The following is a 53,784-nucleotide window of genomic DNA, read 5'->3' as shown; positions in this document are numbered from 1 at the left end:
GAAGGTCGGCGGGCTCTCGATGCACGATCTGGCGCGGCAGGCGGTCGAGATCGCCGAGGCCGGTCTCAAGGCTCGCGCCCGCCCGGGCGCTGGTGGTCTGGTGCCGGACGAGACGCACTTCCTCAACGCGCTGAAGGAAAGCGTGGAGACCGGGCGCACCCCCGCCGACGAGCTTCTGGCGGAGTATCATGGCGAATGGGGCGGCGATCTGAGCCGGATCTACGCGGCGCATTCCTACTGAAACTGGTGGGCCGCGCCCTCGGGGGCGGCCTCAATTAAGAAGCGGAAAGCCGTGGGTGGCGCTGCGCCGGTCGAGGGCGCGGCGCTGCGCGATCGCGTCGTTGTGGCGACGGATCATGGCCGGGAGCCGCGGCAGGTCGATCAGCAGCCAGATCGCGGTGACCGACAGGCCGACGATGGTGACGGCGAGCATCAGCATCATCGCGGCCGAGCCCTTGTGGCCCATGTAGAAGCGATGCGCCCCGAACGGGCCGAGAAACAGCGCCAGCAGCATCGCCGTGGACAGCGCCTTGGTTCCGTCAGAGGTTTCCGCATCCGTTTGCTGGGCGTCGTCCGTCATCTCTTGCTCGATCCGCAGGCATCATTCTTGGGCGACGCCCTCGGCGCGCCGCGGCGACCATCACCGCTCGGTGGGGGAGATGCAATTCCCGCGTGGGAAACAGGCTATTTCGCGCCGATCCGCGGCTCGGTGCCGGCGCGAAGCCGCGCGATGTTGGCGGCGTGGCGGGCATAGAGGATCATCGCCAGAACGAGGCTCAGCAGTACGATCCGCCCTTCGCCCAGAAGCAGCGAGTAGAGCGGCGCGAAGCCCGCCGCGAGCAGCGCCGCGAGCGAGGAGTAGCGAAAGGCGAAGGCCACGAGCAACCAGGTGGCGCAGGCCGCGAGGCCCACCGGCCAGCTCAGGGCGATCAGCAGACCGAGGATCGTCGCCACCCCCTTGCCGCCGCGAAACCGCAGCCAGACGGGGTAGCAATGCCCGGCGAAGGCCGCGGCCCCGGCGATCTGCGCCGCGTCCTCGGCGGCGAAGATCCGCGCGAGGATCACGGCTGCGATCGCCTTGCCTGCGTCGAGCAGCAGCGTCGCGATGGCGGCGGCTTTCGAGCCGGTGCGCAGCACGTTGGTGGCGCCGATATTGCCCGAGCCGATGGCCCGCACGTCGCCCAGGCCCATGGCGCGGGTGATGATGAGACCGAAGGGGATGGAGCCCAAGAGGTAGCCGATCACCGCCCAGAGGATCAGCAGGGCGGTCGTGGTCTCCATAAGCGGCATCAGCGGGTCTCCGTCACGCTCCGACCTGCAACCCAGGTCCCGAGGACCCTGCCCTCGAGCCGGGCGCCATCAAAGGGGGTATTGCGCGATTTCGAGCGGAGTGTGGCCCGATCGAGCACGAAGGGTGCGTCCGGGTCGAACCAGACGAGGTCGGCGGGCGCGCCCTTGGACAGCCGACCTGTCTCCAGCTCCAATCGTTTCGACGGGTTGAGCGACAGCGCGCGGAACAGGCCCGGCAGGTCGATCACGCCATTATGCACCAGCCGCATCGAGGCGGGCAGCAGCGTTTCCAGCCCCACTGCACCCGAGGCCGCTTCCTCGAAGGGCAGGCGCTTGCTTTCCTCGTCCTGCGGCGTGTGCATCGAGCACAATATGTCGATGAGGCCGGAGGACAGCGCCTCGCCCACCGCCATGCGGTCCTCCTCGGCGCGCAGCGGCGGCTTGAGCTTGAAGAAGCTGCGGTAGTCGGCGACGTCGAGCTCGTTCAGCGTCAGGTGATGCACCGAGACGCCCGCCGAAATGTCGAGGCCGTTGTTCTTCGCCCGCTCCAGCGCCGGCAGGGCGCGGGCGGTGGTGATCTGGTCGGCGTGATAGCGCGCCCGCGTCATCTCCAAGAGCGCGATGTCGCGGTCGAGCGCCATGCGCTCCGCCATCGGTGACACACCCGGCAGGCCACGCAGCGAGGCGAACTTGCCGGAGGTCACGACGGCGCCGTTCGACAGGCCCGGCTCCTGCACATGCGCCATCACCAGCGCATCCAGCGAACGCGCATAGGTCAGGGCGCGCGAGAACACCTTGGTGTCGGTGACGACCCGGTCGCAATCGGTGAAGGCCACCGCGCCCGCATCGCGCAGAAAGCCGATCTCGGTCATCTCGCGGCCTTCGCGGCCCTTGGTGAGGGCGGCCATAGGCAGCACCCGCACCGGGCTGTCCTCGCGGGCGCGGCGCACCACGAATTCCAGCGTCTCGGGCGTGTCGATCGCGGGCAGGGTGTCGGGGCGGGTGACGATGGTGGTGACGCCGCCCGCCGCCGCGGCACGCCCGGCCGAGGCGAAGCTTTCCTTGTGGCGCTCGCCGGGCTCCGAGACCTTAACCCCGAGATCGACGATGCCCGGGGCGAGGCAATGGCCGCGGCAGTCGATCACCTCGGCCGCCTCGGGCAGTTCGCCGCCCTCGATCACCGCCTTGATGCGGCCGTCCTCGACCAGCAGCGCACCGCGCGTCTCGCCACGCTCGGGGTCGATCAGCCGGGCATTGGTGAAAAGGATGCTCATGCCATCACTCCGGTCTCTTGCCGCGCCGCGCGCGCGTTGCGCGCCAGAAGATCCATCGCCGCCATGCGCACCGCGACGCCCATCTCGACCTGTTCCTGGATCACGCTGCGATTGATGTCGTCGGCGATGGTGCCGTCGATCTCGACGCCCCGGTTCATCGGTCCGGGATGCATCACGATGGCGTCGGGCTTGGCATGCGCCAGCTTCGCGGCATCGAGCCCGTAGCGGTGGAAATACTCGCGCTCCGACGGGATGAAGCCGCCGTCCATGCGCTCCTTCTGGAGCCTGAGCATCATCACCACGTCGACGTCCCGAAGTCCTTCTTCCATGTCATCGAACACCTCGACGCCGAACTCGGCCACGCCCGAGGGCATCAGGGTGGGGGGCGCGATGAGCCGGATGCGGTTCTCCATCTTGCCCAAGAGCATGATGTTCGAACGCGCGACGCGGCTATGGGCGATGTCGCCGCAGATCGCGATCGACAGGCGGTGCAGCCGTCCCTTGGCGCGGCGGATCGTCAGCGCGTCGAGAAGCGCCTGCGTCGGGTGCTCGTGCCGCCCGTCGCCCGCGTTGAGCACCGAGCAGTTCACCTTCTGCGCCAGCAGGTCGACCGCGCCGGAGTTCGGGTGTCGCACCACCAGAAGGTCGGGGCGCATCGCGTTCAGCGTCAGCGCCGTGTCGATCAGCGTCTCGCCCTTCTTCACCGAGCTGGCCTGCATCGCCATGTTCATCACGTCGGCCCCGAGCCGCTTGCCCGCGATCTCGAAGCTGGCTTGGGTGCGGGTCGAGTTCTCGAAGAACATGTTGATCTGAGTCAGCCCCGCCAGCACGTCGCGCGGGGCCCGGCCCTGCCGGTTCAGCTCGGCATAATGCTGGGCAGTGTCGAGAAGCTCGGTGATCTCGGTGGGGTGCAGGGGCTCGATCCCGAGCAGGTGGCGGGCGCGGAAGGTCATGTCAGGGGCTCCGGATGCTGCGCGCGCCTTATAGGGCCGGGGCGGCCCCGGGGTAAAGCGGCGCGCCCCGTCGCCGGCTATCCCCCGAGGGTCGAGAGCGCGATGCCGCAGGCCGAGCAGACCGCCAGCGTCAGCGGCACGCCCCGGTGCCAGCGCAGCAGGAGCAGCGCCGCCACCAGCACGATCAGGGCGCTGCGCCAATCGAGGCTGGCCCAGTCGGGCAGCGCCAGTTCGACCGCCCCGGCACGCATCGTCCCGATCCTTTCGAACAGGACGTGCAGGCCGAACCAGACCGACAAGTTGGCGATCACCCCGACCACCGCCGCCGTCACCCCCGTCAGCGCCGCGCGCAGCACTGGCCGGGCCGAGATCGCGTCGATCCACGGCGCGCCGGCGAAGATCCACAGGAAACAGGGCGCGAATGTCGCCCAGAGCGTGACCAACGCTCCGCCCAACCCCCAAAGCAGCGCCCCGCCACCCGCGGGCGCGGCCCGGTGCCCGGCGAGAAAGCCCACGAATTCGGTCACGAGGATCAACGGGCCGGGCGTGGTTTCGGCCAGCCCCAGCGCGTCGAGCATCTCGCCGGTGGTAAGCCAGCCCTGCGTGGCGACCGCCTCCTGGGTCATGTAGGCGAGCACCGCATAGGCGCCGCCGAAGGTGACCGTGGCCAGCACCGAGAAGAACCGCGCCATCTCGCCGAAGACCGGCGGGGCGATCGCGGCCACCGCGAGCAATGGCGCGGCCCATAGCGCAAGCCATGTGGCCGCGGTTCGGATCGTGGCGCGGACCGGCCGGGCGGGTCCGCCGCCGGGCGATGCGGTGGCCGGGCGGGCCCGCGTCTCGCCGTCCCGCAGGCGCAGCGCGCCCCAGATTGCCGCTGCGGCGATCACGAGCGGGTAGGGCACCGCGAAGACGAAGAGCGCGACGAAGGCCAGCGCCGCGATGACGAGGGCCTCCGTGCCGATCAGGGCGCGGCGGGCGACGCGCAGCAGCGCCTCGATCACGATCACCAGCACCGCCGCCTTGACGCCCATGAACAGCGCCGCGGTGACGGGCAGCGCGCCGAACCGGACATAGAGCGCCGCGAGGCAGGCGATCACCACCGCGCCGGGCAGCACGAAGAGCCCGCCGGCGATCAGCCCGCCGCGCACCCCGTGCATGCGCCAGCCCGCATAGGTGGCGAGCTGCATCGCCTCGGGGCCGGGCAGCAGCATGCAAAACGACAGCGCGTCGAGATACTGCCTCTCGGTGAGCCAGCGCCGTTCGTCGACGACCATCCGGTGCATCAGCGCGATCTGCGCCGCCGGCCCGCCGAAGGAGAGGATTCCGATACGCCACCAGACGCGCGCCGCCTCGGCGAGGGTCGGGGCCGCGCCTGAGGCCGGGGCCCCGGAAGCGGGCGATAGCCCGCTCGTCATGACGGCCGCACGGCGGCGGCGGGCCAGTCATGACCCTCCTCCGTCGCGTCCCGCGCCCAGCGGTACAGGGCGTCGTAGAGCGTCATCCCGGCCTCGAGTTGCGCCAGGTCATCGCGATACATGCGCGACAGGCCGAGCGATAGCGCCAGCAGACCCGCCGCCTCGGGCGCGAGGTCGTGCCGGTTCGTGTCGGCGCCCCGAACGATGGTCGCGACCCGCTCCAGCGGCGCGCTTTGCAGCCCGAAGGCGTCGAGAACGGCGTCGAAGGAACAGCGCTCGCCCGCATGGGTCAGCCCCGCCCCTTCGATGTCGAATGGGACGGCGCCGAACCTCTCCGCCACCAGCGCCACGTCCTCCGGCGGTACGAACAGGAAGCGGGCGCGCGGATCGACGAAGCGCCGCACCAGCCAAGGGCAGGCGATGCGGTCGATCTTGGGCCGGTGCCGGGTGACCCAGAGGCTGCGCCCCTCGGCGTCGGGGGCGGACAGGGCAGTGGCCGCGACCATCGGGGCACTGGCGTCGCGCCAGGCGATCTGCCCGCCTTCGAGCACTTCGCAGGCCACGCCTTCGATGCGCAGCAGCGCGGCCGCGCCTTGCGAGATCTTGCGGCCCTTCTGGCAATAGACGACGGCGCGGCGCTGGCGCAGCGCCGGTACCAGCGTCGCGACCTCGGCAAAGCGGTGCCGGAACGCGCCCGGGATCAGCCGCGGATCGGCGGCGAAATCCTCATCGGTGCGCAGGTCGATCAGCGTGGGCGCGTCGGGCGTGCCGACGAGCCGCATAAGCTGTGGCACGGTGATTTCGGTGGGTGAGGGCATCTGGCATCCTTTCCCGGCCGGGGGCGGCCGTGCGGCAGGCCGAACCTGCCGGTCCAACGTGACGAGGATGCGAAACGGTGGCCTGAGCCTCACGAGGCGTCCGCGAGCCCCTTGGGCCAGATGATCGCAGAGCCGGCGCGCTGTCGCAAGTGCCGGGCCCCTGCGCGGCGGTCCCGTGGCGCAACCCTCAGCCGGCCTTGGCCGTGAGGCTGCGCGCCAGATCTAGAGCGACCCGCCGGTGCTGCGCCGCCTCGGTCCCCGCGTCGCAGGGCACCACCACGACGCCCTGCGCCAGCGGGCGCAGGGCGTCGATCATCGCCGGGGTCACGAAGAGCGGGTCGCGGCCGAGACGCCCGTGGCCCAACCGCCGCGGCAGCGCCACCAGTGTCACCGGCACCTCGATGCGATCGAACAGGCCGCGCATCCGCATGGTCCAAGCGGCGCGCAGTTCGTCGCGTACCGCGTCGAACCGCCCCGGATCCTTGCGGTGCAGGGTTTCGAGCATGTGGCGCACGAAGCAGAAATCGGTGAAGTCGATCTCCGGATAGAGTGCGCGCAGCTTGGCCGAGGCCCGCAGGAAGCGGTCGTTGCGGCGCGGGTGCACGGTATAGAAGCGATTGCCCAGCCCCTGCGCCCCGGTGAGTTGCAGCACCACCCGATCGGCGCCGTTGCACAGCGCCAGCAGGGCCGCGTCGCCGAACAGCGCCCCGGGCCCGGCGTTCAACGTCCCGAGATTGACGCAAGGAAGGTTCAGCTCCTGCTCCAGCAGGGCCGGAAAGGGCTGCGCCAGATCCGGACCGAAGGTCTCGGTGCTGCCCGCGCAGGCGATATAGGCCCGGTCGAGCCGTCGCAACGGCGCCCTTACCTCAAGCCGCGAATTTCCGTAGCGGCCGCGCATGATCCGCAGGCCGGCCAAGCCGATCGTTTCGTGCCTCATGGTGCACCCCAACCCATTTTCCCGCCGAGGATCAGAGCAGGAAAGGCTTGCCAGACCGCTAAGCGCCCTCCGGCGCTTGTGAGCGGGGCGGCTGCGGACCTATGGTGCGGCCGAATCGGGAGAAGGAACTGGCAGATGGCGATCGAGAAGGTGGGCGTTGTGGGCGCGGGGCAGATGGGCAACGGCATCGCCCATGTCTTTGCGCGGGCGGGCTACGAGGTGGTGCTGACCGACATCAGCGCCGAGGCGCTGCAACAGGCGGTGGCGCTGATCGGGCGCAACCTCGACCGGCAGATTTCCAAGGGGACGCTGAGCGAGGCCGAGAAGTCCGAGGCGCTGGGCCGGATCTCGACCACGCAGACCCTGATCGATCTGGGTCCCTGCGACCTGATCATCGAGGCCGCGACCGAGCGCGAGGTAGTGAAGACCGCGATCTTCGAGGAGCTGGTGCCGCATCTGGCGCCGCACACGATCCTGACCTCGAACACCTCGTCGATCTCGATCACCCGGCTCGCCTCGCGCACCGACCGGCCCGAGAAGTTCATGGGCTTCCACTTCATGAATCCGGTGCCGGTGATGCAGCTGGTCGAGCTGATCCGTGGCATCGCCACCGACGACGAGACGTTCCGCGCCTGCCTCGATGTAGTTGAGCGGCTCGGCAAGACGGCGGCGACCTCCGAGGACTTCCCGGCCTTCATCGTCAACCGCATCCTGATGCCGATGATCAACGAGGCGGTCTACACGCTTTACGAGGGGGTGGGCTCGGTGTCCTCGATCGACACCTCGCTCAAGCTCGGGGCGAATCACCCGATGGGGCCGCTGGAGCTGGCCGATTTCATCGGGCTCGACACCTGCCTCGCGATCATGAACGTGCTGCATGACGGGTTGGCGGACACCAAGTACCGGCCCTGTCCGCTGCTGACGAAATACGTCGAGGCGGGCTGGCTCGGCCGCAAGACCAAGCGCGGCTTCTACGATTATCGCGGCGAAACGCCGGTGCCGACCCGCTGAAGCGGGCAAGGTCTGAGGTCTTCGATGCGGAAGGGGAGGGGGCTTCAGCCCCCTTCGCCGAAGCAGTCCGCGACCAGCGCCTCGATCGCATCGGCGAGACGCTCGGCCTCGGCGCCCGAGGTTTCGACGTCGATCCAGGTGCCGCGCGAGGCGGCGAGCATGAGAAGCCCCATGATGCTGTCACCGGTGGTCGAGAGACCGTCCCGGCTGACCGTCGCCTCGGCGTCGAAGGATTCGACGGTTTCAGCGAGCTTGGCGGAGGCGCGGGCGTGCAAGCCCTTTACGTTGATGATCTGCAGGCGTCTCGAGGTCGTCATGTTCCGGTACGTGTCTCCGTCTGCAGTCCTGCATCGACGATCAGGCTGTCGATGTATTTACGCCCCGCCGTGAGCGCCGCGCGCACCGCCTCGGGGACGGTCTTGCCGCGCGACTTGGCGAGCTTGATGAGCATTGGGAGGTTGGCGCCGTAGAGAATCCGCCGATCCGAGACCGAGCAGGCCCTGAGCGACAGGTTCGAAGGCGAGCCGCCGAACATGTCGGTCACGATCACCACCCCGTCGCCGGTATCGACGCTGTCGGCGGCGACGCAGATCTCCTCCTGCTTGGCGGCGCGGTCGTCGTCGGGCAGGATGGTGATGGCGATGACGCCGGTCTGGTGGCCCACGACGTGTTCCACGGCGGCGAGATATTCGCGTGCGAGCCCACCATGGGCCACGATGACGATTCCGATCACGCGACTTGTCCCCGTACGGTCGTCGGGCTCCCTGTCCCGGCGCGGCGTTCCAGCTCCCTGTGACGTTTAGACACCTGCCATCCCTCCTTCGCAAGGGCCTTGGCCAACCGTTCGGTCACGGCGACCGACCGGTGTTGCCCGCCCGTGCAGCCGAAGCCGATCGACAGATGCGTCTTGCCCTCGGCGTGATAGGCGGGAAGCAACGGTATCAGAAAATCGCACATCGAGGTGAAGAAGTCGTCAAAGCGGGGATCGCCCGCGACATGCGCATCGACGGCGGCGTCGCGTCCGTCCAGCGGCCGCAGTTCCGGCTCCCAATGCGGGTTGCGCAGGAACCGGCAGTCGATCACCAGGTCGAGCCCGCGCGGCAGGCCGCGCTTGTAGGAAAAGCTGTGCAGCGTCACTGCCAGCGTCCGTCCCTCCGGCGGCGCGAACCAGCGCTCGATCTCGGCTCGCAGATCGTGCGGCGACAGGCCGGAGCTGTCGAGCAGCACGTCGGCCCGGGCCCGCACCGGTACCAGCAATTCGCGTTCCCGGGCGATGCCGGCCGCCGGGCTGTCTGCCGGTGCCAGGGGGTGGCGGCGCCGCGTCTCGGAATAGCGCTGTACCAGCACGTCCTCGTCGCAGTCGAGATAGAGCACCTGGAGCGCCAACTCCGGGCGCTGCGCCAGCCGGTCGATCGCGTCGATCAGCGCGTCGGTCGTGAAATCGCGGTTGCGCACGTCGAGACCGAGCGCGAGCGGATGCGACAGCGGCGGCCCCTCGAGCAGCCGGGGCAGCAGCGACAACGGGAGATTGTCGATCACCTCGAAGCCGAGATCCTCGAGCACGTTGATCGCGGTGGTGCGCCCGGCGCCGGACGGGCCGGTGACCAGCACGAGGTTCTGGCGCCCCTCATCGGGCGCGCGGGACCGGGAACCGGCCGGGGCAAGGGCTAGGGCAGGGTCGGGTATCATGGCTCTCTCCGTCCTGCCTTGAGATACTGCAGGATCGCCGGCGCGAAATGGCCTGTCCCAATGTTGTGAAGCAAAGGGAGGGAACAGCCCAGATAGGTGACGCAACGTTTCGGGGGGAGACGTTCGGTCTCGGGGCGGTCGAGCGCCACCGCGAGGCACGGCGCTGCGGGGCCTGTGGGCCGCGCCTCGAGCAGCCCGACGCCGCGCGCCTCGATCAGCCCGGCGATCGCGGCGGGGCAGGTGGCGCGCAGACCGCCATCGGCGCCGACATAGACCAGCGTGCGGTCGTCGGCCACGAGATCGCAGCCATAGGCCATCAATTCAAGGGCAAGCGCGGACTTGCCGCTGCCCGACGGGCCGGTGATCAGCACCCCACGCCCCTGCCATGCGACGCAGCTCGCATGAAGGGAGAGAGGCGCCGTCCCGGTCAGATCGGAAGACCCACGACGAAGCGGGCGCCCAGCGGCTCCGAGGTCGGATCGGCCTCGGTCGGCCGGATGTTTTCGGCCCAGATCACGCCGCCATGCGCCTCGACAATCTGCTTGGAGATGGCGAGGCCGAGGCCGGAATTGTTGCCGAACTGCTGCTCGGGGCGCTCCGAATAGAAGCGCTGGAAGATCTTGGTCAGCGCCTCCTCGGGGATGCCGGGGCCGGTATCCTCGACCACGACGAGCACCCGGTTCTCGCGCTGGCGGGCCCAGATCCGGATTGCGTCGCCATCCTCGCAAAACGAGATGGCGTTGGTGATCAGGTTGACGAAGACCTGCGCCAGACGGCCCTCGAGGCCCTGGATGTGGATCGGTCGCGACGGCAGGTCGGCGATGAAGTCGATGCCCTTCAGTGCGGCTTCGCGGCCGAGGAAATCGTTGAGGTTCGACAGCATCTTCAGCAGGTCGAAGCTCTCCTCTTCCTCCTTCACCAGCTCGGCGTCGAGCCGCGAGGCGTTGGAGATGTCCGAGACCAGCCGGTCGAGCCGGCGCACGTCGTGCTCGATGACGTCGAGAAGCTTTTCACGGTGATCCTCGCGCTTGACCACGCGCAGGCTTCCCACGGCCGAGCGCAGCGAGGCCAGCGGATTCTTGATCTCGTGCGCCACGTCGGCGGCGAACTGCTCGTTGCCCTCGATCCGGTCGTAGAGCGCGGCCACCATGCCCCTGAGCGCCGCCGAGAGGCGGCCGATCTCGTCGGGCCGGGCGGTGAGGTCGGGGATTCGCACCTTGGTGGGGGCGAATTTGCGGGCGTTGCGGTCGCGCCCGGTCTCGGCGGCGGCGGCCAGCTCGGAGAGCGGGTTGGCGATGGTCGAGGCGAGCACGAGGCTGAGCCCGATCGAGACCAGCATGCCGATGACGAACATCTGCAGCACCTGCTCGCGCTCGCGCCGCACCAGCGCGTCGATCTCGCCCGCCGCCGAGGTGACGGCGACCACGCCGACGGCGCGGCGGCCCTGCTCGATCGGCGTCGCCACCGCGAAGATGGTGCGGCCCTGCGCGTCGGTCCGGGTCTGCACCGCGGTGCCGCCAGCCAGCGCCGGCGACACCAGCGCCCGCGCCGCGTCGGCGGTGCCGAAGGCGGGGGGCGGGGCGCTCGCGGGTGACAGCAGCCCGGCCAGCGCCTCCCATCCGGAATTGAGCAGATCTGTCAGCACCGTGCCGCCGGTCCCAAGGTCGAGTCCGCTCACCGCCTCGCGGCCCTGCGCCGCGGTCTCGCCGGCGAGCTGGCCCGAGGCGTCGAAGACCCGCAGCTCGATGCCGTCGCGCAGATCGAGCGCCGCGAGGCTCGCCTCGACGTCGATGCCGTCGCCGGTGATCAGGTTGACCGGCGCGCCGGCCGGCAGCTGCACCTCGAACAGGTCGGCGATCAGCTCGGCTTGGCTCACCAGCGACGAGGCACGCTGGAACGCGAGGTTGTCGCGCGACGGCGCGAGATAGAGCATTCCCGCGACCAGCAGCAGCAGCGCGATCAGGTTGAAGGTGATGATCTTGCGCGCCAGCGGCGAGCGGTTGAGCTGCACCAGCCTGCGGCGGCGGCGCGGCCGCTCGGCCCCGTTTTCGGGCGTGACCCAATCCTCGCCCAGCAGCACCCGCTCGCGCGTTTCGGACCCGCCGCGGGCGGCGCGCCGGACCGAGTTCAGGTCCCGCACGTCGATCTTGGGGGCGGCGGTCATGATGCGCTCATGCTCCGGGACGACCTCTCTTATTCCTCGTTGTAGCGATAGCCGATGCCATAGAGGGTTTCGATAGCCGAGAAGTCGGGATCGGCGTTGCGCATCTTCTTGCGCAGCCGCTTGATGTGGCTGTCGATGGTGCGGTCATCCACATAGACCTGATCGTCATAGGCCACGTCCATCAGCTGGTCGCGGCTCTTGACGAAGCCCGGACGCTGCGCCAGCGCCTGAAGCAGCAGGAACTCAGTCACGGTGAGCGACACGTCCTTGCCCTTCCAGGTCACGGCGTGGCGCAGCGGGTCCATGGTGAGCTGGCCGCGCTCCATCACCTTGTTCTCCTCGGTGACCTCGACGGTCTCGCCCGAGATCGCTTCCTGGCGGCGCAGCAGCGCCCGGATGCGCTCCACCAGCAGGCGCTGGCTGAAGGGTTTCTTGACGTAGTCGTCGGCGCCCATGCGCAGGCCGAGCACCTCGTCGATCTCGTCATCCTTGGAGGTGAGGAAGATCACCGGCATCTGCGTCTTCTGGCGCAGCCGCTGCAGCAGATCCATGCCGTCCATGCGCGGCATCTTGATGTCGAGCACGGCCATGTCGGGCAGCTTCTTGTTGAAGGCGTCGAGCGCCATCTGGCCGTCATTGTAGGTCTCGACCTCGAAGCCCTCGGCTTCGAGCGTCATCGACACCGAAGTCAGGATGTTTCGATCGTCATCCACCAGCGCGATTCTCGACATCGAAATCCCTTTCCTGCTCGGATTCTCTTCTTGGACCTTGCTTTGTCATCCCGGTTTGACCCTCGCAGATCAAGGGCGGACAGCGAATCGTGGCCCTGAAGACGCCTTATTTGTGCCGAAATGGAATAACCAATGGCTAAAATGCCTCACCTTTTCGACCTCTCCAAAGCGCTCCTGCCCTAGCGGCAGGCGCGGCGGTGGGGCGGTTGCGCTAACAGTCCGGCTGGTTGCGCTAACTGGATGGCCGCCTTGGAAATCATCGTGTTAAGCCCTTTGCACCGGGTCGGAAGGCGACCCCGATCAAAGGAGCCGGTCAGATGCAGCATGGACGCGTGAACCCCGAAATGACGCTCGAGGCGCAGGGGGTCTCCGGACTGGGCGAGGTCTATTACAACCTCACCGAGCCGCAGCTGATGCAGGCGGCGATCCGTGCGGGCGAGGGCAAGCTGGGCCAGGGCGGTACGCTGCTGGTGACCACCGGCCAGCACACCGGCCGTAGCCCCAAGGACAAGTTCGTGGTCCGCTCGGCCACCACCGAAGACACGATTTGGTGGGAGAACAACGCCGCGATGGAGCCAGCCGCCTTCGCGACGCTCAAGGCCGACATGCTGGCGCATCTCGCGGGCCGCTCGATGCATGTGCAGGACCTCTATGCCGGGGCCGACCCGGCGCATCGCATCGACGTGCGCATGGTGACCGAGCTGGCCTGGCACGGGCTGTTCATCCGCCACCTGCTGCGCCGCCCCGAGCGCGCCGAGCTGGACGGCTTCGTGCCGGAATACACCGTGATCAACGCGCCGAGCTTCCGCGCCGACCCCGAGCGTCATGGCTGCCGGTCCGGCACCGTGATCGCGATCGATCTCGACCAGAAGATGATCCTGATCGGCGGCACCGAATACGCGGGCGAGAACAAGAAGGCGGTGTTCACGCTGCTGAACTACCTGCTGCCCGAGAAGGGCGTGATGCCGATGCACTGCTCGGCCAACCACGCGCCGGGCAACCCGGTCGACACGGCAGTGTTCTTCGGCCTGTCGGGCACCGGCAAGACCACGCTCTCGGCCGATCCGTCGCGCGTGCTGATCGGCGATGACGAGCATGGCTGGTCGGACCGTGGCGTCTTCAACTTCGAGGGCGGCTGCTACGCCAAGACGATCTCGCTCTCGGCCGAGGCCGAGCCCGAGATCTATGCCACCACCCGCAAGTTCGGCACCGTGATCGAGAACATGGTGCATGACGAGGATACGCTGGAGCTCGATTTCGAGGACAGCTCGCTCACCGCGAACATGCGCTGCGCCTACCCGCTGCACTACATCTCCAACGCCTCGGAGAGCGCGCTGGGCGGGCACCCGAAGAACATCGTGATGCTGACCTGCGACGCCTTCGGCGTGCTGCCGCCGATCGCGCGGCTGACCCCGGCGCAGGCGATGTACCACTTCCTGTCGGGCTTCACCTCGAAGGTGGCCGGCACCGAGCGCGGCGTGACCGAGCCGGAGCCGACCTTCTCGACCTGCTTCGGGGCGCCCTTCATGCCGCGCCGTCCCGAGGAATACGGCAAGCTGCTGCAGCAGAAGATCGGCAATCACGGCGCCACCTGCTGGCTCGTCAACACCGGCTGGACGGGCGGCGCCTACGGCACCGGCCGCCGCATGCCGATCGCCGCGACGCGGGCGCTGCTCGCCGCGGCACTCGACGGCACGCTGGCCGAGGGGGCGTTCCGCAAGGACGTGAATTTCGGCTTCGACGTGCCGGTCTCGGTCGAGGGCGTCGATGACGCGCTGCTCGATCCGCGCGGCACCTGGGCCGACCCTGCGGCCTATGACGCGCAGGCGGCGAAGCTGGCGCAGATGTTCGCGGACAACTTCGCGCAATACGTGCCGCATATCGACGAGGACGTGCGCGCCGCCGCCATCGGCTGAGGCCTGCGCACCCGTTCCGCGGGGGAGGGGAGGCCCCCGCGGAACGCTTGACAGCCGGGCGCCATGGCCGCCCTATCGGGCGGCTGACGCGCCCCCCGGAGACCCGCCATGACCAAGCCGTTTCTCGCCCTCATCGGCGCGGCGCTTCTCGCCGCCCCGCTCATTGCCCAAGAGGCGGAGACGTCCGAGGCCGACACGACCGAATCGCAGCTGTCCGAGCCGCTTGGGAGCGCCGAGCCGGACGCGGACGCCGCGTCCGGGATCGACCTTTCCACGCTGATGATCACCGCGCCTTGGCCGCGCCCGCTGCCGCTTTCGGACGGGCGCGCCGGGCTATCGGACCGGGTCTCCTTCGAGGTCGAGGGCACGCCGGTCTACGGCACGCTGGCGCTGCCCCCCGAGGGCCCCGCGCCCACGGTGCTGCTGCTGCACGGCTTTACCGGCGACCGCAACGAGCTCGACATCGCGGGGGTGGAGGAGGGCGTGTTCCGCCGCACGGCCCGGCTTCTGGCCGAGGCGGGCTATGCCAGCCTGCGCATCGATTTCCGCGGCTCCGGCGAAAGCATGGAGGGCTTCGACTTCGCCGATACCACCTTCGAAAGCCAGATCGCCGACGCACAGGCGGCGCTCGACTGGCTCGAGAGCGAGGACCGCGCCGGTGGCCCGCTCTACCTGATCGGCTGGAGCCAGGGCGGGCTGGTCGCGGCCTCGCTCGCCGGGCGCGGCGCCCCGGTCGAGGCGGTGGCGCTCTGGGCGGCGGTGGCCGATCCGCAGATCACCTTCGCCACGCTGTTCGGCCCCGAGACGCTGGCCGAGGGCGTGCTGTCGGAAGAGCCGACCGAGCTGACCCTGCCCTGGGGCGCGGAGATCACGCTGGGCCAGCCCTTCTTCGAAGGCGTCATCGCCGCCGATCCTGTGGCCGAGATCGCGGGCTATGACGGGCCGCTCTTCGTGGCGCAGGGCACCGAGGACGCGACCGTCGACCCGGCCCAGGCCGAGATGCTGCTCTCCGCGCATGAGGGGCGCGAGGAGCTGTGGCTCAGGGAGATGGACCACGCCTTCGACGCCTTCGAGGGGCCGGAGCGGCTCGACGAGATGGTCGCGGCCACCGTGGCTTTCTTCGACATGCTGGGCGCGCCCTAGCGGATCGGCAGCATCAGCGCATCGGACAGCGCACAATCGCGGATCACGTCGGCGCCGCAATCGCGCGGTTCGAGATCGCGGGACAGGCAGATCCGTACCTCCTGCACCATCCCGTCGCGGCAGGTCACGGTGAGCCCGTCGGCGGTGAGCTCCGGGTTGTCGCGCAGGAACGCCTCCTCGACCAGGCTGGCGGGCAGGGTGATCTCGCGCTCCAGTCGCCGGAACTCCTCGGGGCGCGTCACGCGCTCATAGGCCGCGCGGGCGGTCTCGAAATAGGCGTCCGGCGACAGTCCCGAGCAGGTGCCGTGCTTCTTCCACTGGTGCCATGCCGAGCCGCCGCTGCCCATGATGTCGGCCATCGCGCCGGTACGGGCGCGCGAGGGCGGCGCCTGGGGCGTGGCGCAGTAATCTGGCCAGCCGGTCTCGTATTGCGGCCAGAGGCCATGCAGCACCCAGCCATGGTTACGGCGCGCCTCGCATTGCTCGGAGCCGCGCGCCTCTCCCTCGCGGGCGCACCAGCCGGGCGACCAACTCAGCGCCAGCACGTAGTAGTCGAATTCGCCCGCCGTCTCGGCCCGCAGGGGCGAGGCGAGAAGTGCCAGCGCCGCGAAGGCTCTTGCCGCAAAGGTCATTTATGTCTTTCCTCCAGCCGGTGTGATCCCTATATAGCGCGATGAGTTCCCCGAAAATGGAAACCAAGGATCGCCATGGCGGTCCGCCCCAGGCCGGGGCCGGGGGAAGACGTGTTTTTCGAAAGGGTGTTCACATGGCTGACAAACCGCTCATGGCCAAGGCCACCGCCGTCTGGCTGGTGGACAACACGACGATCAGCTTCAAGCAGATCGGCGATTTCTGCGGGCTGCACGAGCTCGAGGTGCAGGGCATCGCCGACGGCGACGTGGCCGCGGGCGTGAAGGGCTTCGACCCGGTCGCCAACAACCAGCTGACGCAGGATGAGATCGAGAAGGCGGAGAAGAACCCGCTGCACAAGCTGAAGCTCAAGTTCAACGCTTCCGCCGTCGGCGAGGAGAAGCGCCGGGGCCCGCGCTACACGCCGCTGTCCAAGCGTCAGGATCGGCCCGCCTCGATCCTGTGGCTGGTCAAGTTCCACCCCGAGCTGTCGGACGGGCAGATCTCCAAGCTGGTCGGCACCACCAAGCCGACGATCCAGGCGATCCGCGAGCGCACCCACTGGAACATCGGCAACATCGACCCGATCGACCCGGTGGCGCTGGGGCTGTGCCGCCAGTCCGAGCTCGATGCCGCCGTGCAGCAGGCCAATGCCAAGCGTCTGCGCGACGGATCGGCGATGAGCGACGACGAGCGCCGCAAGCTGGTCTCGACCGAGCAGAGCCTCGGCATGTCGCCCGAGACCAAGATGCCCTCCTCGATGACCGGTCTCGAAGGCTTCACCCTCTCCGAGAGCAACGCCTCCGAAGAGGAGGAGGCCGAGGAGCCGCAGGACGAGCGCGACGTCTCGGATGCCGACAGCTTCTTCAACCTGCCCAAGGGCGGCGACGAGGACGAAGACGAGGACAAGTAAGTCCCAAGGCCGCGCCGGGCCCCTTGAGGGCGCCCGGCGCGGGCGGCTCAGGCCGCCACCCGGCCGTCGGGATCGGGAAAGACCCGGTCGTAGCACCAGGTGAAGACGAAGGTGTAGACGAGGTAGAACAGCGCGAAGCTGAGCTGCACCACGAAGGACTCCACGTAGCCCAGCCCCAGCCACCACGAGAAGATCGGCAGCAGGATCAGCAGCAGCCCCAGCTCGAAGGCGGTGGCATGCAGCGCCCGGAGCGTCATCGTCTTGGCGGTGGTGCCACGCCAGTGCTTCAACGCATGGTCGAAGGCGAAATTGAACGCGTAGTTCCAGCAGGTCGCCACCAACGAGGAGATCACGCTGATCGCGCCGATGTCGAACAGCGGAAAACCGTAGAGCCACGACCCGAAGGGCGTGACCAGCGCCAGCCCGAGAAGCTCGAAGCTGACGGCCTGCCGGATGCGGTCGGATTTGGTGCGCATGAGATCTCCGCTCTTGCCGTGTCCGTCGGGTCGTCCCGATCTTTCAGGCCCCGGACGGGGCGGAGGTCGTCCTCGCTCGTTACAGGAAATATGTTGCGGGGCTGTTGCGCCGCAAGGGGGCGCGGTTCGCTTACAGGCTGCGCCGTGCCCTCAATGCCGCGCTGATCGTGCCGTCATCGAGATAATCCAGCTCGCCGCCCACCGGCACGCCCTGCGCCAGCGAGGTCACCGAGACGTCCGGTAGCTGGTCGGCGATGTAATGCGCCGTGGTCTGGCCGTCGATCGTGGCGCCGAGCGCAAGGATCACCTCTGACACCGCCTCGGCGCGCACCCGGTCCATGAGACGCGGAATGCGCAACTCCTCGGGGCCGACGGCGTCGAGCGCCGAGAGCGTGCCACCGAGCACGTGGTAGCGGCCCTTGAACACGCCGGAGCGCTCCATGGCCCAGAGGTCGGCCACGTCCTCGACGACGCAGATCTGCCCCGTCGCCCGGCGTTCGTCAGCGCAGATGCCGCAGATGTCGCCGGTGCCGACATTGCCGCAGTTGAGGCATTCGCGCGCGGTGGCGCCGACCTCGGTCATCGCCTCGGCCAGCGGCGCGAGCAGCGTGCCGCGCTTCTTGACGAGATGCAGCACCGCACGCCGCGCCGAGCGGGGCCCGAGCCCCGGCAGGCGCGACATCAGCTCGATCAGCCGGTCGATGGCCTCGCGATCCTCGCTCATGCCATGGCCCATCGCGGGGCGGCAGGGCGGTGCCGGGTATTTGCAGGGTAGCGGAGCAGGGCGGGCCTCAGAACGGCAGGTTCATGCCCGCGGGCAGGCCGAGCTCTTCCTGGATCTTCTTCATCTCCTGCTGCGCCCGCTCGGTGGCGCGCGACTGCGCGTCCTTGATCGCGGCGAGGATCAGGTCCTCGACCACCTCCTTCTCGGAGGCCACGAAGATCGACGGGTCGATGTCGAGCCCGGTGAGCTCGCCCTTGGCGGTCGCCGTCGCCTTTACCAGCCCCGCGCCGCTTTCGCCGGTCACGGTGATGGTCTCCAGATCCTCCTGGATCTTGGCCATCTTGCCCTGCATCTCCTGCGCGGCCTTCATCATCTTGGACATGTCGCCCAGGCCGCCGAGCCCCTTGAACATCGCTGATCTCCTCGAATGCGTTCGCCCAGAGATACGGTCGAGGCCGCCCCGTCACAAGGGCGGCACCGCGAAAGCCGTCACTCTTCCTCGAACGGGTCCCACTCGTCCTCGACCTCGGCAAGCGCCTCCTCGGCGGCGTGCTGGCTGCGCTCGGCCTCGGTGCGGATCTCGGTGATCCTCGCCTTGGGAAAGGCCGCGAAGACGGCGCGCACCAGCGGGTGCGCCTCGGCCTCCTGTCGGAGCGCCAGCGCTGCCGCGTCACGGGTCTCGGCGATGGTGGGCTGGCCGCCCTCGTTGGCCACGCTGATCGCCCAGCGCGCGCCGGTCCAGGCCTGCAGCTTCTGGCCCAGCCGCTGCGCGAGGTCGGAGCGCGCGTCATCCGTCGGCTCGAACTCGATCCGGCCGGGGCTGTAGCGCACCAGCCGCAGCGTCGTCTCGACCTCGATCAGCATGTGCACGTCCCGATGCGTGCGAATGAGCTCGACCACGTCCTCGAAGCGGGCATAGCGCGCCAGCGCGTTTTCCGTGGCCACCGCCAGCGCGGGCTGCGCCGCGCCGCGCGCCGAGGGTCCCGATGGGCCGGCATGGGTGGGCGCGGGGGTACCGCGCGCCTGGACCTGGCCGCCCGGCGCAGGGCGCGCGCCGCCGCCGCCATTGCCGCCACCGGGGGGCGGCGGCGGGACGGGCGCGTCCTGCAGCTTGCGCACGAGCTCCTCGGGGCTTGGCAGATCGGCCACATGGGTGAGCCGGATCACCGCCATCTCGGCCGCCATCATCGCGTTGGGGGCGTGCGCCACCTCTTCGAGCGCCTTCAGCAGCATCTGCCACAGCCGGGCCAGCACCCGCATCGGCAGCGCCTCGGCCATCTGCGCGCCGCGCGCCCGCTCGTCTGGGCCGACGGTGGGATCGTCGGCGGCCTCGGGCGTGATCTTGATGACCGAGACCCAATGCGCGATCTCCGCCAGATCGCGCAGCACCGCCATCGGGTCGGCGCCCTCGGCGTATTGCGCCGAAAGCTCGGTCAGCGCCGCCGCCGCCTCGCCCTTGAGGATCATGTCGAACAGGTCGAGCACCCGGCCGCGATCGGCGAGGCCTAGCATGGCGCGGATCTGCTCCGCCGTGGTTTCGCCCGCGCCATGGCTGATCGCCTGGTCCAGCAGCGATGTCGCATCGCGCGCCGAGCCTTCGGCGGCGCGGGTGATCAGCGCCAGCGCGTCATCGGCGATCTGCGCGCCCTCGGCATCCGCGATGCGGCGCAGCATCGCGATCATCACCTCGGGCTCGATCCGGCGCAAATCGAAGCGCTGGCAGCGCGACAGCACCGTCACCGGCACCTTGCGGATCTCGGTGGTAGCGAAGATGAACTTCACATGCGCGGGCGGCTCCTCCAGCGTCTTGAGGAGCGCGTTGAACGCCCCCGTCGACAGCATGTGGACCTCGTCGATGATGTAGACCTTGTAGCGCGCCGAGGCCGCCCGGTAGTGCACGCTGTCGATGATCTCGCGGATGTTGGCGACACCCGTGTTCGAGGCCGCGTCCATCTCCATCACGTCGACATGGCGGCCCTCCATGATCGCCACGCAATGCTCGCACTGGCCGCAGGGCTCGGTCGTCGGGCCGCCATTGCCGTCGGGGCCGATGCAGTTCATGCCCTTGGCGATGATCCGCGCGGTGGTGGTTTTCCCGGTGCCGCGAATCCCGGTCATGATGAAGGCCTGCGCGATGCGGTTCGCGGCGAAGGCGTTCTTGAGCGTGCGCACCATCGCGTCCTGCCCCACCAGGTCGGCGAAGGTCTCGGGCCGGTATTTCCGGGCGAGGACCTGATAGGCGGGGGCGTCGGACATGCGTGGGACTCCGGTCGAGGGGACCGGGCCAAACTAGGGCTTGGCGCCGCCGAGGTCCACCTCGCGGGATCTCACAACAGCCACAGGATCGCGCCCGTGGCAATCGCGCCGAGCGACAGCAGCAGTGCGAGGATCAGCATACGCCGCGCGCCCTGCGCCTCGGCGTCGTGACTGGTGATCCGCGACTGGGCCTTGCGCGCCTCATGCGCCGCGGCGGCGAAGATCAGCACGGCGATGACGATGAAGATCGAGGCGACGGCCTTGGCGAGCCATGTGGGATCGAAATCGCCGAACACCGCCTTGAGGCCGATCGCCACGGCCAGCGCGGCCATGCCGGTGCGCATCCACCCCGCGAAGGTCCGCTCGTTGGCCAGAAGCGTCCGGTCCTCGGCCCAGTCGGTGCGGGCCTCGGCCCATTCGGTCTTGCGGTCGACCTCCCGGTCGCCATCGGTCTGGGCCATGGGTCCTCCTGCCGGGCCATCAGGCCCGACAGGAGGCAGGGCGTCAACCGCCCTTGCGGCGGCGCGCCCCGCGCTGGATCGTCTTGATCTTCTTGGTGAAGGACTTGCCCCGCGCGCGGCCCTCAGCGAGGGTTTCGCTGTTGTGCCGGTCCTCGGCCTCCAGCTTGCGCCAGCGCGCAAGGCGGTCGGGGTCGAGATCGCCCGCATCGAGGGCGGCGCGCACCGCGCAGCCCGGCTCGGTCTCATGCGCGCAGTCGCTGAACCGGCACTCGCTCACCAGCGCGGTCACGTCGTCGAACAGCTCTTCGATCCCCTCGGCGGTGTCGGTGAGCTGCAGCTCGCGCATGCCGGGCGTGTCGATCAGCCAGCCGCCGGCGCGGCAGCGCCGGAGCGCCCGGTAGGTGGTGGTGTGACGCCCCTTGGCGTCGTCCTCGCGAATGCCCGCCGTGGCCTCGGCACCCCCGGTGAGCGCGTTCTGCAGCGTCGTCTTGCCGACGCCCGAGGAGCCGACGAGGGCCAGGGTCTGGCCCGGCCCGCACCACGGCTCCAGCCGCGCCGCGTCGTCCAGATCGCGCGCGTTGAGCGCCAGCGCCACGACGAGTGGCGAGATCGCGCGGGCCTGCGCGAGGTAGGGGGCGGGGTCGTTCACCATGTCGGATTTGGTGAGGATCACCAGCGGCAGGCAGTCGCCCGCCATGGCCAGCGCCACGTAGCGCTCGAGCCGCGCCGGGTTGAAGTCGTCGTTGCAGCTGGTGACGATGCCGAGCGTGTCGACATTGGCGGCGACGAGCTGGCGCGAGACGGTATGGCCGGCGGCCTTGCGGGCGATCTGGCTGCGCGGGGCGAGCCGCACCCGCGCCTGCCCGTCGCGCATGCCGACCCAGTCGCCGACGGCGAAGGAGCCGGCACCGGAGGGGGCGCCGATCTTCACCGGGCCGTCCGGGGTGAGCGCCACGAGGATCGTGCGATGGATCTCGGCGATGCGCGCGGGGGCGTCGCCCTCTTCGAGCTGGCGCGCGAAATGGTCCGACCAGCCGAGGTCGGAAAGCGTGAGGTCTGTCAATGGATTGGTCCCGTCACGAAAGAACACGGGCCCGCCGGAGCGGGCAGCTTCGCGTCGGGCGAGGGGCGGCTCAGGCGGCCCCGGCCCGGAGGGCGATCACAATCTCCATGATGTCCTCCGTCATTCGGGTAGGGGATCGAATGGGTGAGAGGCTGGAACACGACCCAAGCGGGGCTCGTTGCGGCTGCTTCCTTCCGGACCTGACCGGGTTGGCGAGGCGCTTGCCCGCGCCAACCTCTCGAGGCCGATATAGGGAAGGGCGGCGCGGGACGCAAGGCCGCCGGGGCGCGTCTCAGGCCGGCAGCGGCAGCAGCCCGGCGGCGCGCGCGCCCTCGATCAGGTCACGGGCGAGATGCGTGGCGTGGCGGCCCTCGCTGGCGTTCAGGTCGGGCACCTGCACCACGGTCATGCCCGCGGCATGGCCGGCCTGCGCGCCGGTCTCGCTGTCTTCGAAGACGAGGCAGCGGGCGGGATCGGCGCCAAGGCGGCGCGCCGCCTCGAGATAGGCGTCGGGCGCGGGCTTGGCGTTCTCGATATCCTCCACCGTCACGATGGTCTCGACATGGGCGTCGAGCCCGGCGGCGCGGATCTTGGCCAGCCCCGGCGCGCGGCGCGACGAGGTGGCGATCGCCATCGGCAGGCCGAGCCGCGCGATCGCCGCGATCAGCGCCTCGGCACCGGTCTTGAGCGACAGCCCCGGCGCGAGGCGCGCCTCGACCCGCGCGTCCCAGTTGGCATAGAAGCGCGCCGCGTCGAGCGGCTTGCCGGTATGTTCGCGGATCAGCTCCACCCGGCGGTCGTCATGCACCCCCGCGAGGCTTTCGAAGAAGCCGGCGCCGATCTCGATGCCCTGCGCGGCCAGCGCGGGCAGCGCCTCGGCGTTGCATAGGGTTTCGGTGTCGACCAGCGTGCCGTCGAGGTCGAAGATCACGGCGTCATAGCTGCGGGGCATCGGGGCATCCTTGTCCTGGCGGGACCGCCATAGCCAAGCGGCGGCGCGGAGTCGATGGGCCCGGCTCGCCGGTTCACGGCGTGGCGGGCGGGCCCGCGAGCGGGGGCCGGGCGGAACGGGGCGCGCGCCATGCCGCGCCATGCAGCCCGGCTCGTCGCGACCGGCGCTCGGCCAGCACGTCGGTCATTTCGCGATGGTTGCATTTCCGGGGCTGGTTCCGCCCTCGCCCGGCTTTACATGGCGGCGACGTCGCGCATCCTGCGCGATGCTGCCGCATCACTTAACGAAGGAGCGCGCCGAATGGGGCATTTGGACAGGATCACCTTCGGCGGTGGCGGGCTCGATCGCGCCGCGGCGCTGCGCATCGATTCGGAAAGGTGCGCCGCGTTGGCGGCACGGCCCGGGGCGCGGGTGCTGCCGCTGTGGCGGGGCCGGGTGCTGCTAGCGGCGGACCGACTGGCGGGGCTGCCTTTCGATCACGAGGCATTGGCAAAAGACGGGGCCGGTGACGGGGCCGACGCGGCGGCGGAAACGGTGCTGCTCGGCCGCGACGCGGCGGGGGAGGGGATCTGGGCGCGACGCCTGCCGGACTGGCCGGGCGCGCCCGAGACGGTGGCCTCGGAGGAGGAGGTCGCGCATCCGGCGATCGAGGGGGCCGTTTTCGCCGAACTGCGCGGTCGCATGGCGACGCTCGACGCGCGCGATGCAGAGCTGGCGGCGATGGGCCGGGCGGTGCTGAACTGGCATGCCTCGCACCGGTTCTGCGCGGCCTGCGGGGCCCGCAGCCAGGTGTCGCAGGCGGGTTGGCGCCGCGACTGCCCCGCTTGCGACACGCCGCATTTCCCGCGCACCGACCCGGTGGTGATCATGCTGGTGACGCATGGCGATGCGGTGCTTCTGGGCCGTGCGCCGGGCTGGCCCGAACGGATGTATTCGGTGCTGGCGGGCTTCGTCGAGCCGGGCGAGACCGCCGAGGCGGCGGTGCGCCGCGAGGTGGCCGAGGAGGTCGGCGTGGCGGTGGGGCAAGTCGGCTACGTGGCCAGCCAGCCCTGGCCCTTTCCGGCGTCGCTGATGCTGGGGTTTCACGCCCGTGTGGAGGGGGCGGAGCGTCCCGTCCTGCGCCCCGATCCCGCCGAGATCGCCGCCGCCCAATGGGTGTCGCGGCAGCGGCTGGCGCGGATCTTCGCGCAGGAGGATGCCGAGATCCGCGCGCCGCTCAGGGGCGCGATCGCGCGGCATCTGATGTGGAACTGGCTTGCGGGCCGGATGGATTGACGCGAGAAATGGGCCAACAGGGGCGATCTGGCGTCCCGTGAGACCAAGCGAGGCACAGGCATGGAACTCTCGTCGCAACAGCGGGTCGCGGCCCCGCGCGATTTCGTCTTCGCGCAGGCCAGCGACTTCACCGCTTTCGAACGGCAGGCGCTCCGGCGCGGCATCGAGGTCGAGAGCCGGGGCGGCCCCGAGGCGCTGGGCCGCGGCTGGAGCGCGTCGGTGCCGGTGATGGGGCGCGAGCGCGAGATCGCGGCCGAAATCGTGGGCTATGCCGCGCCCGAGGATTACACCGTGCGCGGTGAAAGCTCGGGCGTCGAGATCCTGGTGCGGGTCGAGACCTTGCCGGAGGAAGAGTTCGGTCATAGCCGGCTCGGTCTGTCGGTGACGCTGGCGCCGCGCTCGATGCCCGGACGACTGGTGCTGCAATCGCTGAAGCTGGCGCGCGGTTCGCTCGAGAGCCGCCTCGCGGGGCGGCTCGAGGGCTATGCGCGCGAGATCGAGGCGCGCTGGGCCCGGCGCGCCGGCTGAGGGCTCAGCCGCGCGGCGCCGGTTCGTGCCGGCGCGGCGCCGCCGGGAACACGCCCATCAGCTTGATGCTGTCGGTGAAGTAATCCAGCTCGTCGAAGGCGAGCTGGACGTTGCGGTCGTCGGGGTGGCCCTCGATCTCGGCATAGAACTGGGTCGCGGTGAACTGGCCGCCAACCATGTAGCTCTCGAGCTTGGTCATGTTGACGCCATTGGTCGCGAAACCGCCCATCGCCTTGTAGAGCGCGGCCGGGATGTTGCGCACCCGGAACACGAAGCTGGTCATCATCCCCGCCTTGCCGCGCCGCTTCAGGTCGGGCTCGCGTGCCATCACGAGAAAGCGGGTGGTGTTGCGCTCGTGATCCTCGATGTGGCGCGCCAGCACGTCGAGACCGTAGATCTCGGCCGCGATCTCCGAGGCCAGCGCGGCGTGGCGCGGATCATTCAGCTCGGCGATGGCGCGGGCAGATCCGGCGGTGTCGGCGCCGGTATGCGGCGTGATCGAATGCTCGCGCAAGAAGCCCCGGCACTGGCCCAGCAGCACGGTGTGGCTGGTCGCGGTCTCGACCTGGGCCAGCCGCGCGCCCTTCACGCCGAGCAGGTTGATATGCACCCGCACGAAGGCCTCGTCGACGATGTGCAGCCCGCTTTCGGGCAGCAGGTGGTGCACGTCGGCGACCCGGCCATAGGTCGAGTTCTCGACCGCGATCATGCCCAGATCGGCGGTGCCCTTGCGCACCGCCTCGATCGCGTCCTCGAAGGTGGTGCAGGGCAGGGGCTCCATGTTCGGACGCGCCTCGGCGCAGGCCTGATGCCCGTAGGCCCCGAGCTCTCCCTGGAATGCGATGCGACCGGCCATGGCGGATCCTCCCCTCAACAGGCGTCCCCATAAGGGCAATTGGTCGCGGGACTACACCTTGCAACCCCGCGCGGGAAGCGGATACATACCCCCGAAACGCCGAACGGAATGGAACGCGACATGTTCGACACGATGACCCTGACCAAGGTCGTTGGCGGCCTCTGCGGCACGCTGCTGGTCTTCCTCCTTGGTGGCTGGGCCGCCGACATCATCTATGGTGGCGGCCATGGTGGTGGTCATGGCGAGGTCGAGCAGGCCTATTCGATCCCGGTCGAGGAGAGCGGGGAAGGCGGCGGCGCCGAGGAAGAGGCCGTGCCCTTCGAAGAAATCTACGCCTCGGCCGATGCCGCCGCCGGCGAAGGCGTCTGGCGCAACTGCCGCTCCTGCCACGCGCTGGAGGACGGCGTGAACGGCACCGGCCCGTCGCTGCACGCGGTGGTCGGTCGCGAGGTCGGCGCCTATCCGGGCTATGACTACTCGGGCGCACTCAAGGCGGTGGCCGATGTCTGGTCGCCCGAGAACCTCGACGGCTTCCTCGCCAACCCGCGCGGCTACGCGCCGGGCACCAAGATGACCTATAACGGCCTCAAGGACGCCGAGGACCGCGCCAATCTGATCGCCTATCTGGCGACGATCGGCAGCTGATCCCGCGCGCAGCCGACGATTGCAGGGCCGTCCCGGGAGGGGCGGCCCTTTTCGCATGGCCGAATTCACGGCGCGACGTGGCGGACACGTGCCGCTCACGCATTCTCGCCTTGAACGTCAGGCGCTTGCGCCGCTAGCCTCGCCCGCAGGCCATCCCCTCGCGAGGAGTGCAAGATGCAAGCGACCCGTCATCCCGCCCGCGCCAGCCGCGCCGCTCTTCACCCGCTGAGCGAGACGCCCTCGTGGATCGCCGGTTCGGCGCTCGTGCTCGCCGCCGTGCTCGCGGCTGCGCCGGTCTTGGCCCAGGAGGGGGTGCAAGCCACGCCGCCCGACACGGTCGAGGCGGCCGGCGACGAGACCGTCATCGAGAGCCATGGCTACACCAATTTCGGAGAGCTGAAATACGGCCCCGACATCGCGCATCTCGACTACGTCAATCCCGACGCGCCGAAAGGCGGCGAGATCAGCCAGTGGGCGCAGGGCAGCTTCGACAGCTTCAACCAGTATTCGCGGCAAGGCGTGGCCGCGGCGCTGAACACGCTGCCGCATGAGCGGATCATGACCTCGGTGGCCGATGATGCCTACGGGCTTTACTGCTATCTCTGCACGACGCTGGAATACCCGGCGAGCCGCGACTGGGTGATCTTCAACCTGCGCGACGACGTGACATTTGCCGACGGCACGCCGATGACCGCCGAGGATCTGAAGTTCACCAACCAGCTGTTCCTCGAGCAGGGCATCGCCGAGTATCGCGCCGTGGTGCAGAACTTCCTCGAGAGCGTCGAAGTGCTCGATCCCTACCGCATCAAGTTCACCTTCACCGACGAGGCGCCGCGCCGCGACGTCATCGGCTTTGCCGGCTCCACCCTTGCCTTCTCCAAGGCCTGGTTCGAGGAGACCGGCGCACGGATCGACGAAAGCCAGCGCGAGCCGTTCCTCGGCACCGGCCCCTACGAGCTCAAGGATTTCGACATCAACCGGCGCATCACCTACGGCCGGAACGAGAACTTCTGGGGTGCCGATCACCCTCTCAATATCGGCCGCAACAATTTCGACACGATCCGGATCGAGTATTTCGCCGACAGCGCGGCGGCCTTCGAGGGGTTCAAGTCCGGCGAATACACCTTCCGGGTCGAGAACTCGTCCAAGGACTGGGCCACGGGCTATGACTTCCCGGCGATCCAGAAGGGCTGGGTCGTGACGGAGGAGATCCCCGACGGCACCATCGCCGGCGCGCAGGCCTTCATCTTCAACCTCGACGACCCGAAATGGCAGGACCCGCGGGTGCGCGAGGCGATCGGGATGATGTTCAATTTCGAATGGTCGAACGAATCCCTGTTCTACGGCCTCTACGAGCGGGTCGAATCGTTCTGGGAGAATTCCGAGCTCGAAGCGACGGGCACGCCGTCGGAGGCCGAGCGGGCGCTCTTGGAGCCGCTGGTCGAGGAGGGGCTCCTGCCCGAGACCATCCTCACCGAGGAGGCGCGCCGCGCCCCGGTGCTCGACGCCGCCGCGAACACCCCCGACCGCCGCACCTATCGCCGCGCGGGACAGCTCCTCGAGGAGGCGGGCTGGACCATCGGCGATAACGGTCTGCGCCAGAAGGACGGCGAGGTGTTGGAGCTGGTGTTCCTGCAATTCAGCCCGCAATTCGACCGGGTGGTGAATCCGATCATCGAGAATCTCGCGCGGCTCGGCGTGCGCGGCGTGCTGGAGCGGGTCGACACCTCGCAATATGTCGAGCGCACCCGCTCGGGTGATTTCGATCTCGTCAATCACACCTTCTCGATGGGCTTCGAGCCCGGTGTCGGGCTGGAGCAGTGGTACGCCTCGAAGACCGCCGAGGACAGCTCGCGCAACCTGATGCGGCTGCGCAATCCTGCGGTGGACCGGCTGGTGGCCGAGGTGATCGCGGCGCAGTCGCTCGAGGATCTGACTACCGCGACCCATGCGCTCGACCGGGTGCTGCGCGCCGAGATGTTCTGGGTGCCGCAATGGTACAAGGACGTGCACACCGTCGCCTATTTCGACCAGTACCGGCATCCGGAGCCGATGCCGCCCTTCGCGCTGGGCGAGCTGGACTTCTGGTGGTACGACGCCGAGGCCGCAGAAGAACTGCGCGCCGCGGGCGCGCTGCGCTAAGGGAGATCCTCCGACCGCATGGGCGCCTATATCCTCAGACGACTGCTGCTCGTGATCCCGACGCTGCTCGGGATCATGATCATCAACTTCACCCTGGTGCAGTTCGTGCCCGGCGGGCCGATCGAGCAGATCATCGCCCAGATGGAGGGTGGCGGCGACGTGTTCGAGAGCATCGCCGGCGGCGGTGCCGAGGTAAGCCAGGGCGGGGGCGACAGCGATTACATCGGCGCCCGCGGCCTACCGCCCGAGTTCATCGCTGAGCTGGAGCGCGAATTCGGCTTCGACAAGCCCCCGCTCGAGCGCTTCCTCACCATGATGTGGAACTACATGCGCTTCGATTTCGGGGAGAGCTATTTCCGCTCGATCTCGGTGATCGACCTGGTGCTGGAGAAGATGCCGGTCTCGATCACGCTGGGCCTGTGGTCGACGCTGCTGGCCTATGTGATCTCGATCCCGCTGGGTATTCGCAAGGCAGTGCGCGACGGCTCCTCCTTCGACACATGGACCTCCGGCGCGATCATCGTCGGCTACGCCATCCCGGGCTTTCTCTTCGCGATCCTGCTGATCGTGCTCTTCGCGGGCGGCTCCTACTGGCGGATTTTCCCGCTCAGGGGGCTGACCTCGGACAATTGGGAGAGCCTGTCGCTGATCGGCAAGGTGCTCGACTATTTCTGGCACATCGCGCTGCCCGTTTTCGCCTCGACCATCTCGGCCTTCGCGACGCTGACGCTGCTGACCAAGAACTCGTTTCTCGACGAGATCAAGAAGCAGTACGTGATGACAGCACGGGCCAAGGGCCTCAGCGAGCGCAAAGTCCTTTACGGCCACGTGTTCCGAAACGCGATGCTGATCGTGATCTCTGGCTTTCCGGCACTGTTCATCGGCGTGTTCTTCGGCGGCTCGCTGATCATCGAGACGCTGTTCTCGCTCGACGGTCTCGGGCGCCTCGGGTTCGAGGCGGCGGTGGCGCGCGACTACCCGGTGGTGTTCGGCACGCTCTTCGCGTTTTCGCTGCTGGGACTGATCGTCGGCATCGTCACCGACCTCACATATGTGCTGATCGATCCGCGCATCGACTTCGAACGGAGAGGCTGAATGGCGCTGTCGCCGCTCAACGCGCGCCGCTGGCGCAATTTCAAGCGCAATCGCCGGGCGCTTTGGTCGCTGATCATCTTCTCGGTGCTGTTCGGGCTGAGCCTCTTCGCCGAGCTTCTGGCCAACGACAAGCCGCTCCTGGTGAGCTATCGCGGCGAACTCAGGAGCCCGATCCTGAGCTTTTATTCCGAACAGGATTTCGGCGGCGATTTCCCGACCGAGGCGGCCTATTCCGACCCCGAGGTGCAATGCCTCATCGTAACCGGCGGGCTCGTCGACTGCTTCTACGAGCCGACGGCGATCATGGCCGCGGCAGAGGCGGGAGAGCCGCTGCCGCTCGAAGAGAGCGACCCGGCCGATTATGCGAAGGGCTGGATGGTCTGGCCGCCGATTCCCTATTCCTACGACACCATCGTCGACGTGCCGGGCGTCGCCCCCGCGCCGCCCAGCGAGACCAACTGGCTCGGCACCGACGACACCAAGCGCGACGTGGTGGCCCGCGTGATCTACGGCTTCCGGCTCTCGGTGGTCTTCGCGATCATCGTCACGCTGGCCTCGTCGCTGATCGGCATCGTCGCCGGCGCGGTGCAGGGCTATTTCGGCGGCTGGACCGACCTGATCTTCCAGCGGATCATCGAGATCTGGACCGGCACGCCCTCGCTCTACGTGATCATCATCGTCTTCGCGATACTGGGGCGAAGTTTCTGGCTATTGGTGTTCCTTACGGTGCTGTTCGGCTGGCCCGCGCTGGTGGGGGTTGTGCGTGCGGAATTCCTGCGCGCCCGCAATTTCGAATACATCCGCGCCGCCCGGGCGCTGGGCGTCTCGGACAGCAAGATCATGTTCCGCCACATGCTGCCCAACGCCATGGTGGCCACCGTCACGATGCTGCCCTTCCTCGTCACCGGTGCGATCGGCACGCTGGCCGCGCTCGATTTCCTCGGCTTCGGCCTGCCGTCCTCGGCGCCCTCGCTCGGCGAGCTGACGCTTCAGGCCAAGCAGAACCTGCAGGCGCCGTGGCTCGGCTTCACCGCCTTCTTCACCTTCGCGATCATGCTGTCGCTGCTGGTGTTCATCTTCGAGGGCGTGCGCGACGCCTTCGACCCGAGGAAGACCTTCGCATGAGTGACACGATCCTCGACGTCCGGGACCTGCGCGTGAACTTCCGGCAGGACGGGGCGCTGATCCCCGCGGTGCGCGGCGTGTCCTTCCATGTGGGGCGCGGCGAGACCGTGGCGCTGGTCGGCGAGAGCGGATCGGGCAAGTCGGTCACCGCGCTCTCGACCGTTCAGCTCCTGGGCGAGACGGCGCAGGTCTCGGGCTCCGTGAACTACGAGGGCCGCGAGATGGTCGGCGCGCCGGAGGCCGAGCTGCGCCGGGTGCGCGGCAACGACATCTCCTTCATCTTCCAGGAGCCGATGACCTCGCTCAACCCGCTGCACACGCTTGAGCGGCAGCTCTCGGAATCGATCGAGCTGCATCAGGGGCTGCGCGGCGGGGCGGTGCGTGATCGCATCATCGAGCTGCTGAACCGGGTCGGCATCCGCGACCCCGAAACCCGTCTGGGCGCCTATCCGCACCAGCTTTCGGGCGGGCAGCGGCAGCGGGTGATGATCGCCATGGCGCTGGCCAACAATCCTGACCTGCTGATCGCGGACGAGCCCACCACCGCGCTCGACGTGACGATCCAGGCGCAGATCCTCGAACTTCTGGCCGAGCTGAAGCGCGACGGCGCCATGTCGATGCTGTTCATCACCCACGATCTCGGCATCGTGCGCCGTATCGCCGATAGGGTCTGCGTGATGAAGGATGGGGAGATCGTCGAGCAAGGGCCGACGGCCGAGATCTTCGCCAGCCCGAAGCATCCCTACACGCGGATGCTGCTCGAGGCCGAATCCTCCGGCCTGCCGGACCCAGTGCCCGCCAATGCGCCGGTGGTGGCCCGGACCGAAAATCTGAAGATCTGGTTTCCGATCCAGCGCGGTTTGCTGAAGCGGACCGTGGGCCATGTGAAGGCGGTCAACGACGCCACGCTCTCGGTGCGCGCGGGCGAGACCGTGGGCGTGGTGGGCGAGAGCGGCTCGGGCAAGACGACGCTGGCGCTCGCCATGGTGCGGCTGATCGGTTCGGAGGGGCGCATCCTGTTCGACGGGCAGGAGATCCAGGGCCTGTCGCAGCGGCGGATGCGACCGCTGCGCTCGGAGATCCAGATCGTGTTCCAGGATCCGTTCGGCTCGCTTTCACCGCGCATGACCGTCTCGCAGATCATTTCCGAAGGCCTCGGCGTGCACGGTGTCGAGAAGGGCCGCGACCGGCGCGAGATGGTGGCCGAGATCATGGCCGAGGTCGGGCTCGACCCCGCCTCGATGGACCGCTACCCGCACGAATTCTCCGGCGGCCAGCGCCAGCGCATCGCCATCGCTCGCGCGCTGATCCTGCGGCCACGGCTGATCGTGCTCGACGAACCGACCAGCGCGCTCGACATGACGGTGCAGGTGCAGATCGTCGAGCTGCTGCGCGAACTGCAGCGCAAATACGGGCTGGCCTACATCTTCATCAGCCATGACCTGAAGGTAGTGCGGGCGCTCAGCCACAAGGTGATGGTGATGCGCAACGGCGACGTGGTCGAGGCGGGGGCGGCCGAGGAGATCTTCGATGCGCCGGGCAGCGACTACACGCGCGAGCTGATGGCGGCGGCGTTCTGAGCGGCTCCAGCCCGACTGGGAGGCGCAATCATCAGAGACAGGTGCTGGGGCCAGCTATGCCGGCCTTGGCACCTCATCTCCTTCCGAGGCCGGTGTGCGTCCTGCCGGCAGGGGCGAGCATATACCGCAGCGTAGCTTCATGGATTCGGCCCAGAGGGACAGTAGGGCGGCTGAAAAGCGGTGCACGCCTCCTGCACGAACGCGACGCATGAAGCCGATCCAGCGAAGCAGCACGCCTCGATAGCAACAGACGGGACGCCTAGGGCTCGGTTCGGGAAAGGGTACCTGACCGAGGGCGGCAGCGAGCAGGAACAAGGAGTGCCTGATCCCGCCCTCCTGCTCACGTTGCCCAGCCCCTGAATGCAAGACGGCGCCGCGTCCCGTGAGGAACGCGACGCCGATCAGGGACGCCTGAGGGGAGGGACTCAGGACGGCCCGATCATGAAACACATCGCACCGCGCGCCTGCAGGCGGCGGCAGGCCAGATCGGCGGCCTCGTTGGTGAGGCCCATGAAGTTGGCGTCGAAGCCGCCCGACCGCTGGGTCACCCGGCGCAGCGCGCCATCGAGTGCGCCGGGCTCGTTCAGCGCGGTCTGGATCAGTACCCGCTCGGCAGTGCCGCGGCTGTTGTAACGGCCGACATTGATGCCCCAGAGGCGGCCTCCGGAGGTCGAGACGCGGGTTACCACCTCGGGCACCGCCTGCATCCGCGACGCGTCGACCGGCGCGATCGCGGCGGCGGTCATGATCATTTCGGTCGGGCGCGGCTCGGGGCTGATCTCGGGCGCGATGCCGGCCTCGGCAAAGAGTTCGGCGGTTTCGGGAGCCATGTCGCTCAGATCGGTGACCGGGGCCGCCGGAGCGGGGGTGGGCGCAGGGGCCGCCGCGACGGCGACGCGCGCCGGTTCGGCCTCGGGCTGGGCGGCCGCGGCGGGCGCCGAGGAGACCAGAAGCGCCGCGGCGAGCGCATCCTCGATGCCGGTTGCGGTCGCGACCTGCACCGGTGCGGCGGCGCTGCCGGGACGCTGCTGCGGCCGCAGGCTGCGCTTGACCACGCCGCTGACCCGGATCGTGTGCGCGCCGCTGGTGGCGCCAAGCGCCGGGGCGGCCGCGACGAGGCTGGGTGCCGGGGTGGAGGGGGCGCCGGGCTGGCTGGCAAAGCCCTTGTCGAGCAGCTTCATCACCTGCGCGTTGCGGTTCGCGGTCGAGGTGCCGCCGAAGACGGTGGCGATGATCCGGCGGTCGCCGCGCTGCGCCGAGGCCACGAGGTTGTAGCCCGCGGCGTTGGTGAAGCCGGTCTTGATGCCGTCCGCGCCCTTGTAGGCGTCGAGGAAGCGGCGGTTGGTGTTGTTGACCTGCTTCATGCCGGCATCGGCGGTGCGGCGCGAGAACAGGTTATAATATTGCGGGAAGTCGTAGATCATGTGCCGACCGAGCACGGTCATGTCGCGCGCCGTCGACAGGTGGCCGTTGGCGGTCAGCCCGTGCTGGTTCACGAAGGTCGTGTTGCGCATGCCCATGGCCTGGGCGGTGGCGTTCATGCGCTTGGCGAAGGCCTCTTCGCTGCCGGAGATGGCGAAGCCGATCGCGGTGGCGGCGTCGTTGGCCGACTTCACCGCGGCGGCACGCAGCAGGTAGCGGAACTTGATCTTCTGGCCGGTGCGCAGGCCGAGCTTCGAGGGCGGCTGCGCCGCGGCCTGGGCCGGGATGGTGACCTCGGAATCGAGGCCGATCTCGCCGCGCTGGATCGCCTGGAATGCGATGTAGAGGGTCATCATCTTGGTCAAAGAGGCGGGATGCAGACGTGTATCCGCGTTTTCCTCGTGGATGACGGCCCCGGTCTTGGCGTCCACGACCATCGCCGCGTAGGGCGCAGCGACCGCGCCGGTGGCGATGGTGATACCCGCCATGAGTGTGGTGACTAGAAACAGCCCGATCCGGGCCGTCCGCAACAGACGACTGCTCACGTGGATTGCCCTTTGTTTTGCCTCGTGGGTGCCGGTTTGTAGAGTGGGCACCTCATCATTGCCTCAAAAGGTAACACAAACGTTGCGTCACAAAAAGAGACTAATTTCCAATTGGTTTGCTTGCTAAGTTGAGGCAACACCCTAAGCGGGGGCCGACTCGCCCTATGCGGAAGACCGCCTTTGAAGACAGGCGCATAACGGGCGGGGGCGGCAACGAAGCGTGGCGCGAAAGTCGCAGGCAAGCGCGACGGTGACCTTCTCAGAGACCGATCTGTGCAACCATGGCGGGCAATCCCGCGAGGTTGTCGAGCTGACGGAATCGCGGATGCGCCAGCGGCGCCTCGGCCTGCTCCAGCTCCCAAGTGGTCTCGAACGGCACATGCACGCCCCAGCCCCCGGCCTCGAGCACTGGGATCACGTCGGATTTGAGCGAGTTTCCCACCATCACCGCCTGGTCCGGGATGATGCCGTGCCGCGCGAAGATCGCGGCATAGACCGGCGCGGTCTTGTCCGAGACGATCTCCACCGCCTCGAACATCTCGCCCAAGCCCGACTGGGCCAGCTTGCGCTCCTGGTCGAGCAGGTCGCCCTTGGTGACCAGCATCAGCCGCGCCTCGCCGGCAAGCGCCTGCACCGCCCGCTCGACGCCGGGCAGCAATTCGATCGGATGCGCCAGCATCTCGCGCCCCATCTCCATGATCTCGCCGATGGCGCTGGCGGGCACGCGCGCCGCGCTGACCTCGATCGCGGTCTCGATCATCGAAAGCACGAATCCCTTCACCCCGAAGCCGTAGCGCCCGAGATTGCGCCTTTCCGCCGCGAGTAGCCGCTCGCGCAGGTGATCCTCGCCGGCGTGATCGCGCAGCAGCTCGACGAAACGCGATTGGGTGGAGCGAAAGAAACGCTCGTTGTGCCAAAGCGTGTCATCGGCGTCGAAGGCGATGGTCCAGCGATCCGGCATTTGCGGTACACTCCAGGGCGAGGCCGGGCTTTTCACCGCGGCCGGGGCGCTTATATAACGGAGCCAGAGCGAGAATGGCAACGAGACGCGGGACCCATGCCGAGATGGCCGGAGAGCGGATGAGGATGCAGGACGCGAGGATCGTGATGGCGGGACGCGACGACGGAGAGGATGATGGCCTCACCGGCGTGAAGGTCGAGACACGCCCCAAGACCAAGCGGCCGCCGCTCTACAAGGTGCTGATTCTCAACGACGACTACACGCCGATGGAATTCGTCGTGCATGTGCTCGAGCGGTTCTTCGGGCTGAGCCACGCGCAGGCCTTCGAGATCATGCTCACCGTGCACAAGAAGGGGCTCGCCGTGGTTGGCGTGTTCTCCTACGAGATCGCGGAAACCAAGGTGGCGCAGGTGATGGATTTCGCGCAGCGCCACCAGCACCCGTTGCAATGCACGATGGAAAGGGAATAGGGGCCCCGATGCCCCAGTCCTTCCCCCTGTCCCCGGAGTGCCCATGGCCGATCCCCGCCTGACCACCGCGATCGAGAGCGGCGCCCTCGTTCTGCCCGAGGGCGAGATCGTCGCGCTGCGCCCCGCCGCCGGCACCGATCTCTCGGCGCTGCCCAAGGACCGCACCCGCATCGCGCATGGCTTCCGCCCCGACATCGACGCATGGGAGGCGCAGGGCTGGACCGTGGCCGAGCCCGTGCCCGCCGCCGCCGCCGTGGTCTTCGTGCCGCGCGCCAAGCCGCTGGCCCGCGCGATGATCGCGCAGGCGGCGCGGCTGGCGCCGATGGTGATCGTCGATGGCCAGAAGACCGATGGCGTCGACAGCCTGTGGCGCGAGATGCGCACCCGCGTCGGCGACCTGCCCTGCATCACCCGCGCCCATGGCCGGCTGTTCTGGTTCGATTCGAGCAATGTCGACGTCACGGATTGGGAGGCGCCCGCACCGGCGGAGGTCGAGAGCGGCTTCGTCACCCAATGGGGCGCCTTCTCGGCCGATGGGCCCGATCGCGGCTCGCAGCTTCTGGCGCAGGCGCTGCCGCAGAAGCTGCCCGCCCGCATGGCGGATCTCGGCGCAGGCTGGGGCTATCTCTCGCGCCACGTCCTTGAGCGCGACGGGGTGAAGAGCCTCGACCTGATCGAGGCCGAGCAGCTGGCGCTCGACTGCGCCCGGCGCAACGTCACCGATCCGCGCGCGTCCTTCCACTGGGCCGATGCGACGCACTTCAGGCCCGATCATCTCTATGATGGCGTCGTGTCGAACCCGCCTTTCCACACCGGGCGCGCCGCCGATCCGGCGCTGGGCCGTGCCTTCATCGCGGCGGCGGCGCGGATGCTGGCCCCGTCGGGGCAGCTGTGGATGGTCGCGAACCGGCACCTGCCCTATGAGGCGAGCCTGCGCGAGAGCTTCCGCAGCGTCGAGGAGATCGGCGGTGACGGCGCCTTCAAGCTGTTCCACGCGATCCGCCCGACCAAGCCCACCGACAAGAAACCCCGCTGACACCTTCCTTTCACCGGAGACCGTCATGAGCTTTTCCATCGCCGGCAAGACCGCGATCGTGACCGGGGCCGCGCATGGCGTCGGCCTCGCCATCGCCCGCGCCATGGTCGAGGCGGGGGCCAACGTGGTCTTCGTCGACCGCGACGAGGCCGCGCTCGAGCGCGAGACATCGGTGCTGCGCGAGGCCGATGGGCCGGTGCGGCATTTCGCGGGCGACCTACGCGAGCGGCTGACCATCACCAACCTGCTGTCCTTCACCATCGACGCCTTCGACCGGATCGACATCGTCGTCAACGCGGCGCGGCAGGTGCGGGTCACCGATCCGTTCGATGCCGAGGATGATTCGGTCGAGCGGCTGCTCGACCAGAACCTGATGTCGGCGCTGAGGCTGAGCCAGGCCGCCGCCAAGCGGATGATCAAGCAGGCCGATCCCGAGAGCGACGCGCCGCTGGGCTCGATCATCAATCTCAGCTCGATCGCGGCGCGGCTGACGCACCCGCAGCTGCTGGGCTACTCGGTGAGTTGCGCCGCGCTCGACCAGATGACCCGCTCGATGGCGGTGGCGCTGGCCTCCAAGCGGATCCGCGTCAACGCGGTGGCCTTCGGCTCGGTGATGAGCGCCTCGCTCAAGCATTCGCTGTCGGACCACGAGGAGATCCGCGAGGCGATCTTGCAATGTACGCCGCTTGGGCGCATCGCCAGCGCCAGCGAGGTGTCGGATGCGGTGCAGTATCTCGCCTCCGACGCCTCGGCCTTCGTTACCGGACAGGTGATCACCGTCGATGGCGGCCGCAGCCTGATCGATCCCAGCCACGTGGCGGCGCATTAGGCGCCGCCCCGGCGGTCACTGCGGGTAGCGCGCCACGCATTGCGCCCGCGCCGCCGCCTCGGCCCGGGCCAGCGCCTCGCGCCGCGCCAGAAGCTGGTCGAGCTTCACCTTCTCGGCTTCGATGTCGAGCGTCACCGGCACCCGCACCTCGTCGGTCACGACCCGGTCGCAGAACCGACGGCCGATCGTGCCGTCTGCACGGCGGAAGTCGCAGAGCTGGCGGCGGGTGCGCAATTCCTCGCGCTCCTCGATGCCATAGCCGCGCGCGACATTGCCGCGGGTCTCGGCGATCAGCGCGTCGATCACCCGGCCCTCGCGGCTGACCGAGGAAAGGCAGCTCTCGCGCGGGGTGGCGCAGGCGGCGAGGGCGAGGGGCAGGACGAGCAGCAGGGCGGGACGCATCGGTGAACTCCGGTCGAATCGGTCAGGGCCAGCGGGTCGCATGGCGGGCCGCTGGAGAGGATGCTAGACCGGGCCGATATTCAATAGCAGGGGGCGCGCATGACCTCGGACAGCATGAAGAGCGAAAAAACCGAGGCCGCCGGCTGGTTTCGCGAGCTTCGCGACGAGATCGTCGCCGCCTTCGAGGCGCTCGAGCAGGCGCAGACCGACGGTCCGCTCTCCGAGCGGGCGCCGGGCCGGTTCGAGGTGACGCCCACCAAGCGCAGCGGCGATGATGGCGAGGATGCGGGCGGCGGGCTAATGAGCGTGATGCGCGGCGGCCGGGTGTTCGAGAAGGTCGGCGTCAATATCTCGACCGTGCATGGCACGCTGGGGCAGGCGGCGCAGGCCTCGATGGCGGCGCGCGGCGTGCCCGGCATCGAAAAGGACGCGCGGTTCTGGGCGAGTGGCATCAGTCTCGTGGCCCACATGCAGAACCCGCATGCGCCCGCCGTCCACATGAACACGCGCATGTTCTGGACCCCGGGGGCCTGGTGGTTCGGCGGCGGCGCCGATCTCAACCCCTGCATCGAATACGCGGAGGACACCGCGCATTTCCACGATACGCTGAAGCGCCATCTCGATCCGCACGGAACCGACCTCTATCCTGCGCTCAAAGCTTGGGCCGACGAGTATTTCTATATCCCGCACCGCAAGCGCGCGCGCGGCGTCGGCGGCGTCTTCATGGATGACCGCTGCACCGGCGACTGGCGCGCCGATTTCGCGCTGACCCGGGATATCGGCCGCGCCTTCCTGCCGGCTTGGCTGCCGCTCGCGGAAAAGCGGCGCGGCATGGCATGGGGCGAGGCCGAGAAGGAGGCCCAGCTTCTGCATCGCGGTCTCTACGCAGAATACAACCTCGTCTACGACCGCGGCACCAAGTTCGGACTGGCCACCGGCCACGATCCGGACGCGGTGCTGATGAGCCTGCCGCCGCTCGCGAAATGGACCTGAAGTTCCTCTGATCTTCCAAGGGCTTTGACCCGCGCCCGCCGCCGGTGTCTTATGATCCGGCAAGCAGCGGGAGGAGCCGATGACGCCTGTCGAGAAGCCGGTGACGGAGGGGCGGCGCGAATTCAGCTCCGCCGAGATGGGCGCGCTGGCGCATCTGTGGCGCGGCGAGGTCTATCGCTCGACGATCTGGCGCACCCGGCTCGACACCACCACCAACTGGGCCGTGGTCACGCTCGGCATCGCGCTGTCGATCGCCTTCGCCTCGCGAGAGGCGTCGCCCCTGCCGCTGGTGCTGGTCGGCATCCTGATCCTGTTCTTCCTGATGCTGGAGGCGCGGCGCTACCGTTACTTCAACGTCTGGCGCGCGCGCTGCCGCTGGCTCGAGACGCATTTCTACGCGCCGATGCTGCAGGACGGCAATCTGCGGCTGGGCGAGGGCTGGCAGAAGGAGCTGGCCGAGGATTACTGGGTCCCGCGCTACCACGTCTCGTTCCGCGTCTCGGTCGGGCGGCGGATCCGGCGCAACTACCTGTGGATCCTGCTGATCCAGACCGCCGCCTATATCGGCAAGCTGATCGTGCACCCGAGCCCGGTCGAGAATTTCGAGATGTTCGTGGACCGAGCTGCAATCGGGCCGGTGCCGGGGCTCGTGGTGCTGGCGATGGGCGCGGTCTATGTCGTGGCCTGGGCCGGCTGGGCGCTGCAGAGCTGGTTGCATGACCGGCGGCGCTGGGGCTCGACCCAGCGCCCGACCGGCATGGGGTGAGCGCGCGTCAGCGCGTCTCGCGCAGCGTCTCGATCATTAGCGCCACGTTCTCGGGATCGGCATCGGGCGTGATGCCATGGCCGAGGTTGAACACGTGCGGCCCCTTCGAGAGCGCGTCGCGGATGCGCCGCGTCTCGTCGATCAACTCCTGCCCGCCGCTGACCATGTGACGGCTGGCGAGGTTGCCCTGAACGCAGGCGATCGGCTGCACGTGCTCGGCCGCCCATTCCGGGCTCACCCCGTCATCGAGCGCGATGCAATCGGCGCCGATGGCGCGGGCGGCGTCGGTGAAGCGTTCGCCGGCACCGCGCGGGAAGGCGATCACCGGCAGGCCGGGGTGGCGCGCTTTGAGCGCGGCGGTGATCCGCGCCATCGGCGCGATCGAGTAACGGTCGAGATCGTCGCCCTTGAGCGATCCGGCCCAGCTGTCGAAGATCTTCACCACCTCGGCCCCGGCCGCGACCTGCGCCGAGAGATACTCGATCGTCGCTTCGGTGATCCGGTCGATCAGCGCCTCGAACTCGGCCCGGTTCTCGTCCTTGAGCGCATGCGCCGGGTCCTGATCCGGCGTGCCGCGTCCGGCGATCATGTAGGTGGCCACGGTCCAGGGCGCGCCGGCAAAGCCGATCAGCGCCGTCTCGGAGGGCAGCTCGCGCGCGAGGATCTTCACCGTCTCATAGACCGGGGCGAGGTGGTCGTGAATCGCGTCGGCTGGTTTCAGCGCCGCGACGCCGCCCGCTTCGGTGATCGGCGACAGCCGCGGTCCCTCGCCGGTGACGAACCACAGATCGAGGCCCAGCGCCTGCGGCACCAGCAGGATGTCGGCAAACAGGATCGCCGCGTCGAAGCCGTAGCGGCGGATCGGCTGCAGCGTCACCTCTGCCGCGAGCTCGGGGTTGTAGCACAAGGACAGGAAGTCGCCCGCCTTGGCGCGAGTGGCGCGGTATTCGGGCAGATAGCGCCCGGCCTGCCGCATCATCCAGATCGGTGGCACGGGCAGTGTCTCGCCCGCGAGGGCGCGCAGCAGCAGCTTCGACGGGGGGGTGTGGGCAATGCTCATGCCACCTCGTCCCGCCGACACGGCCCAAAGTCAAGCGGCACGGCGCCGGGCGCGGCAGGCGGTCGCGGTTGCCGCGCGGTGCGGGCGCGCGTAGAGACAAAGGCATGACCCGCGATCTTCCCACCCCCGCCCAACCGCTACGCATCGGCACCCGCGGCTCGCCGCTGGCGCTGGCGCAGGCCAATGAGACGCGAGAATTGCTGGCCCGTGCCTGGGACCTGCCCTTCGAGGCCTTCGAGGTGGTGATCATCCGCACCACCGGCGACCGGGTGATCGACCGGCCGCTGAGCCAGATCGGCGGCAAGGGGCTGTTCACCAAAGAGATCGAGGAAAGCCTCTCCGCGGGCGGCATCGACATCGCCGTGCATTCGATGAAGGACATGCCGGTTGAGCAACCGGCGGGGCTGGTGCTCGACGGCTATCTGGAGCGCGAGGACCCGCGCGACGCCTTCGTCAGCCTTGCCCATGCCGCGATTCCCGACCTGCCCGAGGGCACGGTGGTCGGCACCTCGAGCCTGCGCCGCAAGTCTCAGATCCTCGCGCGGCGGCCCGATCTGCGGGTCGTGGAGTTCCGCGGCAACGTGCAGACCCGGCTGCAAAAGCTGGAGGACAAGGTGGCCGAGGCGACCTTTCTCGCCATGGCGGGGCTGAACCGGCTCGGCATGTCGGGAGAGGTGCCGGCGCGGGCCATCTCCGAGGACGAGATGCTGCCCGCTATCGCGCAAGGCGCGATCGGCATCGAGCGGCGCGGCGCCGACACCCGCGTCGCGGCGCTCCTGGAGCCGATCCATCACGAGGAGACGGCGCGGCGGCTCGCCTGCGAGCGCGCTTTCCTTGCCGCGCTCGACGGCTCCTGCCAGACGCCGATCGCCGGCCTCGCGGAGATCGCCGAGGGCCGGTTGCGGTTCCGGGGCGAGATCCTGCGCCCCGACGGCTCCGAAGTGCTGCTGGAATCCGGCGAGGCGGCGATCGCCGACGGCGCGGCGCTGGGCCACGAGCTGGGCGAAACCCTGCGTCGCATCGCCGGTCCGGGCTTTTTCACGCTCTGAGAGCCGCGCCGCGCGCCGTTCGGGCACAAGGCGCGGCGCCGGTTCACTCCATCATCATGCCCATCTCGGCATCGGTGGTGAACAGGTAGTCGTCGCCGCCCGCGTTCTGGTGGCAGGCGATGCAGCCGGCTTCGGCGTTCTTGCCGACCAGACCGGCCAGCGCCATGCCGTCCGGGCTTTGGTCGAGCGAGCCGTCGGGCAGGTACTTGGCATAGAACCAGTTGCCGGTCTCGTCGTCATAGCCCGCCTCGCGCTGGAACATGATCGTCAGCGCGCCCAGATGCTCGGCCGGAGCGCCCAGGACCTCGTCGACCGACACGCCCTCGGGGCCGTAGTTGCGCTTGACCACCAGCGCCCCCTCATGGCCGTCGATCGTGGCGGTGGTGTAGAATGTCTCCAGCATCATCCCGTGCGGATCGGTGCCCGGATAGGGAAACGACATGATCGCGCCATCCCCCGCGAGGTGCTGATCCGTCATCGCCTGCCAGACCTGCTGCGCATAGGCCTGATCCTCCTCGCCGCCGAACATCGGCGCGTCCTGCGCCAGCGCCACGCCGGCCAGTCCCAGCCCAAGCGCCGCCCCGGTGATAAACTTCATCGCCATCGTACCCTCCCTGAATGTCACGTGGGATAAGCCTACGCCCTTGCAGGAAAGTTGCGGGGTCACGACGACTCACGACTGCGCGACGCTTTGTAACTTTCGGACACGTGCCGTTGAGAGCCATCCTCGCGAAACCGTGCTAGGATCGCCCCATCCGGATGACCCCGCCGCGGCGCATCCGGTCCCGGCGGGGCCGTCCCTTGGCGATCAAGGAGGACGGCATCATGGCGAAGACCGACGGCCATGTCGACAAGACCATCGGCAACCCGCTCAGCTGGGCGGGGCATGTTCTGAACGCGGGCACGCACCATCTGGGCGAGGGCGCGCGCGAAACCATCGGGCGCGACACCGCGCCGATCAAGCTGCGTCGCATCGAGACCGAGGATCTCAAGGCGGCGCTGCGCGCGGGATACGAGGATTTCAAGGCGTTCCGATCGGACGTGATCTTCCTGTGCGTGGTCTACCCGCTGGCGGGGCTGGTGCTGATCCGCTTCGCGATGAACGAGAACCTCTTGCCGCTGCTGGTGCCGCTGATCACCGGCTTCGCGCTTCTGGGGCCGGTGGCCGCGGTCGGGCTCTACGAGATGAGCCGCAGGCGCGAGGCGGGCGGGCATCCAACCTGGGGTGCCGCCTTCAAGGTGATCGAATCGCCATCGGCAATCGCGATCCTGACTCTCGGCGTGCTGTTCGTGGCGATCTTCGCCGCCTGGATGCTGCTGGCCTGGAGCGTCTACGCGCTGACGCTGGGACCCGAGCCGCCGGTTTCCGCGATGGCCTTCATCAACGACACGCTGACCACCGGGGCCGGCTGGGCGATGATCGTGGTTGGCACCGGCATCGGCTTCGTGCTTGCCGCGACGGTGCTGGTGATCGGGGTGATCTCCTTTCCGCTGCTGCTCGACCGGCATGTCGGGGTGCGCCGCGCGGTGAAGGCCTCGGCCCGTCTGGCGGCCGAGAACCCGCGCACCGTGGCGCTGTGGGGCGCGATCGTCGTGGTCGGGCTCGGCGCCGGCATGGCGACGCTGATGGTCGGGCTGGTCTTCGTGCTGCCGATCCTCGGCCATGCCACCTGGCACCTCTACCGCCGCGCGGTCGAGCCCGCCTGAATCGGCGCGCGGGCCCAACGCCCGCGCCTGCCTCTCACCCTTCGAGGATCGCCACCGCCTCGAAGGGGCGCAGTTCCGCCGTGCCGTCCAGCGCGTCACGGCCGGGATAGTTGGCGCTGATCGCGCGTCCTGAAATGGCGAGGCCCCGGGGCACATCCACCGTCACCACCTCGCCGGTGAAATTGGCCAGCACTGCGATCCGCGCGTCCTCGTGCTGCCGGACATAGGCCATGACCTTGGGATGGTCCTGCAGATAGGGGGTGAAGCTGCCCTCGCGCATCACCGCCAACTCGCGACGCAGCCGGGCCAGTTCGCAGTAATGCGCGAAGATGCCGTCGGGCCTCGCCCGGTCGGCGGCTACGTTGATCTCGCGGTGGTTCGGGTTCACCTCGATCCACGGCTCGCCGCTGGTAAAGCCCGCCTGCGGCCCGTCGGTCCACTGCATCGGTGTGCGTGCGTTGTCGCGACCGTTCGAGTTGGCCCCGGCGAGGAAATCACCCGGCGTGACCCCGGCGGCGGTCTGGATCTTGTGAAAGTTCAGCGTCTCGATATCGCGGAACTGGCTGATATCGGTGAAGGCGATGTTGGTCATGCCGATCTCTTCGCCCTGATAGATGTAGGGCGTGCCCTTCATCATGTGCAGCACCGTGGCGAGCATCTTGGCCGAGACCACGCGAAAGCGTCCGTCATCGCCGTATTTCGACACCGCGCGCGGCAGGTCGTGATTGCTCCAGAACAGCGAGTTCCAGCCGTCATCCGCGAGTGCCAGCTGCCATTCGGCCAGCACCTGCTTGAGCCCCACGAGATCGAAGGGCTTGGGCTTCCACTTGCCATGCACCTCGTCCCACCCCTGCACTATATGCGCGAACTGGAACACCATCGACAATTCGCCCGCGTCGCGGCCCGAATAGAGCAGCGCGCCCTCGGTGGTGGCGCTCCAGGCTTCGCCCACGGTGACGACGTCGCGGCCCTTGAGCGTGGCGTCGTGCATCTCGCGCAGGAACGGGTGCAGGTCAGGTCCGTCGGCGGTGATGCTGGCATCGGGGTCCTTGCCGATCAGGTCGATCACATCCATGCGAAAGCCCGCGACACCCCGGTCCAGCCACCAGTTCATCATCTCGTAGATCGCGCGGCGCAGCTCGGGGTTCTGCCAGTTCAGATCGGGCTGCCTGCGGTCGAACAGGTGCAGGTAATACTGCCCCGTGCGCTCGTCATAGCTCCAGGCCGGGCCGCCGAAATTCGACTGCAGATCGTTGGGCGCGCCGCCATTCGGGGCCGGATCGCGCCAGACATAATAGTCGCGGTAGGGATTGTCGCGGCTCCGGCGCGCCTCCTGGAACCAGTGATGCTCGTCCGAGGAGTGGTTCACCACGAGATCCATGACGATGCCGATGCCGCGCGATTTCGCCTCGGCGATGAGCCGGTCCATATCGGCCAGCGTGCCGAATTCCGGTGCGATGTCGCGGTAGTCCGAGATGTCGTAGCCGTTATCGGCCATCGGGCTGCGATAGACCGGCGAGAGCCAGACGAAGCCGATGCCGAGATCGGCGAGGTGGTCGAGCCGCGAGATGATGCCGGGAATGTCGCCGATGCCGTCGCCGTCGCTGTCGCAGAAGCTGCGCGGATAGATCTGGTAGGCGGTGGCGGCGTGCCACCAGGGAGCTGTCTGGGTCATCGCGGCAATCCTCGGCTGGCTGCCACCCACCCTCGCCAGCGGCAGGGCCGGGCGCAAGCCCCCGGGGCCGAGGCGAAGGCGCGCCCGGACCGGTGGCGCGGGACCCGACGCTCCACGTGAAACGCTCGCGTCGTTGGGCTAGGCGGCGCGCATTGCGGCCCCCCGGTGGCACCGCTAGCCTGCGCGGCGCAATCATCGGGGGAGGGGCATGATGGAAGAGGCAAGGGCGCAGGCGCCGCTAGTGGGGCTCAGGGTGGTCGAGCTGGCGCGAATCCTCGCCGGGCCATGGGCGGGTCAGGTGCTGGCCGATCTCGGTGCCGAGGTGATCAAGGTCGAGGCCCCCGAGGGCGACGACACCCGCCGCTGGGGCCCGCCCTGGATCGAGACCGATGGCGACCGCTCGGCCGCCTATTTCCATGCCTGCAACCGCGGCAAGAAAAGCGTCACTGCCGATTTCCGCACCCCCGAGGGGCTGGCGCTCACCCGCGCGCTGATCGCGGGCGCCGACGTGGTGATCGAGAACTTCAAGGTCGGCGGGCTGGCGCGGTACGGGCTCGACTATGACAGCCTGAAGGCCGAGAACCCGGCGCTGGTCTATTGCTCGATCACCGGCTTCGGGCAGGACGGACCCTATGCGAACCGCGCAGGCTACGACTTTCTGATCCAGGGCATGTCGGGGATCATGGACCTGACCGGCGCCCCGGATGGCGAGCCGCAGAAGATCGGCGTCGCCTTCACCGACATTTTTACCGGCCTCTATTCGGTCATCGCGATCCAGGCGGCGCTGGCGGCGCGCGAGAAGACGGGCAGGGGCCAGCATATCGACATGGCTTTGATGGATTGCGCCACCGGCGTTCTGGCCAACCAGGCAATGAACTTCTTCGCCACCGGCACGCCCCCGCGCCGCCTCGGCAACGCCCACCCCAACATCGCGCCCTATCAGGTGTTCTCGGCCAAGGATGGAGACCTGATCCTTGCGGTGGGCAATGACGGGCAGTTCGCCCGTGCCTGCGGGGTGCTGGGCCTCGACGGTCTGGCCGATGATCCGCGCTTCGCCACCAATGGCGCGCGGGTGGCCAATCGGGCGGCCCTGACCGAGGCGATGGGCGCGGCCTTCGCATCCTGGGGCCGCGACGCGGTGCTGGCCGCGCTCGAGGCGGCCACGGTGCCGGCCGGTCCGATCAACCGGGTGGATCAGGTCTTCGACGACCCGCAGGTGATCGCCCGGGGGCTGCGGATCGACCCCGAGGGCGTGCCCGGCCTGCGCAGCCCGATCCGGTTCTCCGAAAGCCCGCTCTCGCTCGACCGCCGCGCGCCGCGCCTGGGTGAGCATGACCCGCAGGACACGCCCGGCGCCGCAGGCTGATCGCGGGCCGGGCATGGACTGGCGGCGCGGCGGGGCCGGGGGGTAGGACTGGAGCGAGCCCCCGGAGACCCCATGCGCCCCCTGATCCTTGCCCTGTTCGCCCTCATTGCCGCGCCCGTTTCTGCCGAGACCCTCGGTTGGGGACGGATCTTCTCCAACGACTATATCGGCGACGGCCACGACCGCTGGCGCTCGGGGGCTTTGGCGCTGAGCCGTGTGTCGGGGGCAGGCTGGGACGGCGCGCCGTCCGCCATGCCGGACGCGCTGGTCGAGTTGCGGTTTCGCACCGAGATCCTCGCGCCCGCGCGAACCCGTGCCGGTCGCGACGATCGGCCCTATGCCGGCGTGATCGCTCTCGGCGGCTTTCTGCACCAGTCCATCGGCCCCGTCGAAGGGGCCTTCGGCGGCGAGATCCTTGCCATGGGGCCATCGACCGGCCTCTCCGGTTTCCAGGAACGGGCGCATGAAATCCTCGGCTTCGATCCGCCGCGCGGCACAAATCGGCAGATGGAGGATGCGCTGCACCTGCAGGCGCGCAGCGAGGCGGTGCTGCCGCTGCGGCCCGCGGCGCGGCTGAGCCTGCGCCCTTTCCTCGCCGCCGAGGCGGGCGCCGAGGAGATGCTGCGCGCCGGGATCGACGCGATCTGGGGCGGCATCGGCCATGGCGATTTGTGGCTGCGCGATCCGGTCACCGGCCAGCCCTATCGCGGCATCGAGGCCGAGACGACCGGCCTCGCGCTGGTCGCGGGCGCGGATGCCGCTTGGCTGGGCGACTGCGTGTTCCTGCCCGGCCGCGAGCCACTCGACCGCCGCCGCGCCCGGATCGGGCTGCATTGGCAGCCGGGGCCGGAGGTGCGGCTCTTCTACGGGTTGAGCTGGCTTTCCAAGGAGTTCGAGGGGCAGCATGAGAGTCAGGTCCTGGGTTCTCTGAAACTCGAATTCGGCTACTAGGGCGGGGCGGTTGACTCCGCGCGTTCGGACTGTATAAGCCGCCCGTCCCGGGTCCTCGCGTCCCGGGTCTTTCATTGGTGTTGGCGGACCCCGCGAGGGGATCCCTGTCGGGAGGCGGCCCATGGCCGTCCCAGAGGACAACGCCCTTCGAGACATGGCCCGCGAGGGCCGACAGAAGGAGATCAGAGAGTGACCAAACGCACCTCTGCCAAGTACAAGATCGACCGCCGCATGGGCGAAAACATCTGGGGCCGTCCGAAGTCCCCGGTGAACCGTCGCGAATACGGCCCCGGCCAGCACGGCCAGCGCCGCAAGCAGAAGCTGTCGGATTTCGGCATCCAGCTGCGCGCCAAGCAGAAGCTCAAGGGCTACTACGGCGACCTGACCGAGAAGCAGTTCCGTCGCATCTATGGCGAAGCCGAGCGCGTCAAGGGCGACACCGGTGAGAACCTGATCGGCCTGCTCGAGCGCCGCCTCGATGCCGTCGTGTACCGCGCCAAGTTCGTGCCGACCGTCTTCGCCGCCCGCCAGTTCGTGAACCACGGCCACGTGACCGTGAACGGCAAGCGCGTGAACATCCCCTCCTACCGCGTCAAGGAAGGCGACGTCATCGCCGTCCGCGACAAGTCCAAGCAGCTCGCCGTGGTGCTGGAAGCCGTCCAGCTGCCCGAGCGCGACACCCCGGACTACCTCGAGGTGGACCACTCCAAGATGACCGCGACCTTCGTGCGCACCCCGGCGCTGGGCGACGTGCCCTACCCGGTGATGATGGAGCCGAACCTCGTCGTCGAATTCTACGCCAAGAACTGATCCGAAAAAACGGATCGAGGGACAGGGGGCCGCGCGGGAGACTGCGCGGCCCTTTTCCATTGCAGATGCGCCCTCGCTCAGCTCTCCAGTCGGCCCAGCCGCTGATGCCCGGCCCAGACCCGCAACGCCTCGAACCGCGCGGCGTTGTCCTCGGGAAGATCCAGATGCGGCAGGTCCGAGATCAGGTCGTAGAACCGGTCCTCGACCTCCGGACCCTGCGCTGCCGCGTCCCGCGCCATCCGCACCAGCGCCTCCGGCAGACGCCTCTCGGCCCGGCCATGGCTGTAATAAAGCGCGAAGGGAGCCGAGTTCAGCCCCGCCACGATATCGGCCAGCCGCCCGAAGAGCGGCGCGACCTCGGCGCCCTTGGGCTGGCTGTGCAGCAGCGCCGCGAAGGCCCGACCCAGCTGCACCGTCTGCACCGTCGACAGGATGAAGCTCACCGCCAGCGTCAGCACCACCATGCCGTTGACCCCGGCAAGCACTTGCACCGCGTTCCAGAAGGTGTCGCCGGGCCGGGTGATCGCGCCGCCCAGCGTCGAGAGCAGGTGCCCGGCATGGGCAGCGGCATCCCAGAACCCGGCCTCTTCGGCCGACTGCGTCAGCACCACCGCGTGGCGCGGTGCCGAAAGGAAGATATGAGTCCAGCCCAGCGCCGTGCCGACGACCCAGAATCCCGCGACGAGGACCATCACGATCACGCCGCTCATCCGTGCCAGCACCCGGGCCGGGCGGTGCCGGGTGATCCGGCGCAGCAGCGCGAAGATCCCCCGGGCCAGCCGCTCCGACAGGATCACCCGCGGCGCCGCGCCGATGGTGGCAAGGAGGAAATCGATCGAGACCAGCGTGAGGATCGCGATCCCGGCGGCGAGGTGCAGGGGCTGTTCCATGGCTTCTCACATAGCGGCATACCGCCGGCGGGCGAGGGGAGGCGGCTTGCATGACGCTGGAAACCATCCGCCGCCCCGGCTATGGAGGCCCGGTTCGAAGGAGCGCAGAGATGAGCATCACCCCGCAGCCCGGCATCATGGACATCGCCCTCTATGTGGGCGGGCAGAGCAAGCTCGAGGGGCATTCCAGCCCGCTCAAGCTGTCGTCCAACGAGAACCCCTATGGTCCCAGCCGCCACGCCGTGGCGGCGCTGGAGGGCTCGGCCGCGACGCTGCATCTCTATCCCCCGACCGACCACGCGGATCTGCGCGCCGCAATCGCCGAGATCCACGGGCTCGACGCGGAGCGCATTATCTGCGGCGCCGGTTCGGACGAGGTGCTGCAGTTTCTCGCGCAGTGCTATGCCGGCCCCGGCGACGAGGTGATCCACACCGAGCACGGCTTCGCCATGTACCCGATCCTCGCCCGCGCCGCCGGCGCGACGCCGGTCGAGGTGCGCGAGCGTGACCGGGTCGTCGATACCGACGCGATCCTCGCCGCCTGCACCGAACGCACCCGGTTGATCTACCTCACCAACCCGGGCAACCCGACCGGCACGATGATCCCGGTCGAGGCGGTCGCGCGCCTTGCCGACGCGATCCCCGATCACGTCATCCTCGTGCTCGACGGCGCCTATGTCGAATTCGCCGAGGGCTATGATGGCGGCGCGAAGCTGGTGGAGAGCCGCAACAACGTGGTGATGACCCGCACCTTCTCGAAGATCCACGGCCTCGGCGGGCTCAGGATCGGCTGGGGCTATGGCCCGCGCGAGATCATCGACGTGCTGAACCGGGTGCGGCAGCCGTTCAACCTGTCGAACAGCCAGCTCGCCGCCGCCGAGGCGGCGATCCGCGATACCGGCTTCACCGAGCATTGCCGGAGCGAGAATGCGCGGCTGCGCGTCTGGCTGCGCGACAAGCTCCTCGATCTCGGCATCGCCTGCGACGAGAGCCAGGCCAACTACGTTCTGGCGCGGTTCGCGGACGAGGAAGAGGCGGCGGGCTGCGACGCGGCGCTGCGCGCCGAGGGCATCCTGGTGCGGCGCGTCGGCGGCTACGGCTTTCCGGAGGCGCTGCGCATCACCGTGGGCGACGAGGCCGGCTGCGCCCGGGTGATCGACGCCATCGCCCGTTTCAAGGGCGCGGCATGAGCGTGCCGGTGTTCGAGCGCGTCGCGCTGATCGGCCTCGGCCTGATCGCCTCGTCGATGGCGCATGCAATGCGGCGCGCCGGTCTCGCGGGCGAAATCACCGGCCATGCGCGATCTGCCGAAACGCGCGAGATCGCGCGCGAGATCGGTCTCGTCGACCGGGTCTGCGAGACGGCGGCCGAGGCGGCGGAGGGCGCCGATCTCGTGGTGCTCTGCGTGCCGGTGGGCGCGATGGGCGCGGTGGCCGAAGAAATCGCGCCGATGCTCAAGCCCGGTGCCGTCGTCTCGGATGTCGGCTCGGTCAAGAAGGCGGTGATCGAGGCGGTCGCCCCGCATATCCCCGAGGGCGTGCATTTCATCCCGGCCCATCCGCTCGCCGGGACCGAGCATTCGGGCCCGCGCTCGGGCTTCGCCGAGCTTTTCGACAATCGCTGGTGCCTGATCGTGCCGGCGAATGGCGATATCGATCCGGACGCCGTGGCGCGGCTCTCGGCGCTGTGGGAGGGGATGGGCGCGCATGTCGACGTGATGGATGCCGACCACCACGACCTCGTGCTGGCGGTGACCAGCCACACCCCGCACCTGATCGCTTACACGATGGTCGGCGTCGCCGACGATCTGCGCCGGGTGACCGACAGCGAGGTGATCAAGTATTCCGCCGCCGGTTTCCGGGACTTTACCCGCATCGCGGCCTCCGATCCGACCATGTGGCGCGACGTGTTCCTGACCAACAAGGAGGCGACGCTGGAGATCCTCGGCCGCTTCACCGAGGAGCTGTTCGCGCTGCAGCGCGCGATCCGGACCGGCGACGGCGATCACCTGCACGACTACTTCACCCGCACCCGCGCGATCCGCCGCGGCATCATCGAGGCGGGGCAGGACACGGCCGCCCCGGATTTCGGCCGGGGCGCGGCACGCGGCGACAAGACGGAGCCCCGGAAATGAGCCGCACCACATGGCTGGCGGCCTGCCTCGCGCTCGCCCCGCTCGCGCTCGCGGCACAGCCGCTGGCGCCGGAGACCACCGCACGTCCCATGGGCCGCACGGCCACGACCGTGCCGGACACAGCCGTGGCCGATACGCCCGTCGCCACGGCGCCGGTCGCCGCCTCGCCGGGACAGCCCAGCACCGTGTCGCGGCCGCGCGCGCGGCTCGCCACGACGGCGGCACCGGCTGCCGTGTCAGCGCCCGACGCCGCCGTCGCCAGCGCCTCGCCCGAAGCCGTGGCCACCGCCGCCCGGCCCGCACAACGACCCGGCGCGCGTCCTTCGCTCTCGGCCTCGCTGTCCGAAGCGCAGGTGGTCTCGGCCCCCGTGACCCGTGCCGCGCCGCCCGTCGGGAGCGCGGGCGCGCTTTGCGGCATGCCCGGGCTTGAGGGCGCGCCCGTCGCCCCGGTGAACGGGGCGGGGGCCTGCGGCATCGAGGCACCGGTGAAGATCACCGCCGTTCATGGCGTACGGATCGCCCCGGCGGCGGTGGTCGATTGCGACACCGCGCGGGCGCTGGGCGCCTGGGTCGGCCAGGCGGCCATGCCGATGCTCTCGGCCACCGGCGGCGGTCTCGCGGTGCTGCGCACCGCCGGCAGCTATGTCTGCCGCTCGCGCAACAACGAGCAGGGCGCGCAGCTTTCCGAGCATGCCTTCGGCCGCGCCATCGACATCACCGCGTTCGGGCTACGCGACGGGCGCGAGATCAGCCTGACCTCGGGTTGGAACAGCCGCGGTGCGGGCGGGGCGCTGCGCGATCTGCACAAGGCTGCCTGCGGCCCCTTCGGGACGGTGCTCGGCCCCGATGCCAACGCGGCGCACCGGGACCATTTCCACTTCGACACCGCCTCGAATCGAAGCCCCTACTGCCGCTAGCGCAGCAGCGGCGCGGGCCCCAGCGGGATGAAGCCGAGCCGCATCGCGCCATCGGCAAAACTGATCGGCGCGCGCAGTACGCCGTCCTGCGCCATCGAGCCCAGCGCACCGCGCAGCAGCGAGGATTCGGCGATCGGCACCCCGGCCCGAGCGGCGAGGTCCAGAAGCACCTCCCAGCCGTCGATCTCGAGCACCACCTCGCCCTCGGGGACACCGGCGGGGTCGACATCGAGCGTGCCGCTGCCGCGCGCCTGCACCGGGCCCCAGTCGAGCGCCAGCTCGCCGAGATCGATCTGCTCGATCGCCGCCGCCTCTCCTGAAAGCGCCAGCGGTGCATCGAGGCCCAGATCCGCATCGAGGCGCAGCGCCGCGATCTCGGCGGGAAGCGCGCCCGTGGGGTCCCAGGCCGCGCGCCACGCCTCCGGCACCGCGATCCGCGTCGCCTCGGCATAGGCGTCGTAGCCATTCGCGGCACCGTTGCCGCGCAGCGCGGCGAGCAGCGTGCCCACCTGCGTCTCCCAGCCCAGCGAGGAGGCCACCGCGAGATCGGCCGCCTCGACGGTGAGCTCGGTCAGGGGTAGTGTCTCGCCGATCTCCACCGCGCCCGAGGCGCGCGGGCCGGTAACCTCGATGTCGAGATCCTGGCCCGGCACCGAGACGCGGTGCGTCTCGTCGGCCGCGACGATCAGCCGGTTCGGCTCGTAGCTCTGCGCCACCACCCGCAGCCGCGGGCTCTGCCAGCCGAAGATCCCGTTGGGCGAGACCAGTGAGATGTCGCGCAGGTCCAGATCGAAGCGGTAGGGAAAGCCCGCCGTGCCGTCGGTGGTGTAGTCGACCTGCCAGCCCGCCGCGCGCAGCTCTTCGGTAAGCTCCGCCAGCCTTGCATCGACGGCGCGGCTGCCCCAGACCCACCAGCCGCCGAAGGCCAGCACCAGCAGCGCAACCAGAATGAGAAGAAATCGCATGTATCGAGGCCCTTTCGCCCGCTCAGGATCGGGTATTTACAGGGGGGCAGCTAGGAGGGCCAGCATGACCGACCAGACTGCGCTTTGGGTATTCGGCTACGGATCGCTACTGTGGAACCCGGGCTTCACCCCCGAGGAGGTGGTGGTGGCGCGGCTCGACGGCTGGCACCGCAGCTTCTGCATGTCGTCGATCCACCATCGCGGCACGCCGGAGATGCCGGGGCTAGTGCTGGCGCTCGACCGCGCGCCGGGGGCGGTCTGCACCGGGCTGGCGCTGCGCGCGCCCGAGGCCGAGCGCGAGATGGTGATCGCGATGCTGCGCGAGCGGGAATTGGTCTCCTCGGCCTATCTCGAGACGCATCAGCCGCTGGCGCTCACCGACGGGCGGGTGGTCGATGCGCTGACCTACGTGATCGACCCGGGCCATGCGCAATACGTGGCGCTCGATCTCGAAACACAGGCGCGGCGCATCGCCGGCGCGGTGGGCGGGCGCGGCCCCAATGACGAATACCTGTTCAATACCGCCGCGCATCTGACCGAAATGGGCGTGCACGACCCCGATCTCGACTGGCTGGTCGAGCGGGTCAAGACGCTGCGCAGCGGTGGCTGAGAGGCACCGCCGCCACATCCCGGCCGGCGCCGCGAAAGGCCATTGGCGTCTCCGCCTTGCGATCCCTATGGTTTGAAAAGCGCAATCTAGAGGATAAGGCCCGCATGAGGCAGCCACAGGCGAAACCGCATTTCTCGCAGCCGGTCCGGCAGATCCTGTCG

At 68.9% G+C, this 53,784-nt stretch carries 57 protein-coding genes and 1 other RNA gene (2 of these 58 only partly in view); 27 read left to right on the top strand and 31 right to left on the bottom strand.

Annotation, left to right across the window (positions count from 1 at the left end):
* Positions 1-241 carry the 3' portion of a glutamate--cysteine ligase gene (locus LOS8367_RS09260; protein ID WP_085896201.1) on the top strand. 1,130 nt of this gene lie to the left of the window's left edge, so only the last 241 of its 1,371 coding nucleotides appear in the window; its start codon lies off the left edge, out of view; its stop codon occupies positions 239-241.
* Between the two features lie 30 nt (positions 242-271).
* On the opposite strand, the gene LOS8367_RS09255 is transcribed toward LOS8367_RS09260, so the two are convergent.
* The 7 genes from LOS8367_RS09255 to LOS8367_RS09225 all read right to left on the bottom strand — a co-directional run bounded on the left by LOS8367_RS09255 (position 272) and on the right by LOS8367_RS09225 (position 6,690).
* On the bottom strand, positions 272-580 hold the full coding sequence (locus LOS8367_RS09255) for a TM2 domain-containing protein (RefSeq protein ID WP_085896200.1): 309 nt from the start codon (positions 578-580) through the stop codon (positions 272-274).
* A gap of 104 nt (positions 581-684) precedes the next feature.
* Positions 685-1,290, bottom strand: a complete 606-nt coding sequence (gene plsY / locus LOS8367_RS09250) for a glycerol-3-phosphate 1-O-acyltransferase PlsY (protein WP_085896199.1) — start codon at positions 1,288-1,290, stop codon at positions 685-687.
* Positions 1,290-2,564 (bottom strand): dihydroorotase, encoded by a 1,275-nt coding sequence (gene pyrC, locus LOS8367_RS09245; RefSeq protein ID WP_085896198.1) that lies wholly within the window; start codon positions 2,562-2,564, stop codon positions 1,290-1,292. Before pyrC ends, plsY begins: the two co-directional genes overlap by 1 nt.
* The gene (locus tag LOS8367_RS09240; RefSeq protein ID WP_085896197.1) at positions 2,561-3,517 is read right to left on the bottom strand and encodes an aspartate carbamoyltransferase catalytic subunit; all 957 of its coding nucleotides are present in this window, start codon (positions 3,515-3,517) and stop codon (positions 2,561-2,563) included. Before LOS8367_RS09240 ends, pyrC begins: the two co-directional genes overlap by 4 nt.
* A gap of 77 nt (positions 3,518-3,594) precedes the next feature.
* Positions 3,595-4,935, bottom strand: a complete 1,341-nt coding sequence (gene chrA / locus LOS8367_RS09235) for a chromate efflux transporter (protein ID WP_085896196.1) — start codon at positions 4,933-4,935, stop codon at positions 3,595-3,597.
* Entirely contained in the window at positions 4,932-5,753 is an 822-nt protein-coding gene (locus LOS8367_RS09230) for a chromate resistance protein ChrB domain-containing protein (protein ID WP_085896195.1), read from the bottom strand. The genes chrA and LOS8367_RS09230 overlap by 4 nt, the downstream gene beginning before the upstream one ends.
* A gap of 187 nt (positions 5,754-5,940) precedes the next feature.
* Positions 5,941-6,690: a DUF6473 family protein gene (locus tag LOS8367_RS09225; RefSeq protein WP_085896194.1), complete on the bottom strand. Its 750-nt coding sequence runs from the start codon at positions 6,688-6,690 to the stop codon at positions 5,941-5,943.
* Between the two features lie 135 nt (positions 6,691-6,825).
* Here LOS8367_RS09225 and LOS8367_RS09220 point away from each other — a divergent pair, with 135 nt between their 5' ends.
* Positions 6,826-7,701 carry a 3-hydroxybutyryl-CoA dehydrogenase gene (locus LOS8367_RS09220; protein WP_085896193.1) on the top strand — a complete coding sequence of 292 codons (876 nt, stop codon included), beginning with the start codon at positions 6,826-6,828 and terminating at the stop codon, positions 7,699-7,701.
* A gap of 44 nt (positions 7,702-7,745) precedes the next feature.
* Here LOS8367_RS09220 and LOS8367_RS09215 read toward each other — a convergent pair whose 3' ends face one another.
* Genes LOS8367_RS09215 through LOS8367_RS09190 form a run of 6 tightly spaced genes read right to left on the bottom strand, consistent with a single transcriptional unit; the run spans position 7,746 to position 12,285 of the window.
* A complete protein-coding gene (locus LOS8367_RS09215; protein ID WP_085896192.1) occupies positions 7,746-8,018 on the bottom strand; it encodes an HPr family phosphocarrier protein in 273 nt (90 codons plus the stop codon).
* Complete coding sequence (locus tag LOS8367_RS09210) at positions 8,015-8,434, bottom strand: PTS sugar transporter subunit IIA (protein WP_085896191.1); 420 nt, start codon at positions 8,432-8,434, stop codon at positions 8,015-8,017. Before LOS8367_RS09210 ends, LOS8367_RS09215 begins: the two co-directional genes overlap by 4 nt.
* Positions 8,431-9,390 carry an RNase adapter RapZ gene (gene rapZ, locus LOS8367_RS09205; RefSeq protein ID WP_085896190.1) on the bottom strand — a complete coding sequence of 320 codons (960 nt, stop codon included), beginning with the start codon at positions 9,388-9,390 and terminating at the stop codon, positions 8,431-8,433. Before rapZ ends, LOS8367_RS09210 begins: the two co-directional genes overlap by 4 nt.
* Entirely contained in the window at positions 9,387-9,821 is a 435-nt protein-coding gene (locus LOS8367_RS09200) for an HPr kinase/phosphorylase (RefSeq protein ID WP_085896294.1), read from the bottom strand. The genes rapZ and LOS8367_RS09200 overlap by 4 nt, the downstream gene beginning before the upstream one ends.
* On the bottom strand, positions 9,818-11,554 hold the full coding sequence (locus tag LOS8367_RS09195) for a sensor histidine kinase (RefSeq protein ID WP_085896189.1): 1,737 nt from the start codon (positions 11,552-11,554) through the stop codon (positions 9,818-9,820). Before LOS8367_RS09195 ends, LOS8367_RS09200 begins: the two co-directional genes overlap by 4 nt.
* Positions 11,555-11,583: 29 nt before the next feature.
* Positions 11,584-12,285, bottom strand: a complete 702-nt coding sequence (locus LOS8367_RS09190; RefSeq protein ID WP_085896188.1) for a response regulator transcription factor — start codon at positions 12,283-12,285, stop codon at positions 11,584-11,586.
* Positions 12,286-12,602: 317 nt separating this feature from the next.
* Here LOS8367_RS09190 and LOS8367_RS09185 point away from each other — a divergent pair, with 317 nt between their 5' ends.
* On the top strand, positions 12,603-14,201 hold the full coding sequence (locus tag LOS8367_RS09185) for a phosphoenolpyruvate carboxykinase (RefSeq protein WP_085896187.1): 1,599 nt from the start codon (positions 12,603-12,605) through the stop codon (positions 14,199-14,201).
* 108 nt (positions 14,202-14,309) lie between these two features.
* Complete coding sequence (locus LOS8367_RS09180; protein WP_085896186.1) at positions 14,310-15,344, top strand: alpha/beta hydrolase family protein; 1,035 nt, start codon at positions 14,310-14,312, stop codon at positions 15,342-15,344.
* Here the strand turns inward: LOS8367_RS09180 and LOS8367_RS09175 are convergent.
* A complete protein-coding gene (locus LOS8367_RS09175; protein WP_085896185.1) occupies positions 15,341-15,976 on the bottom strand; it encodes a ribonuclease T2 family protein in 636 nt (211 codons plus the stop codon). The genes LOS8367_RS09180 and LOS8367_RS09175 overlap by 4 nt on opposite strands.
* A 134-nt stretch (positions 15,977-16,110) precedes the next feature.
* Here LOS8367_RS09175 and LOS8367_RS09170 point away from each other — a divergent pair, with 134 nt between their 5' ends.
* Positions 16,111-16,887: a DUF1013 domain-containing protein gene (locus LOS8367_RS09170; RefSeq protein ID WP_085896184.1), complete on the top strand. Its 777-nt coding sequence runs from the start codon at positions 16,111-16,113 to the stop codon at positions 16,885-16,887.
* 47 nt (positions 16,888-16,934) lie between these two features.
* On the opposite strand, the gene LOS8367_RS09165 is transcribed toward LOS8367_RS09170, so the two are convergent.
* From LOS8367_RS09165 to LOS8367_RS09130, 8 genes are all read right to left on the bottom strand, one after another.
* Positions 16,935-17,363, bottom strand: a complete 429-nt coding sequence (locus LOS8367_RS09165) for a PACE efflux transporter (RefSeq protein ID WP_085896183.1) — start codon at positions 17,361-17,363, stop codon at positions 16,935-16,937.
* A 130-nt stretch (positions 17,364-17,493) separates the two neighbouring features.
* Positions 17,494-18,087: a recombination mediator RecR gene (recR, locus tag LOS8367_RS09160; protein ID WP_085896182.1), complete on the bottom strand. Its 594-nt coding sequence runs from the start codon at positions 18,085-18,087 to the stop codon at positions 17,494-17,496.
* 67 nt (positions 18,088-18,154) lie between these two features.
* A complete protein-coding gene (locus LOS8367_RS09155) occupies positions 18,155-18,499 on the bottom strand; it encodes a YbaB/EbfC family nucleoid-associated protein (RefSeq protein ID WP_085896181.1) in 345 nt (114 codons plus the stop codon).
* Between the two features lie 77 nt (positions 18,500-18,576).
* Positions 18,577-20,343, bottom strand: a complete 1,767-nt coding sequence (locus tag LOS8367_RS09150; RefSeq protein WP_085896180.1) for a DNA polymerase III subunit gamma/tau — start codon at positions 20,341-20,343, stop codon at positions 18,577-18,579.
* Between the two features lie 71 nt (positions 20,344-20,414).
* Entirely contained in the window at positions 20,415-20,804 is a 390-nt protein-coding gene (locus LOS8367_RS09145; RefSeq protein WP_085896179.1) for a DUF202 domain-containing protein, read from the bottom strand.
* A 43-nt stretch (positions 20,805-20,847) separates the two neighbouring features.
* Complete coding sequence (gene rsgA, locus LOS8367_RS09140; RefSeq protein ID WP_085896178.1) at positions 20,848-21,867, bottom strand: ribosome small subunit-dependent GTPase A; 1,020 nt, start codon at positions 21,865-21,867, stop codon at positions 20,848-20,850.
* 143 nt (positions 21,868-22,010) lie between these two features.
* An RNA gene (ffs, locus tag LOS8367_RS09135) (signal recognition particle sRNA small type) lies at positions 22,011-22,107 on the bottom strand.
* A gap of 52 nt (positions 22,108-22,159) precedes the next feature.
* The gene (locus LOS8367_RS09130) at positions 22,160-22,819 is read right to left on the bottom strand and encodes an HAD family hydrolase (RefSeq protein WP_165761426.1); all 660 of its coding nucleotides are present in this window, start codon (positions 22,817-22,819) and stop codon (positions 22,160-22,162) included.
* A 300-nt stretch (positions 22,820-23,119) separates the two neighbouring features.
* On the opposite strand from LOS8367_RS09130, the gene nudC reads away from it, so the two are divergent.
* Together nudC and LOS8367_RS09120 are read left to right on the top strand one after the other, a co-directional pair.
* Positions 23,120-24,094, top strand: a complete 975-nt coding sequence (nudC, locus tag LOS8367_RS09125) for an NAD(+) diphosphatase (RefSeq protein ID WP_085896176.1) — start codon at positions 23,120-23,122, stop codon at positions 24,092-24,094.
* 60 nt (positions 24,095-24,154) lie between these two features.
* A complete protein-coding gene (locus tag LOS8367_RS09120) occupies positions 24,155-24,622 on the top strand; it encodes an SRPBCC family protein (protein WP_085896175.1) in 468 nt (155 codons plus the stop codon).
* Positions 24,623-24,626: 4 nt separating this feature from the next.
* Here LOS8367_RS09120 and LOS8367_RS09115 read toward each other — a convergent pair whose 3' ends face one another.
* Entirely contained in the window at positions 24,627-25,478 is an 852-nt protein-coding gene (locus LOS8367_RS09115) for a prephenate dehydratase (protein WP_085896174.1), read from the bottom strand.
* Positions 25,479-25,586: 108 nt separating this feature from the next.
* On the opposite strand from LOS8367_RS09115, the gene LOS8367_RS09110 reads away from it, so the two are divergent.
* The 5 genes from LOS8367_RS09110 to LOS8367_RS09090 all read left to right on the top strand — a co-directional run bounded on the left by LOS8367_RS09110 (position 25,587) and on the right by LOS8367_RS09090 (position 32,065).
* Positions 25,587-26,123, top strand: coding sequence for a c-type cytochrome (locus LOS8367_RS09110; RefSeq protein WP_242665543.1), 537 nt, complete (start codon positions 25,587-25,589; stop codon positions 26,121-26,123).
* A 174-nt stretch (positions 26,124-26,297) separates the two neighbouring features.
* On the top strand, positions 26,298-28,265 hold the full coding sequence (locus tag LOS8367_RS09105) for an extracellular solute-binding protein (protein WP_085896173.1): 1,968 nt from the start codon (positions 26,298-26,300) through the stop codon (positions 28,263-28,265).
* Positions 28,266-28,283: 18 nt separating this feature from the next.
* Entirely contained in the window at positions 28,284-29,360 is a 1,077-nt protein-coding gene (locus LOS8367_RS09100) for a microcin C ABC transporter permease YejB (RefSeq protein WP_085896172.1), read from the top strand.
* The gene (locus LOS8367_RS09095; RefSeq protein ID WP_085896171.1) at positions 29,361-30,485 is read left to right on the top strand and encodes an ABC transporter permease; all 1,125 of its coding nucleotides are present in this window, start codon (positions 29,361-29,363) and stop codon (positions 30,483-30,485) included.
* The gene (locus tag LOS8367_RS09090) at positions 30,482-32,065 is read left to right on the top strand and encodes an ABC transporter ATP-binding protein (protein ID WP_085896170.1); all 1,584 of its coding nucleotides are present in this window, start codon (positions 30,482-30,484) and stop codon (positions 32,063-32,065) included. The genes LOS8367_RS09095 and LOS8367_RS09090 overlap by 4 nt, the downstream gene beginning before the upstream one ends.
* A 425-nt stretch (positions 32,066-32,490) precedes the next feature.
* Here LOS8367_RS09090 and LOS8367_RS09085 read toward each other — a convergent pair whose 3' ends face one another.
* Together LOS8367_RS09085 and LOS8367_RS09080 are read right to left on the bottom strand one after the other, a co-directional pair.
* Positions 32,491-33,975: a D-alanyl-D-alanine carboxypeptidase family protein gene (locus LOS8367_RS09085; RefSeq protein ID WP_165761431.1), complete on the bottom strand. Its 1,485-nt coding sequence runs from the start codon at positions 33,973-33,975 to the stop codon at positions 32,491-32,493.
* A gap of 316 nt (positions 33,976-34,291) precedes the next feature.
* Positions 34,292-34,993, bottom strand: coding sequence for an HAD family hydrolase (locus LOS8367_RS09080; RefSeq protein ID WP_085896169.1), 702 nt, complete (start codon positions 34,991-34,993; stop codon positions 34,292-34,294).
* 125 nt (positions 34,994-35,118) lie between these two features.
* Here LOS8367_RS09080 and clpS point away from each other — a divergent pair, with 125 nt between their 5' ends.
* The 3 genes from clpS to LOS8367_RS09065 are packed head-to-tail and all read left to right on the top strand — an operon-like array spanning position 35,119 to position 37,328.
* Entirely contained in the window at positions 35,119-35,463 is a 345-nt protein-coding gene (gene clpS, locus LOS8367_RS09075; protein ID WP_085896168.1) for an ATP-dependent Clp protease adapter ClpS, read from the top strand.
* A 43-nt stretch (positions 35,464-35,506) separates the two neighbouring features.
* Positions 35,507-36,499, top strand: a complete 993-nt coding sequence (locus LOS8367_RS09070) for a class I SAM-dependent methyltransferase (RefSeq protein WP_085896167.1) — start codon at positions 35,507-35,509, stop codon at positions 36,497-36,499.
* A gap of 25 nt (positions 36,500-36,524) precedes the next feature.
* The gene (locus LOS8367_RS09065; RefSeq protein WP_085896166.1) at positions 36,525-37,328 is read left to right on the top strand and encodes an SDR family NAD(P)-dependent oxidoreductase; all 804 of its coding nucleotides are present in this window, start codon (positions 36,525-36,527) and stop codon (positions 37,326-37,328) included.
* A 15-nt stretch (positions 37,329-37,343) separates the two neighbouring features.
* Here LOS8367_RS09065 and LOS8367_RS09060 read toward each other — a convergent pair whose 3' ends face one another.
* Complete coding sequence (locus LOS8367_RS09060; protein ID WP_085896165.1) at positions 37,344-37,730, bottom strand: hypothetical protein; 387 nt, start codon at positions 37,728-37,730, stop codon at positions 37,344-37,346.
* Positions 37,731-37,829: 99 nt separating this feature from the next.
* Here LOS8367_RS09060 and hemF point away from each other — a divergent pair, with 99 nt between their 5' ends.
* Together hemF and LOS8367_RS09050 are read left to right on the top strand one after the other, a co-directional pair.
* On the top strand, positions 37,830-38,723 hold the full coding sequence (gene hemF, locus LOS8367_RS09055) for an oxygen-dependent coproporphyrinogen oxidase (RefSeq protein WP_085896164.1): 894 nt from the start codon (positions 37,830-37,832) through the stop codon (positions 38,721-38,723).
* Positions 38,724-38,802: 79 nt separating this feature from the next.
* Positions 38,803-39,489 (top strand): DUF2270 domain-containing protein, encoded by a 687-nt coding sequence (locus LOS8367_RS09050; RefSeq protein ID WP_085896163.1) that lies wholly within the window; start codon positions 38,803-38,805, stop codon positions 39,487-39,489.
* 7 nt (positions 39,490-39,496) lie between these two features.
* On the opposite strand, the gene hemE is transcribed toward LOS8367_RS09050, so the two are convergent.
* Positions 39,497-40,549 carry a uroporphyrinogen decarboxylase gene (hemE, locus tag LOS8367_RS09045; RefSeq protein WP_085896162.1) on the bottom strand — a complete coding sequence of 351 codons (1,053 nt, stop codon included), beginning with the start codon at positions 40,547-40,549 and terminating at the stop codon, positions 39,497-39,499.
* A 104-nt stretch (positions 40,550-40,653) separates the two neighbouring features.
* Here hemE and hemC point away from each other — a divergent pair, with 104 nt between their 5' ends.
* The gene (gene hemC, locus LOS8367_RS09040; RefSeq protein ID WP_085896161.1) at positions 40,654-41,598 is read left to right on the top strand and encodes a hydroxymethylbilane synthase; all 945 of its coding nucleotides are present in this window, start codon (positions 40,654-40,656) and stop codon (positions 41,596-41,598) included.
* A gap of 43 nt (positions 41,599-41,641) precedes the next feature.
* Here the strand turns inward: hemC and LOS8367_RS09035 are convergent, their stop codons facing one another.
* Positions 41,642-42,202 carry a cytochrome P460 family protein gene (locus LOS8367_RS09035; RefSeq protein ID WP_085896160.1) on the bottom strand — a complete coding sequence of 187 codons (561 nt, stop codon included), beginning with the start codon at positions 42,200-42,202 and terminating at the stop codon, positions 41,642-41,644.
* A gap of 221 nt (positions 42,203-42,423) precedes the next feature.
* On the opposite strand from LOS8367_RS09035, the gene LOS8367_RS09030 reads away from it, so the two are divergent.
* Positions 42,424-43,305, top strand: coding sequence for a DUF2189 domain-containing protein (locus LOS8367_RS09030; protein WP_085896291.1), 882 nt, complete (start codon positions 42,424-42,426; stop codon positions 43,303-43,305).
* Between the two features lie 34 nt (positions 43,306-43,339).
* On the opposite strand, the gene LOS8367_RS09025 is transcribed toward LOS8367_RS09030, so the two are convergent.
* The gene (locus LOS8367_RS09025) at positions 43,340-44,980 is read right to left on the bottom strand and encodes a glycoside hydrolase family 13 protein (protein WP_085896159.1); all 1,641 of its coding nucleotides are present in this window, start codon (positions 44,978-44,980) and stop codon (positions 43,340-43,342) included.
* 211 nt (positions 44,981-45,191) lie between these two features.
* On the opposite strand from LOS8367_RS09025, the gene LOS8367_RS09020 reads away from it, so the two are divergent.
* The 3 genes from LOS8367_RS09020 (at position 45,192) to rpsD (ending at position 48,107) form a co-directional block, all read left to right on the top strand.
* Positions 45,192-46,346 carry a CaiB/BaiF CoA transferase family protein gene (locus tag LOS8367_RS09020; protein ID WP_085896158.1) on the top strand — a complete coding sequence of 385 codons (1,155 nt, stop codon included), beginning with the start codon at positions 45,192-45,194 and terminating at the stop codon, positions 46,344-46,346.
* Between the two features lie 72 nt (positions 46,347-46,418).
* Positions 46,419-47,297, top strand: coding sequence for a lipid A-modifier LpxR family protein (locus tag LOS8367_RS09015; RefSeq protein ID WP_085896157.1), 879 nt, complete (start codon positions 46,419-46,421; stop codon positions 47,295-47,297).
* A 189-nt stretch (positions 47,298-47,486) separates the two neighbouring features.
* Positions 47,487-48,107, top strand: a complete 621-nt coding sequence (gene rpsD, locus LOS8367_RS09010) for a 30S ribosomal protein S4 (protein WP_085896156.1) — start codon at positions 47,487-47,489, stop codon at positions 48,105-48,107.
* 77 nt (positions 48,108-48,184) lie between these two features.
* Here rpsD and LOS8367_RS09005 read toward each other — a convergent pair whose 3' ends face one another.
* Positions 48,185-48,997 (bottom strand): hypothetical protein, encoded by an 813-nt coding sequence (locus LOS8367_RS09005; RefSeq protein ID WP_085896155.1) that lies wholly within the window; start codon positions 48,995-48,997, stop codon positions 48,185-48,187.
* Positions 48,998-49,107: 110 nt separating this feature from the next.
* Here LOS8367_RS09005 and hisC point away from each other — a divergent pair, with 110 nt between their 5' ends.
* The 3 genes from hisC to LOS8367_RS08990 are packed head-to-tail and all read left to right on the top strand — an operon-like array spanning position 49,108 to position 52,048.
* The gene (gene hisC / locus LOS8367_RS09000) at positions 49,108-50,187 is read left to right on the top strand and encodes a histidinol-phosphate transaminase (protein ID WP_085896154.1); all 1,080 of its coding nucleotides are present in this window, start codon (positions 49,108-49,110) and stop codon (positions 50,185-50,187) included.
* Positions 50,184-51,131, top strand: coding sequence for a prephenate/arogenate dehydrogenase family protein (locus LOS8367_RS08995; RefSeq protein ID WP_085896153.1), 948 nt, complete (start codon positions 50,184-50,186; stop codon positions 51,129-51,131). Before hisC ends, LOS8367_RS08995 begins: the two co-directional genes overlap by 4 nt.
* Entirely contained in the window at positions 51,128-52,048 is a 921-nt protein-coding gene (locus tag LOS8367_RS08990) for an extensin-like domain-containing protein (protein WP_165761425.1), read from the top strand. The genes LOS8367_RS08995 and LOS8367_RS08990 overlap by 4 nt, the downstream gene beginning before the upstream one ends.
* On the opposite strand, the gene LOS8367_RS08985 is transcribed toward LOS8367_RS08990, so the two are convergent.
* Positions 52,045-53,013 (bottom strand): DUF2125 domain-containing protein, encoded by a 969-nt coding sequence (locus tag LOS8367_RS08985; RefSeq protein WP_085896152.1) that lies wholly within the window; start codon positions 53,011-53,013, stop codon positions 52,045-52,047. The two genes, LOS8367_RS08990 and LOS8367_RS08985, sit on opposite strands and share 4 nt — an antisense overlap.
* A gap of 64 nt (positions 53,014-53,077) precedes the next feature.
* On the opposite strand from LOS8367_RS08985, the gene LOS8367_RS08980 reads away from it, so the two are divergent.
* Together LOS8367_RS08980 and LOS8367_RS08975 are read left to right on the top strand one after the other, a co-directional pair.
* Positions 53,078-53,623, top strand: coding sequence for a gamma-glutamylcyclotransferase (locus LOS8367_RS08980; protein WP_085896151.1), 546 nt, complete (start codon positions 53,078-53,080; stop codon positions 53,621-53,623).
* Positions 53,624-53,727: 104 nt separating this feature from the next.
* On the top strand, positions 53,728-53,784 hold the beginning of the coding sequence (locus tag LOS8367_RS08975) for a biopolymer transporter ExbB (RefSeq protein ID WP_085896150.1). 1,131 nt of this gene lie beyond the right edge of the window; the window shows 57 of its 1,188 coding nt (coding positions 1-57); it begins with the start codon at positions 53,728-53,730; its stop codon lies off the right edge, out of view.

It is taken from the genome of Limimaricola soesokkakensis (assembly GCF_900172345.1).
Lineage (GTDB): Bacteria > Pseudomonadota > Alphaproteobacteria > Rhodobacterales > Rhodobacteraceae > Limimaricola > Limimaricola soesokkakensis.
This window is presented reverse-complemented; position numbering and strand designations above follow the sequence as displayed.

Coding starts and splice junctions, on each gene's coding strand:
- LOS8367_RS09005 (WP_085896155.1), bottom strand. CDS start 48,997: ATGGAACAGCCCCTGCACCTCGCCGCCGGGATCGCGATCCTCACGCTG.
- LOS8367_RS09175 (WP_085896185.1), bottom strand. CDS start 15,976: ATGACCTTTGCGGCAAGAGCCTTCGCGGCGCTGGCACTTCTCGCCTCG.
- LOS8367_RS09015 (WP_085896157.1), top strand. CDS start 46,419: ATGCGCCCCCTGATCCTTGCCCTGTTCGCCCTCATTGCCGCGCCCGTT.
- LOS8367_RS09070 (WP_085896167.1), top strand. CDS start 35,507: ATGGCCGATCCCCGCCTGACCACCGCGATCGAGAGCGGCGCCCTCGTT.
- LOS8367_RS09145 (WP_085896179.1), bottom strand. CDS start 20,804: ATGGCCCAGACCGATGGCGACCGGGAGGTCGACCGCAAGACCGAATGG.
- LOS8367_RS09100 (WP_085896172.1), top strand. CDS start 28,284: ATGGGCGCCTATATCCTCAGACGACTGCTGCTCGTGATCCCGACGCTG.
- LOS8367_RS09085 (WP_165761431.1), bottom strand. CDS start 33,975: ATGGCGGGTATCACCATCGCCACCGGCGCGGTCGCTGCGCCCTACGCG.
- LOS8367_RS09220 (WP_085896193.1), top strand. CDS start 6,826: ATGGCGATCGAGAAGGTGGGCGTTGTGGGCGCGGGGCAGATGGGCAAC.
- recR (WP_085896182.1), bottom strand. CDS start 18,087: ATGAGCGAGGATCGCGAGGCCATCGACCGGCTGATCGAGCTGATGTCG.
- LOS8367_RS09195 (WP_085896189.1), bottom strand. CDS start 11,554: ATGACCGCCGCCCCCAAGATCGACGTGCGGGACCTGAACTCGGTCCGG.
- LOS8367_RS09095 (WP_085896171.1), top strand. CDS start 29,361: ATGGCGCTGTCGCCGCTCAACGCGCGCCGCTGGCGCAATTTCAAGCGC.
- LOS8367_RS09240 (WP_085896197.1), bottom strand. CDS start 3,517: ATGACCTTCCGCGCCCGCCACCTGCTCGGGATCGAGCCCCTGCACCCC.
- LOS8367_RS09025 (WP_085896159.1), bottom strand. CDS start 44,980: ATGACCCAGACAGCTCCCTGGTGGCACGCCGCCACCGCCTACCAGATC.
- hemF (WP_085896164.1), top strand. CDS start 37,830: ATGACCTCGGACAGCATGAAGAGCGAAAAAACCGAGGCCGCCGGCTGG.
- LOS8367_RS09065 (WP_085896166.1), top strand. CDS start 36,525: ATGAGCTTTTCCATCGCCGGCAAGACCGCGATCGTGACCGGGGCCGCG.
- LOS8367_RS08995 (WP_085896153.1), top strand. CDS start 50,184: ATGAGCGTGCCGGTGTTCGAGCGCGTCGCGCTGATCGGCCTCGGCCTG.
- LOS8367_RS09120 (WP_085896175.1), top strand. CDS start 24,155: ATGGAACTCTCGTCGCAACAGCGGGTCGCGGCCCCGCGCGATTTCGTC.
- LOS8367_RS09185 (WP_085896187.1), top strand. CDS start 12,603: ATGCAGCATGGACGCGTGAACCCCGAAATGACGCTCGAGGCGCAGGGG.
- hemE (WP_085896162.1), bottom strand. CDS start 40,549: ATGAGCATTGCCCACACCCCCCCGTCGAAGCTGCTGCTGCGCGCCCTC.
- LOS8367_RS09165 (WP_085896183.1), bottom strand. CDS start 17,363: ATGCGCACCAAATCCGACCGCATCCGGCAGGCCGTCAGCTTCGAGCTT.
- hemC (WP_085896161.1), top strand. CDS start 40,654: ATGACCCGCGATCTTCCCACCCCCGCCCAACCGCTACGCATCGGCACC.
- chrA (WP_085896196.1), bottom strand. CDS start 4,935: ATGACGAGCGGGCTATCGCCCGCTTCCGGGGCCCCGGCCTCAGGCGCG.
- clpS (WP_085896168.1), top strand. CDS start 35,119: ATGCAGGACGCGAGGATCGTGATGGCGGGACGCGACGACGGAGAGGAT.
- LOS8367_RS09115 (WP_085896174.1), bottom strand. CDS start 25,478: ATGGCCGGTCGCATCGCATTCCAGGGAGAGCTCGGGGCCTACGGGCAT.
- LOS8367_RS08985 (WP_085896152.1), bottom strand. CDS start 53,013: ATGCGATTTCTTCTCATTCTGGTTGCGCTGCTGGTGCTGGCCTTCGGC.
- LOS8367_RS08980 (WP_085896151.1), top strand. CDS start 53,078: ATGACCGACCAGACTGCGCTTTGGGTATTCGGCTACGGATCGCTACTG.
- LOS8367_RS09050 (WP_085896163.1), top strand. CDS start 38,803: ATGACGCCTGTCGAGAAGCCGGTGACGGAGGGGCGGCGCGAATTCAGC.
- LOS8367_RS09255 (WP_085896200.1), bottom strand. CDS start 580: ATGACGGACGACGCCCAGCAAACGGATGCGGAAACCTCTGACGGAACC.
- LOS8367_RS09180 (WP_085896186.1), top strand. CDS start 14,310: ATGACCAAGCCGTTTCTCGCCCTCATCGGCGCGGCGCTTCTCGCCGCC.
- LOS8367_RS09080 (WP_085896169.1), bottom strand. CDS start 34,993: ATGCCGGATCGCTGGACCATCGCCTTCGACGCCGATGACACGCTTTGG.
- LOS8367_RS09035 (WP_085896160.1), bottom strand. CDS start 42,202: ATGGCGATGAAGTTTATCACCGGGGCGGCGCTTGGGCTGGGACTGGCC.
- LOS8367_RS09150 (WP_085896180.1), bottom strand. CDS start 20,343: ATGTCCGACGCCCCCGCCTATCAGGTCCTCGCCCGGAAATACCGGCCC.
- LOS8367_RS08990 (WP_165761425.1), top strand. CDS start 51,128: ATGAGCCGCACCACATGGCTGGCGGCCTGCCTCGCGCTCGCCCCGCTC.
- LOS8367_RS09190 (WP_085896188.1), bottom strand. CDS start 12,285: ATGTCGAGAATCGCGCTGGTGGATGACGATCGAAACATCCTGACTTCG.
- hisC (WP_085896154.1), top strand. CDS start 49,108: ATGAGCATCACCCCGCAGCCCGGCATCATGGACATCGCCCTCTATGTG.
- LOS8367_RS09110 (WP_242665543.1), top strand. CDS start 25,587: ATGGAACGCGACATGTTCGACACGATGACCCTGACCAAGGTCGTTGGC.
- LOS8367_RS09105 (WP_085896173.1), top strand. CDS start 26,298: ATGCAAGCGACCCGTCATCCCGCCCGCGCCAGCCGCGCCGCTCTTCAC.
- LOS8367_RS09020 (WP_085896158.1), top strand. CDS start 45,192: ATGGAAGAGGCAAGGGCGCAGGCGCCGCTAGTGGGGCTCAGGGTGGTC.
- LOS8367_RS09030 (WP_085896291.1), top strand. CDS start 42,424: ATGGCGAAGACCGACGGCCATGTCGACAAGACCATCGGCAACCCGCTC.
- LOS8367_RS09090 (WP_085896170.1), top strand. CDS start 30,482: ATGAGTGACACGATCCTCGACGTCCGGGACCTGCGCGTGAACTTCCGG.
- rapZ (WP_085896190.1), bottom strand. CDS start 9,390: ATGATACCCGACCCTGCCCTAGCCCTTGCCCCGGCCGGTTCCCGGTCC.
- LOS8367_RS09215 (WP_085896192.1), bottom strand. CDS start 8,018: ATGACGACCTCGAGACGCCTGCAGATCATCAACGTAAAGGGCTTGCAC.
- nudC (WP_085896176.1), top strand. CDS start 23,120: ATGGGGCATTTGGACAGGATCACCTTCGGCGGTGGCGGGCTCGATCGC.
- pyrC (WP_085896198.1), bottom strand. CDS start 2,564: ATGAGCATCCTTTTCACCAATGCCCGGCTGATCGACCCCGAGCGTGGC.
- LOS8367_RS09170 (WP_085896184.1), top strand. CDS start 16,111: ATGGCTGACAAACCGCTCATGGCCAAGGCCACCGCCGTCTGGCTGGTG.
- LOS8367_RS09155 (WP_085896181.1), bottom strand. CDS start 18,499: ATGTTCAAGGGGCTCGGCGGCCTGGGCGACATGTCCAAGATGATGAAG.
- LOS8367_RS09230 (WP_085896195.1), bottom strand. CDS start 5,753: ATGCCCTCACCCACCGAAATCACCGTGCCACAGCTTATGCGGCTCGTC.
- LOS8367_RS09060 (WP_085896165.1), bottom strand. CDS start 37,730: ATGCGTCCCGCCCTGCTGCTCGTCCTGCCCCTCGCCCTCGCCGCCTGC.
- LOS8367_RS09130 (WP_165761426.1), bottom strand. CDS start 22,819: ATGCCCCGCAGCTATGACGCCGTGATCTTCGACCTCGACGGCACGCTG.
- LOS8367_RS09225 (WP_085896194.1), bottom strand. CDS start 6,690: ATGAGGCACGAAACGATCGGCTTGGCCGGCCTGCGGATCATGCGCGGC.
- plsY (WP_085896199.1), bottom strand. CDS start 1,290: ATGCCGCTTATGGAGACCACGACCGCCCTGCTGATCCTCTGGGCGGTG.